Raw genomic sequence first — 56,973 nt, 5'->3', positions numbered from 1 at the left:
GAGGCAGTACTTGGCCAGCAGCGGCTGGGGCAATGTCTCGGTGCGTTCCATGGAGTAATGGCCGGTGCGCGCCTTGGCCAGCACTTGGGAGCTGATGTCCGAGCCGACCACTTCCCAGGGCGTGCTGCCGAGGCTTTCGGCCAGGGTCATCGCCAGGCTGTAGGGCTCTTCGCCCGAGGAACTGGCCGCGCTCCACACGCGAAACACCTTGCCAGGCACGGCCTGGGGCAGCACCTGCTGACGCAGGAAGTCGAAGTGCTTGGGCTCGCGAAAAAAATAGGTTTCGTTGGTGGTCAGCAAATCCAGCGCAACCTGCAATTCGCCCTTGCGCTGGTCATTCATGATCAGCTTGAAATACTCACCATAGCTCTGCAGCTCATAGTGCTTGAGGCGCTTGAACAGGCGCCCGGCCACCAGGGCTTTCTTGGCCGGCGACAGGTTGATGCCGGCCGCGCGGTACAGCCAGGTCTGGAACTGACCGAATTCACGGTCGTCGATGGAGACAGTGTCTTGCATGGTCGGGTCTCAACGCGGGTCGAGGTCGAGGGCCGGCGCCTGGCCGGCCTCGGCGAGGCTGGACATCTCATCGATAGACAGCACCCTGTCCACCTCCAGCACGATCACGAACTTGCCGTCGACCTTGGCCATGCCGCTGATGAAATCGGCGCGAATTCGCGCGCCGAAGTTGGGTGGCGGTTCGATCTGCGTGGCCGGGATCTCCCGCACGGCAGACACCGTATCGACCAGCAGCCCGATGTCCTGGGGCTGACCATCTTCGGTACTCGCTTCGATGATGATCACGCAGGAGCGCCGCGTGATCGCCGAGTTGGCCCGCCCAAAGCGCGCCGACAGGTCGACCACCGGCACCACCGCGCCGCGCAGGTTGATCACCCCGCGCACAAAAGCAGGCATCATCGGCACCACGGTCAGGCTGCCGTATTCAATAATTTCCTTGATCCCCAGAATGCCGATGGCGAACATTTCGCCGCCGAGCATAAAGGTCAGGTACTGCGCATCCTCATCTACCGCCACCGCGGTCTGCCGGTTCGTCATTACTGCGCCCATGTCACTCTCCCTAGTAAGGCCCGTATTGATCGTGCGATCAGAAGCGGGTGAAATCTGCTTCGTCCGGGGCACTGGCCATGGTGTAGGCGAACGCCTTGCGCTGCGCCGGTGGTTTCGGGCGTGGTGCCTGACGGTTGGGCTTGCTGCCCGGGCTGTCCACGCTGCTGCTTTGAACCGCGGCCTTGGGCGCCGAATCCAGCACGAAGAAGCTCATGGCCTGCTGCAGTTGCTCGGCCTGGCTGCTCATTTCCTCGGCCGTGGCCGCCAGTTCCTCGCTGCTCGAGGCATTTTGCTGGGTCACCTGGTTGAGCTGGGTCATCGCGGTGTTGATCTGCGCGACACCGGCGGCCTGTTCCTCGGACGCGGCGCTGATTTCCTGCACAAGGTCGGACGTCTTGTTGATGGAAGGCACCATTTCGTCGAGCAACTTGCCGGCTTTCTCGGCCATGTCCACGCTGCTGGAGGACAGTTCACCGATCTCTTGGGCGGCTACTTGGCTGCGTTCAGCCAGCTTGCGCACTTCGGCGGCTACCACGGCGAAACCCTTGCCGTGCTCGCCGGCCCGAGCAGCCTCGATGGCGGCATTGAGCGCGAGCAGATTGGTCTGGTAGGCAATGTCATCGATGATGCTGATGCGCTGGGCGATTTTTTTCATCGCCACCACCGTCTGCTGGACCGATTCGCCACCCTCGGTGGCTTCCTTGGCGGCCTTGCTGGCCATGCCATCGGTGACCTTGGCGTTTTCGGTGTTCTGGTTGATGCTGGCGCTCATCTGCTCGACCGACGCACTGGTTTCCTCGACGCTGGCGGCCTGCTCACTGGTGGCCTGGCTCATCGATTGCGCGGTGGCGCTGACCTCCTCGGAGGCACTGGCCAGGTTATCGGCGGCGTTACGCACTTCGCCGATGATATGCGCCAGCTTGCCGACCATATTGCGCATGGCGTTGAGCACCATGCCGGTTTCATCTTTCCCACCCGGCTCGATGTGCGCATTGAGGTTGCCTTCGGCCAATTGCTCGGCGGCGCTCGCGGCTTGGCGCAACGGGCGGGAAATGATCCGTGCGATGAATACCGCCAGGCCCAGGCCGATCAACAGGGCCGCGACCAGTACCGCGATAATCGACACGCGTGCGCTTTCGTACAGCGCCGAGCCCTTGTCACCGGCGGCAGTCGCGCCGGCGTCATTGAGCTCGACCATTTTCTGCAGGCGAGTGGTCACCTCATCAAAATGGCTCTTGGACTCTCCCCTGAGCAAACCGCGCGCCTGGGCTTCCTGGTTCTGCCGGGAAAACTCGAGCAACTGCTTGCTGGATGCCAGGTAGGCGTCCCAAGCGCTTTTCACGCTGGCCAGGAGCTGTCGATCTTCATCGTTCGACAGCAATTGCTCGTAGGTGCCCATGCGGGTTTCGAACTGTTGGCGCGCGTCGATGGCTTCGCGTTCGGCCTGGGCCTTCTCCTCTGCAATCTCGGTACCGATGTGGCGGTTTTCTTTCAAGCGGTAGTTGGCGGCAAAAAAACGCATGCCTGCCGCTGCGCGCATGGAGGGCATCCAGTTGCCCTTGATGTCCTGGGCGGCCTGGTTGACGGCACCGAGCTGAAGGACGGCGAAGCCGCCCATGGCCCCGGTGAGCGCCAGGACCACCAGGAATGAGCAGATCAATTTGGTGGAAATTTTAAGATCGTAGAACCATTTCATCGAGGAACCTCCATGGAATTGCAAATACGTCAGCGGGCGACGACCGGTAGCGACTGAGGCGCCTGGGTCGTGCGGGCTTCCAGGTGTACGATTTGGTTGAGCAGTGCCGGTACATCCAGGATCAGGGCCACCGCGCCGCTGCCCAATATGGTCGAGCCGCTGATGCCGCGCAGTGCGCCGAACAACTTGCCCAAGGGTTTGATCACGGTCTGGAACTCACCGAGCAGGTCATCCACCACCAGCCCGGCCTTATGCTCGGCGTAGCGCACCACCACCACATTCTGGCGTCGGCCAACAGGGCCTTCATGGCTGAAGTGATCACGCAGGTGCACCAGCGGCAACACCTCGCCACGCAGATCCAGATAGCCCGTGTCGCGGCTGGACTGGCGCTGGTGTTCATCCAGCTCGATACATTCCTGGACCATGTCCAGGGGAATCACGTAGGTGGACTGGTCGATGCCGACCAGGAACCCATTGATGATCGCCAGGGTCAGCGGCAAGCGAATGCGCACCACGGTGCCCTGCCCTGCGCGGCTGTCGAGGTCGACAGTGCCGCGCAACAAGGTGATATTGCGCTTGACCACGTCCATGCCGACGCCGCGCCCGGACAGGTTGGTCACGGCCTCTGCGGTGGAGAACCCCGCTTCGAAGATCAGGTTGTAGATCTCCTGGTCGGTGAGCACCGCACCGCCGGCCACCAGCCCGCGTTCCTGGGCCTTTTGCAGGATGCGTTCGCGGTTGAGCCCGGCACCGTCGTCGGCGATCTCGATGACGATGCTCCCCGAGTCATGGTAGGCATTGAGGCTCAGGTGGCCCTTGGCGGACTTGCCGGCCGCACGCCGCGCATCGGCGCTTTCGATACCGTGGTCCATGGCGTTGCGCAACAGGTGCATCAGCGGGTCGCCGATCTTCTCGACCACGGTCTTGTCCAGTTCGGTCTCCGCGCCGCTGATGCTCAGTTCGATGTCCTTGCCCAGCTCCTGGCTGATATCGCGCACCACGCGGCGGAAGCGGTTGAACGTGTCGCCGATCGGGATCATGCGCAAATGCAGGGCGCCATCGAGGATCTCTTCCACCAGCCCCGATACCGTCGAGGTGGCCTCTTGCAAGGGGTCGTTGTTACAGGAACGGGCCAGCAGGCTCGCGCCGGCGCTGGCGATGACCAGCTCGCCAACCAGATTGATCAACTCGTCGAGCTTGTCGGCGTTGACGCGTACGTAATTGCCGTCGCGGGGTTTCGCCTCGCTGGCTGCCGGACGCTGCGGTGCGGCCGTCACCAGGCCTGGCTCGGCCTGCGTCACCGGGGCGTCAGCGATGGCCGCCGTGCTGGCGGGCGCTTCGTCGACGGCACTGATGTGCACTTCACAGTCGTCACGCACAAAGTCGAATACTTCGTTGAGGGTGGCGTGGCCGGCGGTCGAGCGCAGGTCGATCTCGAAACCCAGGTAGCAGCTTTCCGGGTCCCAGCTGTCCATGGGCGGGATGCTGTCGGTCAGTGTGGTGACCTGCATCATCTGCCCCAAGGTCTCGAGGTAGCGCAGAAATGACAGGGGGTCCATGCCATTACGGAACACATCCACGCCGAAGCGCAGGGAGATGTGCCAGAGCACTTCGACCGCCGCGTCGTCGGCCACCTCAGCGGTTTCGACGATGGCAGTGGCGGTTCGCATCGGCTGATAGGCACTCAGCGCCTCGCGCAATGCCTCACCGCGCTCCAGAGCCGCAGGCGTCGGCGCTTCACCGCGGTTGGCGACCACTTCGACCAGTTCGAGCATGTGGTCGCCGCACTTGAGCAGCAGCGCGATCAATGCGGCGTCCACCGCCACATTGCCTTCGCGCAGGCGGTCAAGCACGTCTTCGACGATATGCGTGAACCCCACGATCGACGCCAGGCCGAAAAGGCCCGCCGAACCCTTGATGGTGTGTGCGGCGCGGAAAATCGCGCCAATGGCATCCTGGTCGCCGGGCTCGCTTTCCAATTGCAGCAGGGATTGCTCCATGGCCTGCAACAGCTCGCGCGCCTCTACGATGAATGTCTGCTGTGCCTGATCGAGATTGATGCTCACCGGGACTTTCCTTGTCGATCAAAAAACGTGGGAAGCGCTGACTACGAGGCCGCGCTGCGACACAGTTGGAGCGTCTGCATGACCACCTGGCTCTGGCCGGTCACGCTCAAGGCGGTACCGGCGATGCCGGCTTCACGCCGGATGACCGCGAGCAACTGCAAGCCGGCGCCATCCATTTCCGTGACCTCAGACAGGTCCAGTTCCAGGCGGGGTGCCGCGCCCATCTGCGGCAGCAGCGCCCCCGCCAGTTCCGCTACGGTGTAGATCGTAAGCTCGCCGTCAATGCGCACGTGGGCAGTGTCGTCGACTGTTTCAGTGGTTATCGGCATGGGAGCCTCCCCGGCGCCGGGATCAAGGCAGGATCAGTTTAGACACGGCTGCCAACATCTGCGCAGGCTGGAACGGCTTGACCACCCAGGCCTTGGCGCCAGCGGCCTGGCCCTCGGCCTTCTTCGACTCCTGGGACTCTGTGGTCAGCATGATGATCGGGGTGAACTTGTAGTTGGCCAGCTTCTTGACCTCCTTGACGAAGGTGATGCCGTCCATGTTGGGCATGTTCACGTCGCTGATGATCAAGTGCACTTTCTGCCCGGTCAGCTTGCCCAGGGCATCCTTGCCGTCGCTGGCCTCGATGACGTCGTAACCGGCGCTTTTCAAGGCGATGCCGACCACTTGCCGCACGCTGCTGGAGTCGTCGACCACTAATACATTCTTCGCCATGATGTGCTCCTAAAAGAAGGTGATGTCTTGAGAATTCTGCTGCACGGCCGCCTCTCCATGATGGAGGCGCCGTTGCTCGTCGGTGGCGTAGGTGGCTTCCATGCGCGCCAGCCATTGGCGGGCGTCGACGGCCAAGGCCTGGTCCGGGGCCCGGCTGGCCTGCAGGAGGTGCTCATGCAGGGCGTGCATGTTGTCTCGTACGTGGCTGAGGATCTGGCTGACCCGGTCCTGGAATTGCAGGTTCACCAACACTTCGGTCATCTCATCCCGGATGCCGTAGCTTTCCTGCTTGAGCAGGTCGGCGGATTCGGCCAGGCGCCCGGTGATGTTCTGGAAGCGTTCGAGCACCACTTGAATACTGTTTTCGGACTCGGCCACCGAATGGCTGTCCTGGTCGGCACTGCTGGACGCGGCCTGGACCAATTGCGTAATGGCGCTATTGATGATGTCAACCTTGGCCGACATCTGCTGGCCGGTTTCACTGGATTTGCTCGACAGGCTGCGCACCGCGTCGGCCACCACCGCAAAGCCGCGACCGGCCTCACCGGCACGTGCCGCTTCGATGGCTGCGTTGAGGGCCAGCAGGTTGGTTTGTGCGGCAATCGCCGCCACATCAGCGGCCATGGTGCGCAGTTCGCCAGTGTAGGCGGTCAGGCTGCGGACCTGGGCCAGGGTTTGGTCACGGCTGCTTTGAGTGGCCTTGAGCGAATTGATCACCTGGCTCAGTTCACTGTCACTGCGGGCCAGCGCCTCAAGCGCCCCGTCGGCGGCGTCGCCATCCAGTTCACCAGCAGCGTGCTGCGAGGCTTGTACCGTTTCCTGCAAGCGCGCGGCGATCCCGGTAAACCGGTTAGCCAGGCTCACAATCGCTTCTTCGGTCTGATGGCGCGAGCTTTCCACCTGCTTGGCCCAGATCGGCATGGCGCCCAGCAACACCTCATCGAGCTGTGTCCGGGAGGCCATGCCGGTGCGCGCCGCGTCGGCGTCGGCCAGATCCGCCTGCGCCCGCGCAACGCCCAGCTGTACTGCGTCACGCTGCGAACTCGCGCTCCAGGCGCAGGCACCGAGGCCGATCAGCACCAGTACCGCGCAGGCCGCCAGATTGGCCGCAGAGGTTGATTGCACGAGTGTCCAAATCACGGCCGGTACGACTGGAATGAAAGCGAACCAGCGAAAACGCGGATGACCGGGAGGGGTGATGCGGATAGATTGGCGCGGGGTCATGGGTTCGATCCTTGAACTTTGTTGCGGATATAAACGACATAGGAGTTATCTGCCCTGTGCGTAACAACTTTAGATATCCAATGTGCCTTCCGTCTGGTTTCTGCCAGATTTCAACCAGGTCCCAAAGCATGTTTTTTTGAACGAGCATCCATTAGCCTCTGGACTGGGATCGTGGGAGGTCGAGGCGGCGAGACTAGGGATGTCGAGGAGACCAGGTCTATAAACATCAATCGATGAACAGTCGCGTTAACTTTTAGAGCATTGAGCCAGTAATCTCAGGCTCGTCAGTAGTTTGCAACGCAGACCCACCCAATAAATTGTGGAGGTGACAGGATGGATAGGAAGCAGACTGTAGAGGTCAGTCAGGACATTGATGCGTCAGTTTGGCGAACGGCCAATTGGCTGAACAAGCCGAGCTTTTGCCAAGCCTTTACTGACGGCACCTTGGAGGTGGTTACCGGTTCACAAACCGACTTCTGGCGTGAAACGCACTACGGATTCATACGCGACAGCGGACATTTCTTAGGGTTTGCAACATCAGGAAGCTTTACGGCTCAGGTCAGAGTTAACGCCGATTTTCGCGAGCTCTATGATCAGGCGGGCATTATGGTCAGGCTCAATGAGGAGACTTGGCTCAAGGCAGGGATAGAATATAACGATGGAATGCCAATGATCAGTAGCGTCCTGACCAAAGGCCGGTCGGACTGGGCGCCTAGCTGCTTCACCGGTAACCCAAATGATTTTTGGCTTCGCTTAACCATTTCCGATGGAGCGCTACGCTTGCAGTATTCAACGGATGGCGTGACTTGGCCATTGCTCAGGCTTGCACCATTTCCAGAAGCGCAAAGCTATACAGTTGGCCCCATGTGCTGCACACCGGAACGGCAAGGGTTGCGGGTAAAGTTTTCTGAATGGTCTTTGAGTCAGCCTATCGGGAAAGACCTGCATGATTTGAGCTAGCCAATATGCCGAGCATACAAGTCAAGCAAGGAAGTCCCGCAACGGAAACCCCGCACGATTAGCGCTCATCGGCCAGAAGTGCCCAGCGCTCGTGATCGCACCAGACCCCGGCGATCTGAAGGTATTTCGGAGAAAACCCCTCTTTCTGAAATCCGAGACGTTTGACCAGAGCTATTGATCGCACATTTTCAGGTTGAATATTGGCTTCGATACGGTGAAGCCCTAACTCCTCAAAGGCATACATCGTTGTCAACTCGACCGCCTGGGACATTCTTCCAGTCCCAGCAAACGAGACCATGCCCCAGTAGCTGAGATAGGCGTTTTGAAATCCTTTATAGAAGATCTGGCTTAGATGGGTGACTCCGACAATGTGGCCAGATTCTCTATCGCGGGCCACTAGCCCAACGCTTGCGCCTATGATTTGAGCCGAATACCACTCCTCGAACCCCGCAGCGGTTGTGAACGGCTGTACCCAGCAGCCATGATATTCCCGGCTTTCCCGATTTGCGTGTAGAAGCTCGTCAACATCTTTGCGCGTTACCCGGGCAAGCTTAACGTCTGACATTTCCATACTATCTTTTTTCCAGAGATTTCATTGCGGTGGAAACCGTCAATACGGGGCCACCGCAACCAAAAGACGTTATACGCCTGCTGGTCTGAATCAGCGGCGCAAGAGACGGTCTAGAACCAAGAGCGCAACTGCACCAATTGCAAGTGCGGCAACCGGTTTCTCTTTAACAAACGTAGATACGCTGTCCAGTGCATCTCCATAAGTTTGGGTCAGTTGACCGGCAGCTTGGCGTCCAGCGCCTTCAGCTTCAAGCTTCGAATCACCAAACAGTTTCCCGACGACACTCTGTGCCTTCCCAGCAACTTTTTCTGCAACACCTTCTACTTGTTCACGCTTCATAAATCACCAAATCTTTGCGAGTAAGTGGGTATATCCAGGTCAACCTGAACGAGAGGTCATCTGCACTGCTTTAGGGGGATGAGCACCTTGATAAGTTCAACGTTGATGAGCATCGAAAGAGGCATCGCCTCAATCGAACCCCTCCCGGCAAGATGGGTCTGCTCTTGTATCACTCTTGGGAATAGATCCAATGTCCACGCAACACAGCCTTGTAGTACTCGCTCGCGGCGGATACGCCGCTCGGGGCGTGCTTTATTTGATCATCGGTATCTTCGCGCTGCTGGCAGCACACGATTCGACAAAACCGAAGGACAGCCATAAGAGCCTGGAAGCCTTGCTAGGCCAGCCGTTCGGCTATTTTTTGGTTGGGCTTGTGGTGGCAGGTCTGCTCGCTTTTGCAGGTTGGCGTGTCCTGCAAGCGACGCGTGATGTCGATCATCACGGCACAGAACTCAAGGGTTTGGTTATTCGAGCGGGCCTGTTTTCCGGAGGTGTCGTCAACGGTGCTTTAGCGTTTTTTGCACTCGGCCTCCTCATGAGCGGCATTCGAAGCTCGGGCAATTCCGGAGGGCAAACCAAAGATTGGCTGGCGCATCTGTTGTCTTGGGAGTACTCGAACGTGTTGGTGTACCTGATCGCCCTCCTTCCACTTGGCGTTGGAGTGGCTCACATCATTAAGGGATGGAAGGCGTCGTTCGAGAAATACTTTAATGCCGATGAAGATGTCATGCGCTACGTCCGGCCAGTGTCTCGGTTCGGTCTCATGGCACGTGGCGTCGTGTTTATAGAAATTGCGCTACTACTGGCAGTCAGCGGTTCTACCTATCAAGCCATGGACCCACCTGGTATGAAGGAAGCGCTCGACGCGCTCCAGAACCTTCCGGGTGGATGGTTGATTTTGATGGTGATGGCCTTGGGGCTGATTGCTTTCTCGGTTTACAGTTTTTCTGAAGCGTTTTGGCGCAGGATAAATATGGATGTGCCAGGAGTACCGAAAGCGTAGGTTATGCAAATCCTGAATGGCCCCAACGCTCGAATGGCGTTAGCATCCTGCCCATTGGGTTTAACGATCAGGGTCGTACTGTGGAAAAGCTAAATCGCCTTCAAAGCGGAATCGAAGGGTTGGATGTCCTCCTCAAGGGCGGACTGGTCGCTGGGGCCTCCTATATCATTCAGGGTCGCCCTGGGTCCGGCAAAACCATTCTGGCCAACCAGCTTGGGTTCCACCATGCGCGCAACGGCGGGCGTGTCTTGGTTGCCACGCTGTTGGCCGAGTCCCATGACCGGCTGTTCCAGTTCCTGTCGACCTTGAGCTTCTTTGACGCAGCCCGGGTGGGCGCGGAAATTCAGTTCGTCAGCGCGTTTGACACACTGGAAAACGAAGGTCTTGATGAAGTGGTCAAGCTGCTACGGCGCGAAATCAGCCGGCAGAAGGCCACGGTCTTGGTCGTAGACGGTTTACTCAACGCCCGCTCCAAAGCCGACTCCCCGATCGATACCAAGAAATTCATTTCTGAACTGCAAGGTCACGCCGCCTTTGCCGGTTGCACCGTCCTGTTCCTGACCAGCTCGCGATTGGATGACGGTAGCCCCGAGCACACGATGGTCGACGGTGTAATCGAAATGGGTGAGGAGTTGTTCGGTACGCGTTCGGTCCGGCGTATTCAATTGCGCAAGACCCGAGGCAGCGGCGCCCTGACCGGCCTGCATGAGTGTGAAATCACTGACGACGGCCTGATGGTCTATCCGCGCCTGGAAAGCCTCTATAGCTACCCGTCTTCACACGACAACGCCGACCTCACGCGTATCCCCAGTGGCATCGGGTCGTTGGATGACATCCTGAATGGCGGCCTGCACCGCTCCAGCGTCACGCTGGTGATGGGGCCATCAGGGATCGGCAAGACCACCTTGGGCCTCAAGTTTCTGGCTGAATCAACGGTAGAGTCGCCGGGCCTGCACTTTGGTTTCTATGAAAGCCCGCAGCGCTTGCGCCTGAAAGGCGAATCGTTGGGCATCGATATAAAGCAGCTGGAAGACAGTGGCGCGCTGACGATCGCCTGGCAACCGACTACCGAAGGTTTGCTCGACGGGCTGGGTGCACGCTTGTTGCGCGTGGTCGAGGAGAAAGGCATCAAGCGTCTGTTCATCGACAGCTTGAGCGGGATGACCCGCGTGTCGAATAACCCCGCGCGCATCACCGACTTCTACAGCGCTCTGATGAACGAGCTGCGTTCCAGGGGCGTCACGGTATTTGCATCCATCGAGATCCACGACCTTGTCGGCTCCGAGGTCAGCGCGCCCGCCTCTGAACTGTCCAGCATCGCCGACAACCTGATGCTGATGCGCTTCCAGGAAATTCAACTTGAACTAAAGAGGACGCTTTCCATTCTTAAAGTGAGAGACAGCTTCTATGACACCTCATTGCTGGAGGTGGTCGTCCGTGACCAAACCGTTGAACTGAGAAAGGTTTCCCGACATGCATCCTCAGTTCCCGCACACTCTGCGCTACCAGGCTCAGCATCATAAGTACTTGGTTAGGTTGAATTGACATGTCCACCATCCTTGTCGTCGACGACGAATACTTGATCGCCGATATTCTCGGCTATGCGCTGGAGGATGAAGGATTCATGGTCGTGAAGGCCGGTAATGGTCGCAAAGGCCTTGAAGTGCTGGAGCGGGAACGGCCAGCGTTGATCATTACCGACTTCATGATGCCCGTTATGGACGGACTCGAGTTCGCAACGGCCGTACGTGCGCTGCCGTCGCTCAATCACTTGCCTATTATTCTGGTGAGTGGTGCGCAAGCCCATGTCGGCATGGAAAGATCAGACTTGTTTGATGCTGTGCTGGATAAGCCCTTCAAGATTGATTTGATCATCGCCGAAGTACGGCGCCTGTTGACCCCAGCTTGAATGCCGAACCTTTGGCAGGTGTCGGCGATGCGGCGACGGCGCCCTCCTCCTGCCTGCGCGCTTATCAGGCTGGATGGGCGCTCTAGTTGATCAAAACTGCGTAATCACAGTGACACCGGCAACTTCGAACCTGTCCATATTCATTAACGCGTCTATGGACTGTTCCAAGCTGATGGTGCGCCCTATCAGTCGCTGCGGAGACAGTTTTCCGGACTTGATCATCGCAAACATCGCATCGTACCGGTGAGCCTGCATACCGTGGCTGCCCAGGATCTCAAGTTCCTTGGCGATCACAGTGCTCATGGGCACGATGGGCGTGTTATTACCGCCCAGCATCAAGCCAACCTGGACGTGCTTGCCGCGTTTGCGCAGGTTGCTAATGGAGTTGAAGCACGTCGTCGGGTGTCCCAGGGCATCCAGGGACACATGCACCCCGCCGCCGCTGATTTCCATCACGGCGCCCACTACATCATCGACTTGACTGGCATTCACAGTCACCGCCGCACCCAGCGACTGAGCCAGATCAAGCTTGTCCTGGGCAATGTCGATCGCGATCACATTGGCGCCCAATGCATTGGCGATCATCACGGCGGATAAACCCACGCCACCACAGCCGTGCACCGCCACCCATTGGCCTGCGGTGGTTTTGCCTTGATCCACGACCGCTCGGAACGACGTGACAAAACGGCAACCCAGACTGGCGGCGGTGGCATATTCCATAGCGTCAGGCAGGGCAACCAGATTGAGGTCTGCCTGATGAATCGATACGTATTCGGCGAACGACCCCCAGTGCGTGAAGCCGGGTTGAAATTGGCTGTCACAGACTTGCTGGTGACCCGCATTGCACTGTGGGCAGGCGCCGCAGCCACCCACGAACGGAACGGTGACGCGATCGCCGATTTTCCACCTCACAACGTCCTTGCCCACCGCCTCGACAATGCCCGCCAATTCATGCCCGGGCACATGCGGCAGCTCGATGTCCGCATCGTGCCCGACCCACCCATGCCAATCGCTCCGGCACACGCCGGTGGCCATTACTTTTACGACGACGCCATGTGCTTCCGGTGCCGGGTCGGCAACCACCTGCAGCGTGGGCGGTGCTGAAAATGCTTCGTAGACCACGGCCTTCATAGAACCCCCTTAATTTGAAGTGTTCATTCATTATGCGTTGATCTTATGAATTTACCTTTCTTATAAAGGCGCCATTACAGTAAGTTCTGCAAGAAACTGATTTGGCCTGCGGGTCTGCTGAAAGGATCTTTCACTGTGGAAAAACTCGATAAAGTTGACCTTGAAATTGCCGACCGTCTACAACGGGATGGAAAGCTGTCCAATGCGAAATTGGCCGAGCAATTGGCGATGAGCGAGGCCTCCTGCTGGAGGCGGCAAAAACGGCTTGAAGAGTCTGGGGTCATCGAGGGTTTTCAGGCGGTACTCAATCGTCGCAAACTCGGTATCGGCGTCATGGCGTTCGTACAGATCGCGTGTACCCAGCATGGCGAAGATGTAACCGCGCAGTTCGAAGCGATCATTCTGGACAGCCCGAATGTGCTCGCCTGTTACAACACCACAGGAGAAGCCGACTTCCTGTTGCAGGTCGTCGCTAAAGACCTTGATGACTACAGCCGATTCGTCGAGAAAGTGCTGCGCAAGCTACCAGGCGTGTTCAACATCCGCTCAAATATCTCGCTGCGCGAGATGAAGGTGATCAACCGTTTGCCGCTGCTTTGAAGAGGCCGTATGCGTTAAACGCATACGCCTGCCTTAAACGTCATAATCCCCTGTTTCCTGGCGTGTTAATCTCGCACCACCACGAATAGACATTGATCGTCACTCGACGATGACCAGAACCAGGAAAGAACATGCCGAAACTCTCTCACTCAGCCTTGCGCCGCAAATTCCGTGAATTGCTAGCCACCCCAACGTGCGTTGAAACCGCCTCCGTATTCGACCCAATGTCGGCGCGTATCGCCGCCGACCTGGGTTTCGAAGTCGGCATCCTTGGTGGCTCAGTCGCTTCGTTGCAGGTACTGGCCGCACCCGATTTCGCGCTGATCACCCTGAGTGAGTTTGTTGAACAGGCCACCCGCATCGGTCGCGTCGCCCAGTTGCCGTACATTGCCGACGCTGACCACGGCTACGGTAACGCGCTGAACGTAATGCGTACTGTCGAAGAACTTGAGCGCGCCGGTGTGGCCGCGTTGACGATTGAAGACACATTGCTGCCGGCGCAATTTGGGCGTAAGTCCACCGACCTGATCTCCATTGAAGAAGGCATCGGCAAGGTGCGGGCTGCACTGGAGGCGCGGGTTGATCCAGAGTTGTCGATCATTGCGCGGACCAACGCAGGTGTGTTGCCGACCGAAGCGGTCATCGAGCGGACCCTGGCTTATCAGAAAGCCGGTGCCGATGGGATTTGCATGGTGGGTGTGGCTGATTTCGAGCACCTGGAGAAGATCGCGGAGAACCTGACGGTGCCGCTGATGCTGGTGACGTATGGCAATCCTAAGTTGAATGACGCCCAGCGGCTGGCCAGCCTCGGTGTGCGCGTAGTCGTTGCCGGCCACGGCGCTTACTTTGCCGCGATCAAGGCTACCTACGACAGCTTGCGTGCCCAGCGCCAGTTGACCCATAGCACCGACAACCTCAGCGCCACCGAGCTGACGCACACGTACACGTTGCCGGAAAGCTACGTGGCGTGGGCTGAAGAGTTCATGGACGTAAAAGAGTAAGACTCAAGCCCGAACGAGGGGACATCGGTCCCTTTTCGTTCAGGTTAAGAACCGATTACCCGCCTGCGGTAACCCCAGGTTCTCCTGTTTAATTGCCCTCCTCCTACCGCCCTTGTTGCATCTGGTCAGCATTGCTTCGCGCTGTCCCCACAAAAGACAAGTCGACATAACTACTCAGGCGCTGGGCCTTTGCGCGCCGTATCCAGCGGCTTTTTCCGTATCAATCTCAACCTTTTCCGACATCGAACGCTGTTCGCTTTCGAGTAAGGTCACGCCGGCTGGAAAGCTGACCGATAAGGCGCTAGCGCCGGAACGGCTGGGGCAACGATCTCGACGCGTTCCGCAGGGCGTTTCGGACATCCATGGCCAGTGGTCGCAAAACAGGCGGCTTCCTGGAATAGCCGTCAATTATCTATAAAAAAGGAGAGTTTCATGCCCCCGGAACACCGCGAAAGCGATCCCGGCACCGGCCACGGCCACGGCCATAGCGATCATTTACCGCGATCAACGCTGATTATTCCTCAGATAGACCTTCCTTTCTCCTGTCCGCCACCCCGCACCGACAGCGCTCATTTGCGCGCGCATGCTCTCGCCTGGGCCCAGCGCTACGGTTTGATCGGCCGCCGCGGTGCACATCGTCTGAGCACCACTCCACTGCTCGAACTGGGGATAGCGCTGTGCGGGGAAGCGCCCACGCATCGGGCCGAGATCCTGGTGTGCTGGTATCTGTGGGCACTCATTCTCGATGACCGCATCGACGACGGGCCATGGGCGGAAAACGGTACGTTGGCGTGTTTCGTCAGTGCGGTGCGGGCCGTCACCGAGCAGAACAGTGCTGACCTGTCGGGTGACAAGAACCGATTTGACGACCCCATGCTCGTTGCCCTGGTCGATGATCTGTGGCCACAGACCCGGTACTTGGGTGACGAGCGTTGGCGACAAAGGCTCGTGCGGCATTTGATCCGGCATCTGCATGCGCAGGCGACGCTGGTACGAATGCGCGAAACCGACACGACGCTCACATTGGCCGAGTATCTGCCGCTGCGTCGGGACTCGTTTGGCGCGCTGTTCTTCTTTGATCTGATCGATGGGGCCGAAACGCTCGACCCCTACCAGCCTTCAGCCGACATCGAAGGGTGGAACAGGTTACGCGAACACAGTGCCGACATTATTGCCTGGACGAACGATATCCATTCGATTGCCAAAGATGTGGTGTGTGGTGAGCGCTTCAATCTAGTCTCGATACTGGCGGGCAGCGCTGGCCTCGATTGGCCAGCCGCAATCGAATCCGCCCATCAGATGGTAAATACGGCGGTCGCGCAGTTCACCACTGTCGCCACTCGGCAGGCAGATCAACCGCCGTTCGCCGCGAACCACCCGGATCGGCTGCGACACATTGTGCGGGCGGCGGGCGATTGGCACCGTAGCGTTTCCCGGTATCACCTGCATGCCAACGATTCCGCGGCGCAGGCCGGCCGGCAAGTGGACCTGAATCTCACCCCGCCGACCCTCAAGTCCCGACAGTTCGAAATCGACCCCTACCCCTTGTATGAGCGTTTGCGTACCACACTACCGATTGTCTACGACGAGCCCACCGATGTGTGGCTGGTCAGTCGCCATGTGGATGTCAAAGCCGCACTCACCCATCCAGCGGTGAGCAGTAATAACTACGCTTGGCAGATCGGACCGCTGCTGGGACACACGCTAGTCGCCATGGACGGCTGCGAACACACTCAGCACCGGGCGTTGCTCACCCCAGCATTTCGCAGCAAAACACTCGCCGTGCTCGAAACCTCCATCATCTCGGTCACCACCGATCTGCTCGAACGCATGCGCGGCCGCTCCCAGGTGGAACTTATTGAAGATTTCACCACCGCACTGCCGGTGCGGGTGATGGCCAAGGTGCTGGGTCTTCCGGCTGAAACCTGCGAGGAGGTGACGCAGCTAAAGAACTGGTGTGCCATCGGCTTCGCTTATATGGGTAACTATCGACAGGATCCTTCACTGTTGACCGGTGGGTTATCCAACCGAGACAGTTTCTACGACTTCATCCAGCCACACATCGACGCCCGCCGTGCGGAGCCGAAAGACGATTTGATCTCGCAACTCCTGGCAGCCTGCATTGACGGTCAGCCGTTGTCCGAGACGTTCGTGAGGGCCTACTGTGCGATCCTCATGACAGCGGGCAGCGAGACCAGTCACGGCGCGCTGGCCAATCTCATCGTCAACCTGTTGAGCGAGCCAGGCCTCAAGGATGCGGTGATGGCCAATCCAGAGTTGATGGACGATGCGCTCGCCGAAACCCTGCGACGTAACCCTCCGCTGCAGCTCATATTGCGAGAGGCCCGTGAAGCGTTGGAACTGCCGTCCGGAACGATTCCTGCTGGCGCGACCCTGGCTTGCCTGATCGGTTCGGCCAACCGTGATCCGGACCAATTCACCGACCCGGACACCTTCAATATGGCGCGCGGCAATCAGTCGACCAGTCACTTCGCTTTTGGCGCGGGGCGTCACTTCTGCCTCGGATCGCTGCTGGCACGGATGGAAATCACGATCGGCGCTCGCCTGCTGCTGCAGACCTATCCAAACGTACGCTGGTCGCCGGGCTTTCAGCCCATCGAGCGTGGGTTCCTCAACCGCGGGCCCGATCGACTGGAGGTCTCACTATGACCGCTATCGACGCCGCCGAGGCGCCCGACTACACCAGCAGCTATCTCGGTGATCAGCACGCCGGCCAATTGGAACGGCTGCGCACCCTGGAATATGCCTTTGACCCGTTGAGCCACACGGTTTTTGATCAGCTTGAGCTGCCGGCCAAGCCCGCTATCCTCGATCTGGGCGCTGGCGCTGGATCGTTCGCGGGTTGGCTGACCCAGCAATATCCTGATGCGACGGTCACGGCCACCGACATCGATACCCGATTCCTGACTGGTTTACCCGGCATTCGGGTGCTCTCCCATAATGCGGCAACCGAGGAGTTCCCTGCTGCCTCCTTTGATGTCGTGCACGCACGGGCGCTGCTGTGTCACCTCAGTGAGCGCGAAGATGTATTGACGCGAGCGATCACTTGGCTGCGCCCTGGTGGCTGGTTGGTAATCGAAGACGTGAGCCTGCAACCGAGCTTGAACACTGCGCACCCGCTGTTCCGCAAAGTGGCCCAGGCCGGCATCGCGCTGCTGGAGCAGTCTATCGGTTCCGACATGCTTTGGGCCGATACCCTCCCCGACCAATTACGTGCCCTTGGACTCGCGAAAGTTACGCACCGCACCGTCGAAGGCCGAATCGGCGACAGCAGCCCAGCCGATACCTTCTGGGCGTCAACCACTGCACAGGCAGGGCCAGCGCTGCTGAAACTCGGGCTACTCACCCAGGAAGACCTGAATGCCATGGCCAACCTGCGTGCGGATCCAGCGTTTACCGACGCAGCGATGACATTAGTCAGCGCCTGGGGACAAGTCCCCACTCTTGAGTAAAAGGCATAGCACTGAAGGACATACAAAATGACCCATAATGTGGTGTTAGTTGACGCACAGGACGTAGAAATCGGTGTTTGTGACAAACGCGTCGCCCACTTGGGGGCGGGACAGCGCCATCGCGCATTTTCGGTACATTTGATCGACAGCGCGGGGCGTCATCTGCTCCAACGGCGTGCCGCAGGCAAAATGCTGTGGCCAGGCTTCTGGTCGAATGCCTGCTGCAGCCATCCAGCCCCTGGCGAGAGCATTACGGATGCCGCGTCTCGTCGCCTGCGCGAGGAACTGGGCATTTCTGCCTCCTGCCGCGTTCTCTATAGTTTTGAATACCATGCGCACTTTGGTGAAATCGGTGCGGAACACGAATTGTGCCATGTGCTGGTTGCCCAATCTGACGCTAAGGTGTTGCCGACTACCGAAGAAGTCAGCGAGATCAAGTGGCAGACCCGCGCTGAAATATCAGCCCAACTTTCATCGGCACAGGCCCCATTCACGCCGTGGTTCCGGATGGAATGGCAGCGCCTTATATCGGAGCACCCTTCGTTTGATACGCCCGCCTTGCAGGCGTGAAAAATCCGCCGCAGATTCTGCGGCGGCAACCTCTACCGCCCCCTCGACACCGGCAGCGCCAAGGCTGGCGCGATCAATAAGGGGTGCCCTGACCAAAGCCCCCCTCACCACAACCCCCCCTTCTCCACATCAGCCCATCCAACCCACGGCGGTCTTGGGAATCACTTCCGACTCGTCCAGCTTCGACGCAAACATGCTCACGGCCTGCACCGCATCACTGGTGCTGGTGCGAATCTGCAGGATGACCGAGCCCGCCTGATCCGCCAGGTTGACACCGCGTTGGGCGCCTTCCTGGGTGGCGTTCATGCTGGTGACGGCGTCACGGGTTTCCGAGAGGATCATGCCGATCATCTCAGCGATTTCCGCCGTGGAACGGCTGGTGCGCCCGGCCAGTTGCCGCACTTCATCGGCCACTACCGCAAAGCCGCGCCCTTGATCGCCCGCACGTGCCGCTTCGATGGCCGCGTTGAGCGCCAACAGGTTGGTCTGGTCGGCGATACCGCGAATGGTATTGACGATGGCGGTGATCTGCTCCGAACGATCGCCCAGTTGCCCGACCAGTCGCGCAGAAGCGCCAATGTTGTCGGCGATGCGGCGCATCTCGCTGGCGGTCTCCTGGATCACCTGGGTGCCATGCTCGGCAAAACGCTCGGTTTCGGACGAAATATGGTAGGCCCGTGAAGCACCACGGGAGTCTTCCTCGAACTTCTCCACACGCTCGGTGATATCGCTGGCGAACTTGACGATCTTGACCAACTTGCCGTCGCCGTCGTAGACCGGGTTGTAACTGGCTTCCAGCCATACCACCCGGCCATGTTTGCCCAGGCGCTTGAATTGCCCGGTGAAAAATTCGCCGTTGTTCAGGCGACGCCAGAAGTCGGCATATTCACTGCTGTTGACCAGGGTCGGTTCGCAAAACAGGCGGTGGTGTTTGCCTTTGAGTTCCGCCAGCGAATAACCCATCACGTTCAAGAAGTTGGCGTTCGCGTCCAATACGTTGCCGCCGAGGTCAAACTCGATCACGGCCATTGCCCGGTCCAGCGCGACCAGTTTGCTGGAAGTGGCCGCTTCCTGCTCCACTTTGGCGGTGACGTCCAAGGCGTACTTGACCACTTTCAGCACCTGGCCGCGTTCATCCAGGACCGGGTTGTAGCTCGCTTCCAGCCAGACCGTCTTGCCATTGGCATCGACGCGCTTGAAGGTGCCTGATACAAACTTGCCGGCTTTCAAATCACTCCAGAATTGGCTGTACGCTGCACTGCTGGTCAGCGCCGGCAAGCAAAAGTCGCGGTGGGATTTGCCGCTCAATTGACCCGCGCTGTAGCCCAGGGTCTTGAGAAAGTTATCGTTGGCCCGCAGCACCTTGCCATTGAGGTCGAATTCGACCACGGCCATGGAGCGTTCCAGTGCGACGATCAGTCCTTTGTACTCAGTGGATTCGGCCGTCCTGGCCGCCAGTTCGGTTTTGAGTGTTTTGTTGAACATGACGTACCCTCAGCCGCGCGGAAAAACTAATCTCTTGATTGGCTATCGGCTGGGAAATACGCGACTTGACGCGGCAAAAATGTTTATTTTCTGGCGCCAGATAATTGCTGCAGCCCCCGTCATTCAAGGCTTTGCGTCGAGCAGTGCCAACCGCTCGCGCATGCCGGCGCTGGCTGCAGGGCCAGCCTGCAACACGCACTGGTCCAACGGCACCACACGCCCTTCGGCATTTGCAAACATCGGCTGTACCGGCCTGCCCGTTTCGCGCTCCACCAACTCGACACTGGCGCCCTCCTCGGCGTAATGCCGATTGCCCCAGGCCACCAGTGACATCAGCACCATACGGAAATCCTCACCCTTGGCCGTCGGCACATATTCATGGCGCGGCGGGCGTTCGCTGTAGGCCCGGCGTTCGAGCATGCCCGCCTCCACCAACGCGTTGAGACGGCGTGTGAGCATATTGGGCGCGATGCCCAGGCTGCGCGAGAACTCATCGAACCGGCGCAGGCCCTGCAATGCGTCACGCATGATCAGGATGCTCCACCACTCCCCTACCCGTTCAAGGCTGCGGGCGATGGGGCATTCGTCGCGGGTGAGGGACTTGCGTTGCATGGCGGTAACCTGTGGATGAGTACAAATGTGCGTGACGCCATGTTACTTTCATGATGATAGTGACGTCCATAGGGTCTGTTCCCTCAACGCAACTGGAGTCGATTGATCATGAATAAACGCATCGTTGTGACAGGCATGGGCGCACTGACGCCGCTGGGCGCTGACGTGGAATCCACTTGGCAACGCCTGTTGGCCGGGCAGTCGGGCATTCGTCGCCTGCCGGAGGCGTTGATTGGAGACTTGGCCGTCAGCATTGGCGGCCAGGTGCAAAGCGTGCAGCAGGACCCGGAAGCCGGGTTTGATCCTGATCGGCTGCTGGCGGCCAAGGAGCAACGCAAGATGGACCGCTTTATTTTGTTCGCACTGGCAGCGGCGGATGAAGCACTGAAGCAAGCCGGCTGGGCACCGAAAACACCTGAAGAGCAAGAGCGCACTGCCACCATCATTGCCTCAGGCGTGGGCGGCTTCCCGGCGATTGCCGATGCTGTGCGCACCACCGACAGCAAAGGCCCGCGGCGGTTGTCGCCGTTCACTATTCCCTCCTTTCTGAGCAACATGGCGGCCGGGCATGTGTCGATCAACTACGGGTTGAAAGGCCCACTGGGTGCCCCGGTGACCGCTTGTGCGGCGGGTGTGCAGGCCATTGGGGATGCAGCGCGGATGATTCGCGCCGGTGAAGTCGACGTGGCGGTGTGCGGCGGTGCCGAAGCAGCGATCCATCGGGTCAGCCTGGCGGGTTTTGCGGCAGCGCGGGCGTTGTCCAGCGACTTCAATGACACACCTGAACGGGCCTCGCGGCCATTCGACCAGGCGCGTGACGGTTTCGTCATGGGCGAAGGCGCCGGCATCCTCGTCATCGAGGCGCTGGAACATGCCCTGGCGCGGGGTGCACAGCCGATTGCGGAGTTGGTCGGCTACGGCACCAGCGCCGACGCCTATCACATGACGGCCGGCCCTGAAGACGGCGATGGCGCACGGCGGGCGATGGTGCAGGCACTGCGCCAGGCCGGAATCCAGGCGGCTGAGGTGCAGTACTTGAATGCCCACGCCACGTCGACGCCAGTGGGTGACAAAGGTGAATTGGCCGCGATTAAAACGGTGTTCGGCGCCAACGGCAGCCTTGCAATAAGCTCGACCAAATCCGCTACCGGCCACCTGCTGGGGGCTGCGGGTGGCATCGAAGCCATTTTCACCGTACTGGCCCTGCGCGATCAGATCGCCCCGGTCACCCTCAACCTGCAAAACCCCGACGCCCTCGCCGATGGCCTGGACCTGCTGCGCGGTGAAGCCCGGCCAATGGCGATTGAATACGCACTGTCCAATGGCTTCGGTTTTGGCGGCGTCAATGCCAGTGTGCTGTTCCGCCGCTGGGCGTAGTTTGCCCCTGCTGTCGTTTTCGAGGACCATGGGCGCCTTTCTGAACCTGCCAACGCGAGGCGCCCATGGCCAACCACGACCTGCACTACACCCCTGACCCAGATGCCGACTCGATTTCATCGGATGTGATCGGCTTCAACGGCATCCTGGTGTCCACCCAGATCCCGACCCGCGCCGATGGCAGCCTGGAACTGGGCGACATCACCCTGCAAAGCGAATGCACCCTGCAAGCCTTGAAAGTCGCGCTGGAAAAGGCCGGCAGTTCCATGGATCGGGTGATGCACTTGACCATCTACCTCACCGACATGGCCGATCGCGCCGCCTTTAATGAGGTCTACAAACGCTTCTTCGCCAAGCCCTGGCCCGTGCGCGCGGCGGTGGGTGTGGCCTCCCTTGCGGTTGAAGGCATGCGCGTGGAAGTCACCGCAATGGCCGCCAAGGCCTAAGCCGAACTCGGTCAAAAATGTGGGAGCGGGCTTGCTCGCGAATGCGGTGTGTCAGTCGACAGATGTATTGGCTGATCCACCGCATTCGCGAGCAAGCCCGCTCCCACATTCGATTGGGTTTGCACCCTCTAAGCATGGGACGCATAGGCCGCCAGCCCTGCGGTAGGTGCCCGCCCAGCGTTTCACAGCTACAATGCGCGCCTCAACCGTGACAAGCCTGACTAAAAAAACTATGTCCTTGCCCAAGCATCACCTCGAATTGCTCAGCCCCGCCCGCGATGTCGCCATTGCGCGCGAGGCCATCCTGCATGGCGCCGACGCCATCTACATCGGCGGCCCGAGCTTCGGCGCGCGCCATAACGCCTGTAACGAAGTGAGTGAGATCGCTTCCCTGGTGGAGTTCGCACGCCGCTACCACGCGCGCGTGTTCACCACCATCAACACCATCCTGCATGACAACGAACTGGAACCCGCGCGCAAGCTGATCCATCAGCTCTACGACGCCGGCGTCGATGCGTTGATCGTGCAAGACCTGGGCGTGATGGAACTGGATATTCCGCCCATCGAGCTGCACGCCAGCACCCAGACCGACATTCGTACCCTCGGCCGCGCCAAGTTCCTCGACCAGGCCGGTTTCTCGCAGCTGGTATTGGCCCGTGAGCTGAACCTGCAGGAAATCCGCGCCATCGCTGATGAAACCGATGCGGCCATTGAGTTTTTTATCCACGGCGCCTTGTGCGTAGCGTTCTCCGGGCAGTGCAACATCTCCCACGCGCAAAATGGCCGCAGCGCCAACCGTGGCGACTGCTCCCAGGCCTGCCGCCTGCCGTACACCTTGAAGGATGACCAGGGCCGCGTCGTGGCGTTTGAAAAGCACCTGCTGTCGATGAAAGACAACAACCAGAGCGCCAACCTGCGCGCCCTGGTCGAGGCCGGCGTGCGCTCGTTCAAGATCGAAGGCCGCTACAAAGACATGGGCTATGTGAAGAACATCACCGCCTATTACCGCCAGCGCCTCGACGAGATTCTTGAAGACCGCCCGGACCTGGCTCGCGCGTCCAGCGGCCGTACGGCGCATTTCTTCCTGCCCGACCCGGAAAAAACCTTCCACCGTGGCAGCACCGACTATTTCGTCAGCGACCGCAAGATCGACATCGGCGCCTTCGACACCCCGACGTTTACCGGCTTGCCGGTGGGTGTGGTGGAAAAAGCCGGCAAGCGCGACTTGCAGGTTGTCACCCATGAGCCGTTGTCCAACGGCGACGGCCTCAATGTGCTGGTCAAGCGTGAAGTCGTGGGTTTCCGCGCCAACATCGCCGAGCCTAAAGGCGAGTTCGAGGAAGACGGCGAGAAACGCTACCGCTACCGCGTCGAGCCGAACGAAATGCCGGCCGGCCTGCATCAACTGCGCCCGAATCATCCGCTGAACCGCAACCTGGACCATAACTGGCAGCAGGCCTTGCAAAAGACCTCCGCCGAGCGCCGTATCGGGCTGGCGTGGGCCGCGCGCCTGCGTGAAGAGCAGTTGGAAGTCACCGCCACCAGCGAAGAAGGCATCAGCGCCAGCGTCACCCTGCCCGGCCCGTTCGGCGTGGCCAACAAGCCGGAACAGGCGCTGGACACCCTGCGCGACCTGCTCGGCCAGTTGGGCACCACCGAATACCACGCGACGGACATCCAGCTGGATGCACCGCAAGCGTTCTTCATCCCCAACTCACAGCTCAAGGCACTGCGCCGCGAAGTGATTGAAGCGCTGACCGCCGCACGCATCGCCGCTCACCCGCGCGGTGGCCGCAAAGCCGAGACCTCGCCGCCGCCGGTGTACCCGGAAGCACACCTGTCGTTCCTGGCCAATGTGTACAACCAGAAAGCCCGCAACTTCTACCACCGTCACGGTGTGAAGCTGATCGACGCCGCCTTCGAAGCCCACGAAGAAACCGGCGAAGTGCCGGTGATGATCACCAAGCACTGCCTGCGTTTCTCGTTCAACCTGTGCCCTAAACAGGCCAAGGGTGTCACCGGCGTGAAGACCAAGGTAGCGCCGATGCAGTTGATCCATGGCGATGAAGTGCTGACCTTGAAGTTCGACTGCAAGCCGTGCGAGATGCACGTGGTGGGCAAGATAAAGGGGCACATCCTCGGTCTGCCGCAGCCGGGCAGTGCGGTGGAGCATTTCAACCCGGAAAACATCATCTTTCAGGGCACGCACTGATCCATCGCCAATATTGGAACAGCTTGTAGTGAGCGGGCTTGTCCCGCGCTGGGCTGCGAAGCGGCCCCAATAAAAAACACCGCGTTCTTCCAGGTAGAACACAGTGTCTGATTTTAGGGCCGCTTCGCAGCCCAGCGCGGGACAAGCCCGCTCACTACAGGCCAGCGCCAGCCGCGCTGCAGGCCGGCAGCCGCCAGCAGAATCGCCACGACCCCCAGCCATTGCAGCCAGCCCAGGCGATGCCCGAAAGCCATCCAATCGACGAAGATCGCTGCAATCGGGTAGATAAACGACAGTGCTCCGGTGATGGCCGTCGGCAATTTCTGGATCGCGCCATACAGCAACACATACATCAAGCCGGTGTGCACCACGCCAAGCGTTACCAGTGCGGCCCAGGCGTCTGGCGCCGTTGGCAGGCTGTTCCAGGGCACTAAAGGCGCCAGCAGCACCGCCCCGGTTGCGACTTGGATCAACGCCATCAAATGCGGCGGTACCTCTTTCAAACGCTTGATGATCAACGCCGCAATCGCATACAAAAACGCTGCGCCCAACGCCAGCGCGATACCCACCAGGTAATCTGCGCCGCTGCTCTGTTGATCGCCATGGGCGGTAACAATCGCCAACATCCCGAGAAACGCCACGCTCAGCCACGCAAGCTTCTGCACGGTGATCTTTTCACCCAGGAACACCGCCGCCAACATCACCAACATGAACGGCTGCACGTTGTACACCGCCGTACTGATGGCAATTGACGCGTGGGAATAGGACTCAAACAGCAACAACCAATTACCGACAATCGCCACGCCACTGAGCATCGCCAGCCCGACCTTGGCCCAGCTGAGCAGGTCCAGGCGCAAGTACCCGAGCAGCGCGCACACCAGCAACAGTGTCAGCCCGCCGATCACGCAGCGCCAGAACACCACTTCGATCACCGACACGCCAGAGACCAATACAAACCAGCCAATGGTGCCCGAGATCAGCATGGCGGCGACCATTTCCCACGACCCGCGACGGATGGATATGTCCATGATTAAGGCTCCTCAAGTGAGGCTCAATTATGGCAATCTGCTTGAGAGCGGCTCCAGTGACTAAAAAAGGTCAAACACCTGGATAGCCTTTACTTATTAGGCGGACCCCATGATTGACACCATCGACCAGCAACTGATCGCCGCTTTGATGGACGACTCACGCCTGTCGCTCAAGGCCTTGGCCGGCATTACCGGGCTGTCTTCGCCCAGTGTTGGCGAGCGTTTGCGGCGTCTTGAAGAGCGCGGCGTGTTGACCCACTACACCGTGGATATCGACCCCAAGCATTTTGGCTATCTGTTGCAGGCCATCGTGCGCATTCGCCCGTTACCCGGCAAATTGCAGGAGGTGGAGCGCCAGATCCAAGCGATCCCCGAGTTCACGGAGTGCGACAAGGTCACGGGCGAGGATTGTTTTATTGCGCGGCTGCATGTGCGCACCATGGATCATCTGGACAGTTTGCTTGACCGGCTTAACGCCTATGCGGAAACCAACACGGCCATCGTCAAGAAAACCCCGGTGAAACGGCGTTTGCCACCGCTGGGGGATTAACACGGCAGTTCTAATGTGGGAGCTGGCTTGCCTGCGATTGCGATCTGCCAGTTGATACTTGCATTGCTGACCCACCGCTATCGCAGGCAAGCCAGCGCCCACAATTCGAACGGCTTCGTTTATTCGTGCAGCGTTTTGGCCGCTACCAGCAAGCCTCGGAACTTGCGGTACCGCGCTTCCAGCACCGGCCGCTGCGTGGCATCAGGCAAATACCTCGCCTTCACCGGCATCCCCGCCTGCAACAACGCCTCCCCCCCCCCGATCGCCAGGAACCCCAGCTTTGCCGCACCGATGCACGCACTCAACTCACTGCCGTGCAAGGTGAAGATTTCCCGCTGCAGGATATTCGCCAGCAACTGCGCCCAGTATTCGCTGCGCGCCCCGCCCCCCACCAGGGCGCAGGCACCGACATTCGCACCCGCCGATTGCACGGCGTGCAAGGCATCGAGCAACCCGAAGCCCACACCTTCCATCACCGCGTAGCCGAGCATGGCGGGCGTGCAGTCATGGCCCAGGCTCATGAATCCACCGCGCAGCAACGGATCGTTATGGGGGGTACGTTCACCGGCGAGGTACGGTAGAAACAGCGGTGTGTTCAAAGGCACAGGCTGCCCTATGGGCAACTGCAGTTGCACGTGGTCCAACAACGTTTGCTCATCCGCCGTGCCGGTCAGCCGCGTCACCCAGCGCAAGCAACTGGCACCGGCCAGCATCGCGCCCATGGTGTACCAACGGTTGGGCAACGCATGGCAGAAGCTGTGCACGGCATTGGCTGGGTTGCCGGCAGCGTGGTCAGTGATGGCGACAATCGCCGCGCTGGTGCCGAGGGTGATGAAGCCATCGCCTGCGTTGATCGCACCGATACCCACGGCGGCCACCGGATTATCGCCACCGCCGCCAGCAATCACTACGTCAGTCGACAGCCCTAGCTCGGTTGCCGTCAAACCCGCACTCGCGGCGCCGCCTTCGACCAACCTGGGCATCTGTTCCGGCACAAGGCCCGTCGCGCGCAGCATCGGGGCGAACCACTCACGCTGTGCCACATCCAGCCACAACGTCCCGGCAGCGTCGGACATCTCGCTGATACGATCGCCACTCAGGCGCAAACGCAGGTAGTCCTTGGGTGACAACACGCAGTCGATGGCCTTGAATACCTCAGGCTCATGCTGTTGCAACCACAGCAATTTCGGCGCCGTGAGCCCGGCCATGGGCAGGCTGCCCGTGACGTCGGCAAACCCCGCCCCCAACTGTTCAGCCTCAGCGATCGCGCGCGAATCGTCCCACAGGATTGCGGGATACAACACGCGGTTGTCCTCCCCCAACAACACAGCACCGTGCATTTGCCCGGACAGGCCGATACACGCCACACGCGCAAACGCCTCGTGCGCACGCAGTTGCCCCAACGCCTGCACACACGCCTGCCACCAATCTTCCGGCGCCTGCTCGGACCAGCCGCTGTGGCGCCGCGACACACTCAGACGCACGCCGGCGTGGGCCAGCACCCTACCGTCGAGGTCCATCAGGATGGCCTTGAGTTCTGAGGTGCCGAGGTCTATTCCGAGGGAAACAGGAAGGTTCATACGTGGTTTTCCAATCAACTACAGCCACATGAGTCACGCCATTGCAGGGTTGGCGCCAGGCGCATGCTCTGGGGCGGTGCCGTGGGCGAAGCCATGCGTTGCAACAACAGGCCGACAGCGCGAGCGCCGAGTGCCTTGACCGGCTGAGCGATCAAGGTCAGGCGCGGCACGAAAAAGTCCGCCCAGTCAAAATCATCAAAGCCGACCAAGGCCATCTGCCCCGGCACGGCGATGTGTGCGTCACGCAGCGCGTGCATGGCGCCGAGGGTCATCAGGTTGTTGCCGGCCATGATTGCCGTGGGCGGCGCGGCCAGGCCCAGCAACTGCGCCGTGGCCTGGCGTGCCGGCTCTGTGTTGGAGCCGCCATTGACCAACAGCTGTGGATCAAACGCCAGCCCCGCCACGTGCAACGCCGCGCGGTAACCGGCCACTCGCTCATCGGTGGTGCTGAACCCCTCGCGTCCGGCGATAAAGCCAATGCGGCGGTGACCATGGGCGATCAGATGTTCAATAAGGGCCTGGGTGGGCTCGGCGTTGTCCACCCCGACCTGGTCAAACTGCTCGCTCATCATGCGGTCCACCAGCACCGCTGGAATCTCGTTGGCGCGCAGGTACTCCAGCGCCTTGGAGCCGTTCGAGGGTGCCAGCACAATCCCGTCGACCCGCCGATGATGCAGCGCCGTGACCACCCGCAGCTCCTGCTCCGGGTCGTCGTGGGTGTCGACAAACAGCATCATGTAGCCGTGTTTGGCGCATTCGGTTTCAATCGCGTGCACCGTTTCACTGAAGTAGTGGTTGGACAGCGCCGAGATCGCCACGCCAATCGTGCTTGTACTTGACCGGGCCAGCGAGCGCGCCAGGGTGTTGGGGATGTACCCCAGCGCCTGGATTGCCTGCTGCACCGCTTGCACCGTGGCCGGGCTGACCTTGCGGGTACCGTTCAACACATGGGACACCGTCGATGTCGACACCCCCGCCCTGCTTGCGACGTCATCCATGGTGACCACGGCGCTGTTCCTCTCACTGATTCAACGTTTACTCGACCAACCGCTGTACGTACCGACGTTGTCACGGGTGATCAGTTTTGGCGTGAGCAGGGTCACCGCTTCGGCTGGGGCTTTGTCATTGAGAATGTCATTGCCCACGTTCACCGCGGTCTGCGCCATGGCCCAAGGGTCCTGGCTGGCGGACGCCTGGATTTGCGTGTCGGTCTTCAGCGCATTCTCGATATCCGGCGCGCCGTCCACCGACGTGATAACGATGCCGCTGCGCTTGAGCTGCTTGGCCGCCAGGTCGCTGCCGATGGCTTGCGGGTCGTTGATCGCGAACAGGCCGTCGATTTTCGGGAAGCGCGTCAGGTAACCCTGCATGGCGTTCAAACCACCTTCGCGCGAGCCCTTGGCGTCCTGGTCATCGGACAGCACCTTGATCTGCGGCGCACTGGCGAGTGCCGCCTTGCACCCTTTGACGCGGTCGGTCACGGCAGTGACTTGCGGGCCGTTCTGGATGATCACATTGCCCTTGCCGGCGAGCTTATCCACCAGGTACTGGCAGGCCAGCTTGCCGGCCTCGACGTTGTCGGTCTGCACGGTGGCGTTCACACCTTTGGCGTCGACATCCACGGCGACCACGACAATGCCGGCGTCGCGGGCTTTCTTGATGGCCGAGGCCATGGCGGACGGGTCTACCGCGTTGATCAGGATCAGGTCGACCTTGGACGAGATAAAGTTGTCGATCTGCGAAAACTGCTTGCTCAAGTCATAGTCGGCCGACACCGAGGTCACCTTGACGTTGGGATTGAGCTCCTTGGCCCGCGCCGTGGCGCCATCGGCCAGGGTCACGAAATACGGGTTACCCAACGAGCCCATGCTGATGCCGAGGGCTTTGAGTTCGCGCGCTTCGACGGCTTGGGACATCAAGGCAGCCAAGGCAATAACGGGAAAGATACGTTTGACGTTCATGCGGGTCTCTCTTGTGATTGTTGTATGAGTGAAATCAGGTCCGCGCACCGGACTGGCGATAACGATCCAGCGCCACTGCGCCAATGATCACGATGCCCTTGATGATGTATTGCCAGATATCCGACACGCCCAGCAGCACCAGGCCGTTGGTGAGTACCGCGATGATCAGCGCGCCGATCAGCGTGCCGCCGATGGTGCCGACGCCGCCGGTAAAGCTGGTGCCGCCAAGGATCACCGCGGCAATCGCGTCCAGCTCATAGGATTGCCCCAGTTGCAGGCCGTTGGCCGCGAACAGGCGCGAAGCGCTCATCACCGCGCCCAGCCCGGCCAACGCACCGGACATGGCGTAGACGAACAGCAACACCTTCCACACCTTGATCCCCGACAATCGCGCCGCTTCCGGGTTACCGCCCACCGAGTAGATCTGCACGCCCATCACCGTGCGCCGCAGGATAAACCACGACAGCGCCACCACCGCGACGGCAATGATCACCAGCCAGGGCACACCGAGCACCGAGTCATTGCCGATAAACGCAAACGGCAGGTCGGGGTTGAACACGGTCTTGTCATCGGCCAACAGGCGCGCCAAACCGCGCATGGCGGTCAGTGCGCCGAGGGTGACGATAAACGGCGGCAGGCGCATAAAGGCGATCAATCCGCCGTTGACCAGGCCCAGCAACAGCCCGAAGCCAATACCGGCGGCAATCCCGAACATGCCGAACTGCGGCGACATCGACGCTTGCAACGCCACCACCGCCGACGCGGCCAGGATCGCGCCCACCGACAGGTCGATACCCGCCGTGAGAATCACAAAGGTCATGCCCGCCGCCAGCACCACGTTCACCGAGGCCTGCTGGGTGATGATCGACAGGTTCTGCACCGTCAGGAAGTTCTCGCTGGCCAAGGCAAAGCCCACCAGCAACAGGATCAGCACCGGCAACATGCCGACGGTGCGCATCAACTCGCGTGCGCGTTCAGCTTTACCTATTGTTGCAACGTTCAATTCAGCCATTGGCAACCACCTGATCGCCACCGGTGGCGAGGTCAATAATACGTTCCTGGGAGATGACGTGGCCGGAAGCCCCGCCGACTTCGGCCACCAACTGGCCTTCGCGCATGATCAGCACGCGGTCGCAGGTGCCGATGATTTCCGGCAGCTCGCTGGAAATCACCACAATGCCGACACCGGCCTGCGCCAGTTGATTGATGATGCGGTAGATCTCGGACTTGGAACCGATGTCCACGCCGCGTGTAGGCTCGTCGAGGATCAGCACATGCGGCTTGACCTCCAACAGTCGCGCCAGCAGCACCTTTTGCTGATTGCCGCCGGACAGCGCGCCGACATTGACCTTGCCCGACGCCACGCGAATCGACAGTGACTGGATCGCGTCCCTCGCGCGTTGCGCCGCGTGGCCACGATCGAGCACACCGCCGGCATGCGCATCCGGTACACACGCGCAGACATTGATGTTGTCGGCCACGCTCATGTCGAGGAACAGGCCCTGGGCCTTGCGGTCTTCGGTGAGGTAAACGACGCCGGCGCGAATCGCATCCGCCGGGGTGCGCAGTTGGGTGATGGTCTTGCCGACCACTTCCAGGGTGCCGGAGGTGCGTGGGTCGGCGGCAAAGATCAGCCGTGCCAGTTCGGTGCGCCCTGCCCCGACCAGGCCGGCAATACCGAGCACTTCGCCGGCATGCAGGTCGAAACTACAGTTGCGCACGCGCTTGCCATCGGCCATGTCGCGCACGCGCATCACCACGTTGCCGGGGTTATACGCAGCGTGTTCCTTCTTGTAGAACCCCGACAGGTCGCGGCCTACCATCATTTTCACGAGCACTTCGGCCGACAGCGCCTCGCGGGTCAGCTCGCCGATGTATTGGCCGTCACGCAGCACCGAAACGCGGTCCGACAGCTCGTAGATCTCGGCCATGCGGTGGCTGATATAGATGATCGCCAACCCTTGGCTGCGCAGCTGTTTGATCAGCGCGAACAAACGGTCGGTCTCGCGGGATGACAAGGGTGTGGTGGGTTCGTCCATCACCAGGATCTTGGCGTGGGCATGCAAGGCGCGGGCGATTTCCACCAGTTGGCGCTCGGCAATCGACAGGTTGCTGACCCGCGTTGACGGGGTGAAATCCGCGCCAAGGCGTTGCAGCACCTCGATGCACCCGGCCTCCATGCCTTTGCGGTCGATGGTCCAGCCACGCCGCAGTTCGCGGCCCAGGTAGATGTTCTCGGCCACGCTCAGGTTCGGGCACAGGCTCAGTTCCTGATAGATCACGGCAATGCCGAGGGCTTTGGCGGTGGCGGGGTCGAAGGTGGGGATGGGCTGGCCGGCAATGCGGATTTCACCGCCGGGGTCGGCTTGATAGGCGCCGGAAAGGATTTTCATCAAGGTCGATTTGCCGGCACCGTTCTCCCCCATCAAGGCGTGGATTTCGCCGGGGTAGACCTTCAGGCCGACATTCTTGAGCACGCGCAAACCATTGAAGGTTTTGCTGATGCCCTGCATCTCAAGTAAGGGTTCAAGGCTCATGAATGAGCTCCTGGAATTATTATTTTTGTAATCGAGTGGGCCGACTCTAATTCAGATACATTTTCTTACGCAAGCGCTTGCGTTGACCATTTGTCGATTGATGAAACGTTTCATCACCCTCAAATTCGAAAACCACTGTTTTCGGATCGAATATATCCATTCGAAGGTATTTCTCCCTTAGCCAGCCATCAAAACGCCATAATTTCTGCTATTGTCCAAGGACCTCATCTCCTCCTCGTCGCCTCCAAGCGATCTTCTGTGAGCATGCTCTGCGCCATCGCCGATTGACGATGACGGGCCTGAATACCACGGAACGCCACAGCGATGGACACACCGTTACCCGAACAGCCGCAATCGCGCGCCGAAAAAATCGTCGAGTTCAAACGCCAGAAAACCCTGCTCAAGACCGGCGCCCTGCAAGACGCCATCTTCAACAGCGCCTATTTCTCGAGCATCGCCACCGACGAGAAAGGCGTGATCCAGATCTTCAACGTTGGCGCCGAACGCATGCTCGGCTATGCCGCCGCCGATGTGGTCAACCGCATCACCCCCGCCGATATCTCCGACCCCATCGAACTGGTCACCCGCGCGGCCGCGCTCAGCCAGGAACTGGACACGCCGATCACGCCGGGCTTCGAAGCGCTGGTGTTCAAGGCCTCCCGGGGTATCGAAGACATCTACGAGCTGACCTATATCCGCAAGGATGGCAGTCGCCTGTCGGCCATGGTGTCGGTGACCGCCTTGCGCAACCGGCATGACACGATCATCGGTTACCTGCTGATCGGCACCGACAACACCGCGCGCAAGCAGGAAGAAGCCGAACGCAAAGGCTTCGAGCGCGCCCTGGAAGAGAAGAACCTGGAGCTGGAGCACGCCAGCCACATGAAGTCCGAGTTCCTCGCCACCATGTCCCACGAACTGCGCACGCCGCTGAATGCGGTGATCGGTTTTTCCGAGGCGCTCAAGGACGGGCTGGTCGGCGAAATGAGCGAGACCCAGCGCGAGTACATCGGTGACATCTTCACCAGCGGCCAGCACTTGCTGTCATTGATCAACGACATTCTCGACCTGTCCAAGGTCGAGGCCGGCATGATGGAGCTGGAACTGGAGAGCGCGGAGCTTTCCGGCTTGTTGGCCAACAGTCTGTTGATCGTGCGGGAAAAGGCCGCGCTGCAACGTATTCAACTGAAGCTGGAAAGCCCTGAAGACCTCGGCTGCCTGGAACTGGACCTGCGCAAGACCAAGCAGATCGTCTACAACCTGCTGGCCAATGCGGTGAAGTTCAGCGAGCACGGCAGCTCAGTGACGCTGACGGTGCGCCAGGTGGCCCGCGAGCAGGTCGGGCAGATTCCCGGCGAATGGCCGGTGTACCGCTTCGACTTGCCCGACAGTGCGCATCAACAGTTCCTCGAGTTGAGCGTCAGCGACACCGGGATTGGTATCGCTGAGGACGACATGGGCAAGCTGTTCAAGGCGTTCAGCCAGATCGACAGCGGCCTGGCGCGCAAATTCGAAGGCACCGGCCTGGGGCTGGCGATGGTCAAGCAACTAACGGATTTGCACGGCGGCAGTGTTGCCGTGGCCAGCCGTGAAGGCTGTGGCGCGCGGTTTGTCGCGTGGTTGCCGCTGCATCGCACGCCGGAGGCAGCATGGCCGAGATCCTGATCATTGAAGACAATGAAGCCAATATGCGCCTGGCGCGCTTGTTGTTGGTGAATGCCGGCCACACGGTGCTGTGGGCACCCGATGCCGAAACCGGCATGACCCTGGCCCGCGCACAACAGCCGGCGTTGATCCTGATGGACATTCAACTGCCCGGCATGGACGGCCTGGCGGCCACGGCACTGCTCAAGCAAGACCCGCTGACCGCACACATCCCGGTGATCGCCCTGACGGCCATGGCGATGAAAGAAGACCGCGAAAAGACCCGGCTCGCCGGGTGTGACGCCTACATCACCAAGCCGTTGCGTTACAAAGAGCTGTACCAAGTGATCGACACCTTGCTGCAAACGCCCAACAGACCCCTCACATGAGTCCGCTCCATGGCCAGCCAACCCGCGACGTTGTTGATCGTTGATGATGAACCCCAGGTGCGCAAACTCCTGGAAACCCTGCTGCAACACGAGGGCTACCAGACCCTGAGTGCGAGCAGCGGTGAAGAAGCCTTGCAGTTGGTGGCGCAGCAGCCCCCGGACCTGATCCTGCTGGACGTGATGATGCCGGGCATGGACGGCTATGAAGTCGCCAGCCAATTAAAGGGTGATGACACCACCGCGGGTATTCCGATCATCATGTTATCCGCCCTCAGTGAGCAAAGCGCCCGTGTCAGTGGGCTGGAGGCCGGTGCCGAGGAATTCATCAGCAAGCCGGTCGAGCGTGTCGAGTTGTGGTTACGAGTGCGCAACCTGCTGCGGCTCAAAGAACGTGGTGACCTGGCAAGCCATTCGCGCGAGCTGGGGCAACTGCAAACGGGAATGAATGTGCATGACTTGGCCCTTCAGGACCTCGAAAATGCCTTGCGCCACGCCGTCGAGCGCGAAGACTTCACCGTGCATTACCAGCCCAAGGTCGATATCGCCAGCGGCCGCCTCTGCGCCCTCGAAGCGCTGCTGCGCTGGGAGAGGCCCGACTACGGCCCCGTATCCCCGGCCGTGTTTGTGCCGATATTGGAACGCCTTGGGCTGATTGTGCCTGTGGGACGCTGGGTGATAGAGCAGGTGTGCCAACAGATTGCCGAGTGGCAACGTGGCGCCATTGGTGCGGTGGAGGTGTCGGTGAACGTCTCCGGCCATCAACTGATCGAAGGCGACCTGATTGCCGATATCGCGCGCACCCTGGCGCAAACCGGGGTCGAGCCGCATTGGCTCGAAGTGGAGCTGACCGAAGGCTCCTTGATGGAAAACACCCAGCACACCATCGCCAGCCTGCAGCGCCTGCACGCCATGGGCGTGAAGATTTCCATCGATGACTTCGGCACCGGCTATTCGAGCCTGGCGTACCTGCGGCGTTTTCCTATCGATACGTTGAAGATCGACATTGCGTTTATCCGCGAAGTCACCACCAACCCGCAGGACGCGGCGATCACCCGCACCATCATTGAACTGGCCCACAGCCTCAAACTGCGGGTGGTGGCTGAAGGCGTGGAAACCCAGGCGCAGTTGGCGTTCTTGAAAGAGGCCGGTTGTGATCAGATCCAAGGTTACCTGTTCAGCCGGCCGTTGCCGGTGGAAACCCTGGAGCGCTTGTTGCTGGAGCGTTGAGAGGTCCCGCTCACTACACAGTTGCGTCGAGTTGGGGGGGAGCGCTACGGATCCAGCACACGCTGGCCTTCTTCCACGTAGTCGCCCAGGCGTTTCTCGAACACCAGCACGCCGGCGCAGGTTGGTTTTAGCGGGCTGTCGTTTATGGGTCAAATAGGTCGCGAATGAATGTTCGAGACCGCAATCACATTGAACCTGCTTGCGGCGCGTGCTCTCAAACCTGAACAGACCACGGCCCTGGTGCATGCTCGATGACTTTTATTCTATGGATGGCCGTACTGGGCGCTGTATTGCTTACCCTTGCCCTCACCTCCTCCTATCTGCGCTGGATGCCTGTCACGACCTCGGCGGTGTGCTTGCTGTTGGGCGTGGGGATCGGCCCACTGGGCGTGGATTTGCTGCACCTGGATATCCAGCACTCCGCGCGCTGGATGGAACACCTGACCGAAGTTGCCGTGCTGTTTTCGCTGTTCGTCAGCGGCTTGAAGCTGCGCCTGCCGCTCAAACATCGCACCTGGCGCATCGCGTTTGGCATGGCCGGGCCGGTGATGTTGCTGACCATCCTTGGCATCTGCCTGGCGCTGCATTACGTGTTTGCGTTGCCGTGGGGCGCGTCGTTACTGGTGGGTGCGATCCTGGCGCCCACGGATCCCGTGCTGGCGGGCCTGGTGCAGGTCAATAACGCTCAGGATTACGACGCGCTGCGCTTCGGCCTGTCCGGCGAAGCAGGCTTGAACGACGGCACGGCCTTCCCCTTTGTGATCTTTGCCCTGCTATTTATGCAGCACGGTGGGTTTGACGGGGATTGGCTGGGCGGCTGGGCGTTGAAAAACCTGCTCTGGGCAGTGCCCGCCGGGCTGTTGATCGGCTATTGGATGGGGCGCGGCATTGGCCGCGTGACGCTGTGGTTGCGCATCACCCACAGTGACAGCACGCTCTCGCCTAACGATTACCTGACGCTCGCCCTGATTGCGCTGGCCTACGTGGTCGCCGAGGCGGTGGGCGGTTATGGCTTCCTGTCGGTGTTTGCCGCCGGGCTCGGCTTGCGCCAGGCGGAGTTCCGCTCTACCGGTCATTCGCAGACACCGTCGGAGCACTTGGCGCTGCCGGTGGTGGGTCACTTGGAAGTCGAGCCTGAGCGCGCATTGCAGGGGGATGTGAGCGATCTGCAGGATACGCAGATCGCCGCCGGCGTGATGATGGGCGACATGCTGTCATTTGGTAGCCTGGTCGAGCGCTCGATGGAGGTGTTCCTGGTGACGGTGCTGGGGATCGTGCTGGTGAGCCATTGGGATTGGCGGGCGCTGCCGATGGCGGCGCTGCTGTTTTGCGTGATTCGCCCCGTCAGTGTGCTGGCGATGCCCTGGGGCAGCCTGGTCGATCACCGGCAGCGCGGCCTGATGGGCTGGTTCGGTATACGGGGGATTGGCAGTATTTATTACCTGTTCTACGCACTCAATCATGGGCTGATCGGTACCAGCAGTGTGGTGGCGGTGAACCTGACCTTGTCAGTGATCGCCTTGAGCATCGTCGTTCATGGCCTGAGTACCCAGCCAATGCTGGCGTGGTATGAACGACGAGCCAAGGTCAACACTCAGTCCTGATGCTCGGTATTGCCCACATCCGCCGCTTCATCCAGATCGTTGAGCGGCACTTCTGCGTCATCCATCAACGAGCCAGGGTCTTCATTGCCTGGGTCGTTGAGTTCCTCATCAAGTTCTTTTGACATGACCGTCTCCTCTAACCGCCTTGGGTATCGATATCGGCATCGGTTTCAGCCTTGGGCTCTGGCTCAGGCTCGAAGTCTGGACTGTAGTCGTTTTCTTCAGCCTTGGGGTCTTTGGCGGGTGCCGGGTCTTTGGGCGCGTCGGCGGCAGTACCTGGTGCTGGTTCGCCGCCGTCGATGGCCGGGTCGTTGCGACCGCTGACTTGGGGATCGTCGTGTGTGCTCATGGGTCACCTCTTCGCAGTGTTGGGAAAATGAAGCCTGCGTAAAGGTAAGGTCACGCCCTGGGCAATGAAGTTCAACTTGCTTATGAGCCTGGGTTATCGACCTGAATGTAGAACGCATAGGCGGCGAGCATTATCCAAAACACCATGAAGATCCACGGTGTACGCACCGAGAACAGCAAGGATTTGCGATAGCCCTTGTGCGAGGACTCGACTTCGGAAAACAGCGGCGACTCGTCATAAGCCAAGCCCATCACCGGCTCGCTGCGCAGCAGTTCGCTCTGTTTGAAGTGCCAGTGATCGATGATGTCATACGCTGCGCGGATGCCGGGCCAGGCGTTGAGGGAGCTGAGAATGCCCAGGAGCGCTAGGAACAGCGGGACCACCAGGGTGAACAATTTGCCCCATTCCGGGTTGAGGTTGCCCATGCCAGACACAAAGGCGATGACCAAGAACGACTGCGCCGTCAGGTAGGCGTCGGTGCGGTTGGCCAGGATCGAGGTTTCGTACTGTATCTCGCGCCGGTAGAAGTCGAGGCGGTCTTTGGGTGAGCCGAAGATCTTGGCGTTGTGCTCACTGTGATCGGTCAGGGTCGATTCTGGGCTGTCAGGGGATATGATTCTGGGCACATGCGTGCTCCGTTTTGGATCGAGTCTGTTTAGAAGGAAGGGGCGGCGGCGAAGTTCAAGTTAGTTCGCGCACCAATCTGGCGCATTTTGTAGTGAGCGGGCTTGCCCCGCGCCGGATTGCGTAGCGCTCCCGCCCTTTTGGGGGCCGCTGCGCAGCCCAGCGCGGGGCAAGCCCGCTCACTACAATAGGGTTATTGGCGGTTTCGGCACAGGCATTGCTTAACCCTTTCATCACCCACCTGCCTTGCCCGGTTACAGGAGCATTCGTTACCCACCGACCCAGAGCCGACCCCATAAGAAAGTAAGGACCAGGCCGGTTGGCACCTTCAGCCACGGCCTTATAAAAATGCGTTTTTTGAAGCGGCAGTGCCACTTGGCTATCCTCGGCACTGACAAGGTACTGGAATGGCTCGATCTTTCTTCGATGAAATGAATGACGCAAACGGCGCGTGCCGTGCGCATTATCAAGACTTCTCCCGCTGGCTGGCGAATACGCCGCCGGAGCTGCTGGCCCAGCGTCGCCGTGAAGCCGACTTGCTGTTCCACCGCGCCGGGATTACGTTCACGCTGTATGGTGACGAGCAAGACACCGAGCGCTTGATCCCCTTCGACATCATCCCCCGCAGCATCCCCGCCAGCGAATGGAGCGTGATCGAACGCGGTTGTATCCAGCGCGTCAACGCGTTGAACATGTTCCTTGCCGACATCTACCACGACCAGCGCATTATCAAGGCCGGGATCATTCCAGCGGAACAGGTGCTGGGCAACGAGGGTTATCAGAAGGCCATGGTCGGCCTGGACCTGCACCGCGACATCTACTCGCATATTTCCGGTGTCGACCTGGTGCGCGATGGCGACGGCACCTACTACGTGCTCGAAGACAACCTGCGCACCCCCAGCGGCGTGAGCTACATGCTCGAAGACCGCAAAATGATGATGCGCCTGTTCCCCGAGGTCTTCGCCAAGCAGCGCATCGCGCCGGTGGACCATTACCCCAACCTGCTCCTTAAGACCCTGAAAAGCGCCAGCCGCCTGGATAACCCCAACGTGGTGGTGCTGACGCCTGGGCGCTTTAACAGTGCGTTCTTCGAGCATGCGTTCCTGGCCCGGGAAATGGGCGTGGAACTGGTGGAAGGCGCCGACTTGTTCGTACAGGACCTCAAGGTGTTCATGCGCACCACCGACGGCCCCAAGCCGGTGGACGTGATTTACCGGCGTATCGACGACGCCTTCCTCGACCCCAAGGCCTTCAACCCCGACTCGATGCTTGGCGTGCCCGGTCTGGTGGCCGCTTATTGCGCCGGCAACGTGGTGCTGGCCAATGCCATCGGCACCGGCGTGGCTGATGACAAGTCGATCTACCCCTATGTGCCGGAGATGATCCGCTTCTACCTGGATGAAGAACCGGTGCTGCAAAACGTGCCGACCTTCCAGTGCCGCAAACCCGATGAGCTGTCCCACGTCCTGGCCAACCTGCCGCAACTGGTGGTCAAGGAAACCCAGGGCTCCGGCGGCTACGGCATGCTGGTCGGCCCGGCCTCCAGCGCCGCCGAGATCGAGGACTTCCGCCAACGCATCAAGGCCCGACCCCACGCGTATATCGCCCAACCCACACTGAGCCTGTCCACCTGCCCCACCTTTGTCGAGAACGGCATTGCTCCGCGGCATATCGACCTGCGGCCCTTTGTGCTGTCGGGCAAGGAAACCCGCCTGGTACCTGGTGGCCTTACCCGTGTTGCGCTGAAGGAAGGCTCACTGATCGTCAACTCGTCGCAAGGCGGCGGAACCAAGGACACCTGGGTGGTGGAGGACTGAGTATGTTGAGTAGAACCGCCGCAGATCTGTACTGGATGTCCCGTTACCTAGAGCGCGCCGAGAACCTGGCGCGCATGCTCGAGGTCAGTTACTCCCTGTCGTTGATGCCCCAGGCCGGGCGCAGTGATGGCCTGGATGAACTGGCCATGTCGCTGCTCAGCAGCGGCACCCTGGACAATTACCTTGAGCGGCATACGCAGCTGGATGCCGAGCGCATGTTGCACTTCTTTGCCCTCGACGAAGAGAACCCCGCCAGCATCTATAACTGCCTGCGCGCGGCCCGCGGCAATGCCCATGCGGTGCGCGGGCGTATCACCGCCGACATGTGGGAAAACCTCAACGCCACCTGGCTGGAGATGCGCAGCATCGCCGCCGGCGGCCTGGCGCGGCATGGCATCAGCCACTTTTGTGATTGGGTCAAGCAGCGTTCACACCTGTTCCGGGGGGCTACCTCCGGGACGATCATGCGCAATGACGCCTATCGGTTTATCCGCCTGGGCACCTTCGTGGAGCGTGCGGACAACACCTTGCGCCTGCTGGATGCGCGCTATGAGATGTTTGGCGAGGAGTCGGAAGAAGTCAGTGACTTGTCGGCACGCGGTTATTACCAATGGAGCGCCCTGCTCCGCGCGTTGTCGTCGTTCGAGGCGTACACCGAGTTGTATCCGAATGCGTTGAATGCTCGCTCGGTCTCAGAGTTGCTGTTGTTGCGCAGTGATGTGCCGCGTTCGTTGCATGCGTGTATCGAGGAGTTGAGTCATATCCTGGCGGACTTGCCCGGCAGTTACGGGCGCACGGCGCAGCGGTTGGCGGCGGAGTTTGAGGCGCGGCTCAGGTATACGGGGATTGATGAGATTCTTGAGGATGGGTTGCATAGCCGGTTGACGGAATTCATTGACACGGTTCGGGAGTTGGCGCAGGCGATTCATAGTTCATATCTGGAAGTGGTTTAGCACACGACGCTGATCAAAATGTGGGAGCGGGCAAGCCCGCTCCTACATTTGGTTGGGGTGGGTTTACGGTTTTTGTAGGAACGCGAGGATTAGCGTGTTGACCTGCTGGCTTTGTTCGTTCTGGATCCAGTGGCCGCAGTTGGGCAGCACGTGTTGTTCAAGGTGAGGCACTGAATCGGGCATGCGCTTGAGCGTGTGGGCCTCGAATATCCCGACCGGGTCTCGGTCACCGATCAGGAATAGCGTGGGTTGCAACACCTGCTGGCCAGCCAGGCATTCGGTGCGTTGCCAGTTGCGTTCAAAGTTGCGGTACCAGTTCAGCGGGCCACGAAAACCGTGGTCGGCGAAGGTTTTTACGTAGACGTCCAGATCTGCCTGGGAACACCATTGCGGCAATGCGCCGGGCGCGGGAACGCCCTCAAGTAACCGGGCGCTCGGCGGTTTCTTTTGCAAAAACACATCCTGATCCTGCATGAACAGGCGCAACGTGCGCTCGATGTCAGCGTTCAGCTCCTGCTCGGCAACGCCCGGCTCCTGGAAATACAGGATGTAGTTGAAGCGGTCGGCGTACAGCTCACGCATGATTTCGATCACCGGCCGCCGCGCGCGTCCGGCGAAAGGCACGGACATCGTGACCAAGCGCGTGACACGCTGGGGTTCGAGCAACGCCAGGTGCCAGGCCACCACTGCCCCCCAGTCATGGCCGACCATCACCACCTGCGCATGGCCAAAATGGTCCATGGCCTGCTGGATATCCCCGCACAGGGTCAGCAGATCATAATCGGCGATCGCGGCGGGCGAACTGGTCTGGCCGTAGCCGCGCATTTCCGGGGCGAACACTCGGTAACCCGCAGCCGCCAATGCGCCAATCTGCTCGCGCCAGGAGTGCCAGCATTCCGGAAAACCATGGAGCAGCCAGATCGGCGGACCTTCGTCGGCTCCCGTGACCTGCACACTTAATTCAATGCCGTTGACCTGGATCCTGTGCTGCCGGGTAGCGTTCATCAGTGGCGTCCTTGTGTAGTTTGCGCTCGCGGTACTCTCGCGGTGAGCAATTCATCAAACGTTTGAAAGCACTGCTGAATGCGCTGTCCGACTGATAACCCAATGCCTGGCCGATGCTGGACACACTGCTGCTGGAGGTGTTCAACGCCTGCACCGCCAAATGCATACGCCAGCGGGTCAGATATGCCTGAGGTGCCATGCCAACACGTTGCTTGAAATGCTGGGCGAAGGTCGAGCGAGACTGATTGGCCGTGCCTGCCATTTCGCTCAATGTCCAACGCCGTGCCGGTTCTGCGTGCACTTGCGCCAGTACCGGCGCCAACCTCGGATCGGTCAATGCCGCCAGCCAACCGGTGGTACTGGCGCCCAGGGAAGCTTGATAGAGGCGCAGGATTTGCACCAGCATCATTTGCGCCAAATGCTCGGTCATCAACGCCGCACCCAGCTTCGGGCTGGCGTATTCAAGAGACAGGCGCTCCAGGCACCAACGCAACACACTGGCCTGGTCGGAGCGAGCACTGATACGCACCACCGGTGGCAATCCCTCCAGCAAGAGGCGGGCTTCATCACCGTAGTAAAACAGTCCGCCAATCAGAAACAGATCAGCCGTATCACCCAGGCTGGCGATACCGCCCACGGCCTTGCTGTAGACCTGCCGAGCATCGACCCCCTCCAGTGCCAGGTGGCTGGATAATTTCCACGGTCGATTTTGCGTCAATAGAAAGCAATCACCTTCATACAGCCGGACGGGCACGATCATCCCTTCTACTTCCAGCCAACACTCGCCCTCTACTACCGCGTTGAACTTGATGCCACCCGGTGGTGGAAAATCCAGCGCCCAGTCGCCGCCCGCCTTCAAACCCGCAAAATACGAGCGGTGACTGCGTAACAACGCCACCACATCAGACAGGATATCCATAAATAAAAAAGCTCCGGACGATCGCGACAGAAATACAGACTTTAGGCTATTCCGAGTCCGGCCCCAAAAAAACACTATAGGTCCTCCTGAGTGGAGAGCCTTATGACCAGCAAGCAAACCCCTATTAACAGCGGATTCGACGGTGCGACGACAGCCACACAAGCATTGGCGGGTAAAGATTTACACGGTATGACCGTTATCGTTACCGGTGGCTATTCCGGCATTGGCCTGGAGGCCGTACGGACATTGGCGGGCGCAGGCGCGCAGGTGATCGTTCCTGCACGCGATGCGCTTAAAGCCGAGCGCAACCTACGCGGGATCCGCGGCGTTGAACTGGCCAGCCTGGATTTGTTCGACGCGGCCTCTATTGACCGCTTCGCCCAGGACTTCCTGGCGTCCGGGAGGGCGTTGCATCTTTTGATCAACAGCGCGGGGATCATGGCTACCCCACTGCAAAGGAACGCCAACGGCCTGGAAGCGCAGTTCGCCACCAACCACCTGGGTCACTTTCAGCTGACCGCCCGCCTGTGGCCGGCCTTGTGTAAAACAAGCGGTGCGCGCGTGGTGACGGTGTCGTCCCTCGGGCATCGTTTGAGCCCCCTGCACTTCGAAGATCCCCAATTTGAACGCCGTGCCTATGACAAGTGGCTGGCCTACGGTCAGTCAAAAACCGCCAACGCGCTGTTCGCCGTGGCGCTGGACCAGCGTGGCCGGGCATGCGATGTGCGCGCGTTTTCGGTACACCCCGGTGAAATCCTCACTGACCTGCTCCGTTACCTGGACAAAGACGACCTGGCGTTCGTCGGCGCGCTGGATGAACACGGGAATATTCGCCCGGCCAGTCATTACAAGAACCCTGAACAAGGCGCCGCGACGATGGTGTGGTGTGGCGTCAGTCCCCAACTTGAGGGGCTGGGCGGCCTGTACTGCGAAGATTGCGATGCGGCCGCCCCCGCTCACGATGAACGCGGGCGCAACGGCGTCTATCCGTGGGCCGTCGACCTGGAGCACGCCGAGCGGTTGTGGGCCTTGAGCGAACGACTGTGTGGCGTCACGCTCTGATCGTCGGTGCCCACCAACGCGGCAACAACTGGCGCACCCGCGCCTCGCCGAACCGGTCATCGATCAACATCACCACGCCCCGATCCTGCTGGCTACGGATCACCCTGCCCGCCGCCTGAACCACTTTCTGAATGCCGGGGTACAGGTAGGTGTAGTCGTAACCTGCGCCGAAGATCGCGCCCATGCGCAGTTTCATCTGTTCGTTGACCGGGTTCAGCTGGGGCAGCCCGAGGGTGGCAATAAAGGCACCGATCAAGCGAGCGCCGGGCAAATCAATGCCCTCGCCAAATGCGCCACCCAGTACGGCAAAACCGATGCCCTGGCTGTGCTCGGTGAACTGGTCAAGAAAGGCCTGGCGCTCGGCCTCCGTCATGCCGCGTGACTGCTGCCAGAGCACGATCCGCGGATGTCGTTCGCCGAGCAACTGCGCCACCTGCTGCAGGTAATCAAAGCTTGAGAAAAACGCCAGGTAGTTGCCAGGCTGTTGGGTGTACTGGTGGGCGATCAGCTCAACGATGGGTTCCAACGAAGCGTTGCGATGCACGAAGCGTGTGGAGATTGCATCGACGATGCGCACCTGCAGTTGCTCGGCCTTGAACGGTGACTCCACGTCGATCCACGCAGTATCCGCCGGCAGGCCCAGCAAGTCGGCGTAGTAATGACGGGGGCTGAGGGTGGCGGAAAACAGCACACTGCTGCGGGCCGCGGTCAATCGCGGGCGGATGAACTCGGCGGGCACCACGTTGCGCAGGCACAAGGTAGAGCTGCTGCGTTTGCCACTGAACTGGCGCTTGCTGATATCGAAAATAAAGTGCTCGTTGAACAGCTCGGCAACCTTGGCAAATTGTAGCACCTCGAAATAAAACGCTTGCAGGTCGCCACTGAGTGACTCGGGGTGCGCGTTGAAATAGTCGCCCATGGCGCTGGCGCACAGGGTCAGGGCCTGCAACAGTTTTTCGGGTCGGGCGGCGTAGGCCTGGTAGGGCGCGAGCTGGCCCTTGTGCAGCGCGTTCCACTCACGGTTAACGCGCTGCAACGGTTTCTTCAAGGCTTCGGGCGCGGTGTCCCGCAGGGTCTTGAGGCTGTACTGGTCAAGGCTGGCGCTGTACATCGAACGGGCACGTTCGACCAGGTTGTGCGCCTCGTCCACCAACACGGCGGCGCGCCACTGATTGAGCTGTGCGAGGCCAAACAGCATGGCGCCAAAGTCGAAGTAGTAGTTGTAGTCGGCGACCACCAGGTCGGCCCAGCGCGCCATTTCCTGGCTCAGGTAGTAAGGGCAAACGTCATGGGCCAGGGCGACGTCGCGCAGGTTTCGCTGATCGAGCAGGCGCACCTTGGACGCGGCAATGCGCGCGGCGGGCAAGCGGTCATAGAAGCCTTGGGCCAGGGGGCAGGAATCGCCGTGGCAGGCTTTGTCCAAGTGTTCACAGGCTTTGTCCCGTGCCACCAGCTCCAGCACGCGCAATGGCAGGCCGGGGCTGCTGGCGTGTAGCACTTGGGCCGCATCCAGGGCGAGCTTGCGGCCGGGGGTCTTGGCGGTGAGGAAGAACAGCTTGTCCAGTTGCTGGGGCGCCAGGGCCTTGAGCAAAGGGAAAATCGTGCCGATGGTCTTACCGATACCCGTCGGCGCCTGGGCCATCAGGCAACGCCCGGTGCTGACGGCCTTGTACACCGACTCGGCCAGCGAACGCTGGCCAGGACGAAACCCGGCATGGGGAAAAACCAGGGTGTGCGCGGCGTCGTTGCGCGCTTCGCGATGCTGCATTTCCTGCTGGGCCCAACCGAGGAACAGCGCGCATTGCTGATTGAAGAACGCCTCCAGCTCAGTCGCTTGAAAGCGTTGGTTCAGCACTGTCTCGCCTTCGCCGACGATATCGAAGTACACCAGTGCCAGGTCGATGTCCGAAAGGCCGAGTTTCTGGCACATCAGCCAACCGTAGATTTTGACCTGGGCCCAATGTAGTTGGCGATGGTTGGCGGGCTGGGCGTGGAGGTCGCCGCGATAGGTTTTGACTTCTTCCAGACGGTTGGCGTCCGGGTCATAGCCGTCCGCCCTGCCCCGCACCTTGAGCTGCTGGTAGTCGCCTTCAAGCGCGACCTCATTCTGGTAGTGCTTGCTGCGCCGTGAAGCGACGGTGCGGTGGCCGATAATGCCTTCCTGGGCGCTGGGGGAAGGCGTAAAGCGCAGGTCCAGGTCACCGACCTTGGCCGTGAACTCGCACAGTGCACGCACGGCAACGCTGTAACTCAAGCGGACTCTGCCCAGCGCACATAGCAGACCGTCACCGGCATCTGGTATTCACCGCAGAACTCCAGCCAGCGCAACTGGTTGTCTTGCAGGCGATCGCCAGGGCCCTTGACCTCGATCATGCGGTAGGTCTTTTGCTCGGGCCAGAACTGGATCAGGTCGGGCATGCCAGTGCGGTTGGCGCGGATGTCCAGCAGCAGCCGTTCAAACCAGTAATGCAGGTGCTCGGCGGGCAGGCACGCCAAAGCCTGTTCCAGCAGCTCTTCGCTAAGCAGGTTCCAGAACACAAAGGGCGACTGGATTCCCCACTTTTCGCTATAGCGCTGGCGGATGGTGGTTTTATAGCGCTCGTCCTGCAACTGCTCGAAACAACCGGCGAACAGCGGCGCGCGGCGCTGGTGGAAGTCCTCACTGTGCAAATCTGCGGGGCCGCGCTGGAATGGGTGGAAAAACGAACCTGGCAGCGGCGCAAAGATCACGTCCCAGCACAGCAGGCCGAACAGCGAGTTGATCAGTCCGTTTTCAACGTAATGCACCGGCCCATCGGGCTCGCTGAGGTGAGCCTTCACGCAGTACTCCACCGACATCAACGGCTCGGGCAGCGTCAGGGCCAGATCCAGTCGCGTGACCGGTCGGGGCTTGGTTTTGGGCAAAGCCGGTTCGCCCAATTTGCGGCGCAGGCGTGGCAACACACGCAACACGTGTTGCTGCTCGGCGGCGCTTTCCGGCATGTGTTGAGCGGCGTAAGCCAGGGCAATGGCCTGGGTGTAATGCTCCTGGCGCTCCAGCACGCGGATCAGTCGCGCGCGGGCACCTGGGTAGGCGCACGCGCGATAAATCTGCTCCGCCAAACCCAGTTCCGCATTGCGTTCACAGTACTGGCCCACTTGGAACAACAGCTTGGCCCGGCGTTTTTCCAGCCAGGGGTTGTCGGTGTTCAGGGTGGCGATGCGCACGAGTACCTCTTGCAACGCCTGGCCCGTTTCAAAAGCTTGCTGGCACTGGTGCAAGAACAAAAATCCGTGCACGTCGTCACGGCTGCGCAACCCCCGGGACTCGGCACAGAATTCGACTTTTTCATAGGTATAGATGCCAAGGTCGGCCAGCACGAATTCTGACCAGTCCTGATGCAGGTTGCCAAAGAACATCAGGCGCAGGCGGTCGCACAAATCCATCACGGTGAGGCTGTACAGCGTGTCAGCCAGGGCGGGGCACCAGGTGGCGAAACTGCGGCTGTCGGCAAACTGCGCCGCCAACCCCTCCATCCAGTCGGTTTTCCTCGCTTTGGGTTGGTCGATCCAAGGCTTGAACGTCGCGAGAAGTTCGCCTTTCTGCAACAAGGCGAACAGCTCTTCAAAACCCAGCAGGCATTGATCATCTACCCAACCCAGTGCCAACAACGGCCCGGCAGCGGCGTGCGGACAGCCGATCTCGAGGTAATTGAGCTTGCCCGCACGAAAATGCACACCCTTGCGCATCACCATGCGCACCAACAACGCTTGGGAAGCCTGCGGCAACCTGTCAAATTGCTGAATGAAATGCTGTTCGTCCGCATCGAGCAGATCTGCATAGCGTTGCCCCAGCCAATGCAGGACCTGGCGGAAGTTATGCAGGTAATAGAGCGGGTCTTCGAGGGGATTGGCCATGGCGCACAGCGATCAAGTACTGGTTATGCATACAGAGTGCCGTCGCAGATGCCAGGTTGCAATCGGTAATAGATAAATGGCGCCTGCAACTTTTTGCATAAAAGTGATCAGATGGGTGAGTCGATGGCGTAACATTTGTCGCCCGCGGCCTCTGGCGTGGGACTTTTCAGGGTTAAGGTAAGGGTTATGAACATGAAGAATTTGAGTCTGCCACTGGTTGCACTCACTTTTCTGGTATTGGCCGGTTGCGCGACGCAAACCGTGGTGACGCTGCAAAATGGCACACAGTATTTGACCAGGGACACCCCAAAAACCAAGACTGCCGACGGCTTCTACGAATTCACCGACATCGCCGGCAAACGCATCCGTGTCAAAGCCGACGACGTAGCCACCGTGCGCAAAGAAGACTAGGCAACGCAGGTCAAATGTGGGAGCTGGCTTGCCTGCGATAGCGGTATCTCAGATACATAGCCGCTGCATGACACTCCGCCATCGCGGGCAAGCCCGCTCCCACAGTGGATTGCATTCCAGCTCCGGCTGATTTCCATCTCCCCCCGACAAACCCCCAGCTACAACCGCGGCCCAAACGCCTCATCCACCTTCGCCAAATCCGTATCCCGCAGATTCCCCGCGTAATAATGCAACTTGGTCCAAGCCATCAAATAGTCATACCGCGCCTGCGCCAGGTCACGCCGAGTGCTGTACAGCTGCTGCTCAGCGTTTAGCGCATCCAGGTTGACTCGCTCCCCCCCAAGGATGCTCTGCTTGGTCGACACCACCAGCGCTTCGGCTGACACCAGCGCCTTCTGATACGCCCGCAACTTGCTCACCCCCGACAGGCACGCACTGAACTGGCGACGCAGCTCGATCAGGGTTTCGCGGGTCTTGCCCTCCAGTTCGTACTCGGCCTGCTCCATGGCGCGGCTGGCCTGGCGGGTGGACGCCGAGATACCGCCACCGGCATACAGCGGCAGGCTGACTTCGACGCCGATGGTGTTGGTGTCATAGCGTTGGTTGTAGGTATTGCCGCTGTCGGACTCCTGCTGGCGCGAACTGGCATACGCCGTGACCTTGGGCAAATGCCCGGCGCGGTTGCGCTCCACGTCGTAACGGGCCACTTCCAGGGCCTGGCGCTGGGACGCCAGTGTGGGGTTGTTGCTGATCGCCAGTTCATGCCAGGTGTCATAGTTGGCCGGGGTCAAGGTGAACGCGGCAAAGCCCTGGTTCAAAGGGGCCAGGTCATTGATGTTGACGCTTTGCACGCCGATCAATGCACCCAGCTCCCGCAAGGACGCGTCCTGTTCATCCATCGCCTGGATTTCTTCGGCGGTGGCCAGTTCGTAGCGCGACTCGGCTTCCAGAATATCCGTGCGAGTGCCCTCGCCCTGCTGGAACAGGTGCTGGTTTTGCTGGAACTGCTGCTCAAAGGCCTTCTTCTTGGCGCGGGCGATGTCGATCTGGTCCTGGGCAAACAGCGCCTCGGTGTAATACGTCAGCACCCGCACCAGCAGCGCCTGGCTCTTGTCGCGAAAACTTTCATCGGCAAACAGCGCCTGGGCCACGCCTTTGCGGTAGTTGGCGTAGGCCTCGTAGTCGAACAGTGGCTGCTGCAGGCTGAAGGTGGAACCGTAGCTGTTGTAGTTGCGGTCGTCGTGATAATTGCCGCCGCGCCCATCCGGCAAGGTGGCCTGGGAGTTATTGCGGCCCTTGTTGTAGTTGTACGACAGCTTGGGCAGCAGCCCAGCACGGCCGATGGCGCGATTTTCCAGGCCGGCGTCACGCTCCTTGATAGCGCCGAGGAACACCGGATCGTTACGCAGGGCCTGCTCGTACACATCGAACGGGCCCATCGCGGCCTGGGCATTGGCGCAGGTCAACAGCAAGGCGATAAACACAGCTTTCATGTCTATTCCTCGGTCAACGCGGAGCCGGCGCGGTCGAGCAGCGGCTTGAACAGGTAATTGAGCAACGAGCGCTCGCCGGTACGCACGAACATCTCGGCGGGCATGCCTGGCTTGATCACCAACCCGTGGAGTTTTTCGAGTGCCGCGTCGCTGACCGTGGTGCGCAGCACGTAATACGGCGCGCCGGTTTTTTCATCGAGCATCTGGTCGGCGGAGATCAGGCTCACCTCTCCCGGCACACGCGGTGTGCGGCTCTGGTTGAAAGCGGTGAACAGGATATCGACCGGCAGGTGCGTCCCCACTTTGTCCACCAGGTGCACCGGCAAGTGCCCTTCCACTTCCAGGCGGGTGTCCTGAGGCACGATCTCCAACAGGGTCTCGCCGGCGCGCACCACGGCACCGATGGTGTGCACGCTGAGGTTGACCGCGATGCCATCCGCCGGGGCGTTGATTTCGCTGTGTTGCAGGTCGAACCCGGCTGAGGTGAGTTGCTGTTCCAGGGTCAGGCTGCGCAGTTGTGCGTCGGCCAATTGGCTGCGCACTTCCTTCTGGTATTCCTCGCTGTGCTGCTGCAATTTCAGGCGCGATTCGAGGATGCCCTGCTCCACGCGGCCACTTTCGCCGGTGTTCTGCGCCAAGTCCTGTTGCACCTGGGACAACTGGCGCTGGTACTCCATCAGGCGGTTGCGCGGGATGTAACCGTTGTCGGCCAACGGTTGCAGGTTGCCGAGTTGGTCGCGCAGGGATTGGGCCTGCGCCGTCAGGTCGCTGCGGGCACGGCGCATGCCGTTCAGTTGCGCAGTGGCGCCTTCAATATTGGCACGGATGCCGGCCTGTTCGCGGGCAAACGCTTCGCGACGGCTGCTGAACAATTGACGCTGGCCTTCCAGTACCAGCGCCAGGGCGGGGTCGGGATTGGCGCCCAGCTCGGCAGGAAAAGTAATGCGGGTTTGGTTGTCACGCTCGCTCTGCCAACGCGCCACGCTGGCCCAGGCCATGCGGTATTGGGCTTGCAGTGACTGCACGTCGGCCTGGTGCTGGGTCTGGTCGAGACGAAACAGTGGCTGGCCTTGTTTAACCGTTTCACCCTCCTTCACCAGAATCCGGCTGACTACACCAGGGCTGAGGGTTTGCACCGCTTTGCGCTTGCCGGATACCACCACCGTGCCCTGTACCGGAATGCCCTGGTCCAACGGGGCCAGGCTGGCCCACAGAAAAAATCCGCCCGCGCCGACTACCGTCAGCAACCAGCCCATCCGGGCGAAGAACCCGGCGTCGCGCTCTTTGAAACGCGGTTCAAAAGTGATGCTGCTCATGCGCCTGGATTCCTTCCGGCCTGGTACTGACGACTGAAACTGACGCCGGTTTTTTCCTTCGGTGCTTCCTGCTGACCCGACAACGCCCGCAGCACCTCCTGGCTCGGCCCGAACGCCTGCAAATGCCCTTCACTGAGCACCAGCAGCTTATCGGCCTGGGCCAGCGCCGAAGAACGATGAGTCACCAGCACCACGCTGCTGCCCTGGGCTTTCATCTGCACGATGGCGCTGGCCAGGGCGGCTTCGCCGACGGTGTCGAGGTTGGAGTTGGGCTCATCCAGCACGATCAGACGCGGCCCGCCATATAGCGCGCGGGCCAGCGCCACCCGTTGTTTCTGGCCGCCGGACAGGCCGCCGCCGTTGTCGCCCAAAAGGGTGTCGTAGCCCTGGGGCAACCGCAGGATCAGTTCATGCACGCCCGCCTGCTGCGCGGCGCGCACCACTGATTCGGGATCAGCTTCGCGAAAGCGCGCGATGTTGTCGGCGATGCTGCCGCTGAACAGTTCGATGTCCTGGGGCAAGTAGCCGATGTGCGGCCCCAGGTCGTCGCGGTCCCAGCGATGAATATCCGCGCCGTCCAGGCGCACGGTGCCGGCCAGCGTCGGCCATACCCCCACCAACACACGCGCCAGGGTGGATTTGCCAGAGCCCGACGCGCCGAGCACACCGAGCACTTCACCGGCGCCCAGGTTGAAACTGACCTGCTGCAAGGTCGCCACACGCTTTCCGGGCGGGCCCGCACTGACCTGTTCGAAACTGATTTGGCCGAGCGGCACCGGCAATTTCATCTGCTCGACTTCCGGAGGAAACTCGCGCAGCAACTCATCCAGCCGCTGGTAGGCCAGCTTGGCCGAACTCCATTGCTTCCACACCGCAATCAACTGGTCGATGGGGCTGAGTACCCGGCCCATCAGGATCGAACCGGCAATCATCATCCCGGCGGTCATATCCCCCCTGATCACCAGCAACGCGCCGAGCCCCAGCACCAGCGATTGCAGGCACAGGCGCAGGGACTTGCTCAACGACGTGACCACCGAACCGGTATCACTGGCCTTGTTCTGCAGGCCAAGGAACTGCGAATGCACCGCAAACCAGCGTTTGCGCAGCGCGCCGAGCATGCCCATGGCCTGAATGGTCTCGGCATTGTGCAAGTGGCTGGTGGCCAGTTGCGTGGATTGCTGGGAGTAACCGCTGGCCTCCCCCAACGGTTTTTTGGTGAGGTATTCATTCAGGCACGCCAAGCCTATCAGCAGCACGGCACCGGCGGTGGCCAACACGCCAAGCCACACATTGAACAGGAAGATCACGAACAGATAGATGGGAAACCACGGCGCATCGAAAAATGCGAACAACGCAGGCCCCGTGATGAACTGACGAATATGGGTCAAATCGCCCAAGGATTGCCCGGCATGCCCCTGGCCGCGTTGCAGGTTGCGTTCAAACGCGGCCTTGTAGACGCGCAAGTTGAAACGCCGCTCCAGCTGGCTGCCGATGCGGATCACGATAAAACTGCGGATCACTTCAAGCAGGCCAATAAACGCAAAGAAACCCACGACCATCAGCGTCAACATCACCAGGGTGGTTTCATTCTGGGAGGACAGCACGCGGTCATACACTTGCAGCATGTAAATCGACGGCACCAGCATCAACAGGTTAATCAATGCAGTGAAACAGCCAACACTGATCAAAATGCTCTTGTATTCACCCAGCGCCTTGAATAACGGCGCGACGGCATGGGACTTAGCCATGATTTCTGATCTTCCCTGAACCCAATTGCGCGCAAAAGTTGCCCTTGCCCCGACGCACAGGGTGGCCAACTAATAAAATCAAGTTATAAACTTATAACAACAACTAAGGTGTGCGTTGCAATACAACTTCCAGCCCGGTGGGCGTGCGACCTTTATATTCACCTTCTTTCTGGCGGTTCAGGTGGGTAATCCCGCTGCCCTCGGCGTTCATCAGCCAAATTCCGTCCGGTGTCGGCGACCAGCTCAGGGGCTTGTCGCCCAGCCATTGCTCGACACACGCCACGTCGCCACCCAAGGCATTGGCCTGCTCCAGCAGGTCCAGCGCGCACACCCGATCCTGCTGGTGCAACTGCCAATGGCCGGCCAACTGGGCGGTGGTAGGTAATACAAGACTGCTCGCCATTGCGTGGGCTCCTGCCGACACGAACATCACCTGCAACACGCAGGCGATCAATTTGAAAAAACGCTGCATCGCTGTGCTCCATCCGTAAAGCGCGACGCCGAGGCGCCGCGCCCGTGTATCACGCTACGATGTCGCTGACCGCTGCCTGGCCGACGGTGGTGACGAGGAAGTCCGCCACGCCGTGCCCGGAGAAGTCCACGGCCAAGGTGCCCAGGTTGGTACCTGCGGCGTAGGTCAGCACAGCATCGCCGGCATGCCCGGTGAAGGCATTGACGAAGGTCAGGCCTGCACCCTTGGTGATGCCGGAGAGGTCGATCTTGTCCGAACCCGAGGCAAAGTCAAAGATCTTGTCCGCAGCCCCTGGCTTGGAGTCGGAACTGGCACCGAACACAAAGGTGTCGTTGCCGGCGCCGCCCCACAGCTGGTCCGCACCACCGCCACCGTAGATAAGGTCGTTGCCGGCCCCGCCCTTGATCACGTTGGCGGCGTTGTTACCGATGATCAGGTCGTTGCCCGCGCCACCGAAGGCGTTCTCGAGGGTCACGCCCTTGGCGATGGACACGTTGCCCACCAAACCACCCACGTCCGAGAACGAAGCCTCATTGAGGTTGATCTTCTGGTTCTGAGTGAAACCGGAGAAGTCCAGGGTGTCGTTGCCACCACCGTCCCACACCGAGAACACCAGCTTGTCGGCATTGGACGAAGCGCTGAGGAAATCACGCCCGGTGTTGGAGTTGAAGCCGTAGGTGGTGTCGCCGGCACGGGTGTTGTAGTTGGCGCCGTAGAGCTTCTGGATCGCGGCAATGTCGTCGATCAGCGGTCCGGACGCGTAAGCCTCGACGCCGCCTTTGCTGAAGTTCTGGTTAGTGTTGCTTTCGCTCCAGTAGCTCATCAGGCTGTAGCCGCGCGTGTCCTGTCCATAGGTCGCGTCGTTGTAGGTCGGGTTGCCATTCCCGGCGTTGTAGTCGCCAGGGTGAGCCAGGCCCAGGGTGTGGCCGATTTCGTGGGTCAGGGTTTGCCGGCCGTAGTTGTTCAGGTCCGGGGTCTTGTTGGGCGTGTAGCTGTTGTTGGTCAGGTACCACGAGGTGCCGTCGTAGCCTGCGCCGGTGCCGGGCAGGTAGGCGAAGGCCGCCGCGCCGTCCTGGCCGCTGCTGTAGTTGCCGAAGGTCATGTGGCCGTCACCGCCGGTGGCTTTCTCGGTGAAGGTGACATTGGCCACGTCCGCCCAGGACTGCATGGCCAGTGCGGCCTGTGCTTTCTGCTGGGTGTTGAACTGACTGAAGCCCGAGATGCCATGTTTGTTCATGGTGCTCGAAGAGGCCGAGGTCAGGAAGGTGTAGGTCAGGTCGATCTTGCCGTTGCCGTCAAAGTCCCGGTACGCGGCGCCGTCGCGCAGCAGCTGGGTGGCTGCCTGGTCAACGGTGTAGGAGGGTTTGCCATTGACCGTGAGGTTGCCGCCACGGTCGTACAAATGGCTGAAGCTATCGATTTGCGAGTAAGCGGTGCTGGCTTGCGCCGCCGACACGATAGCCTTGTCTTTTACTTTTGACATAAACGTACTTCCTTGTTTGCAAGTGCATCAGTCTTTGATCGATAGGAACCCCGCGGGCGAGATCGTCCTATCACTCGCCTCTTTTGAAGGCGTCACGAAACTGACACAACTTGAAATCTTTCGTCTACATCTTTTCCAGCGTTAGAAATCAGCCTGCCTTCAACTCAACTAAGTTCAGTGCCGTGTTTATTGGACAGCCTTGGTTTTGTCCGACAAAAAACAGCGCGCAGTTATTTAAATATTAAATAGCGCTAACGCCGCGCAAGTTGAGCGGCGCTGTTAATTAATGGATCCACTATATTGCCAGGGTGTCATTGGCAACATTAAACAGCCATTACTTGCATTAATAACTGCGCTTGCCCCCTATTACCGGGACATACTCCACCCTGTCTCGCGTAGTACTGCCAGCAATGTATCGCCACTCAGGCCAGGCACCCGGACACCGTCATCAGTGACCATGTCCTCGCCGGCCAGGATCGCATTGACAATCGCCTCTTCCACCGCCTCTGCCGCCGCGCTGAACAGCGGCGAAATGTGGTCGTTGTTGACCATCTGCAGCGTGCTGCTGAACGGCAGGCCTTTGCGCCCGTAATCCGCCGCTGGCAAATCCCGGTTACCCGTGGAAAACGCCAGGAACAGGTCACCGCTGGAATCCTCGGTGCCGCCGCCGGTACGCGCAATGCCGATGGATGCGCGCTGCGCCAGTCGCTGGCATTGGTGCGGCAACAGCGGCGCGTCGGTGGCCAGGATCACCACGATCGAGCCCATGCCCGGTGTGCCTTGCTGGGCAAACGGCGAGGAAATCTCCATTAGCTGGCGCCCCACCGGGTAGCCATCTACCCGCAGTTCCTGGCGTTTGCCATGGTTGGCCTGCACCAGCACGCCGACGGTCCAACCGCCCTGCTCCGCCGACAAACGTCGCGAGGCCGTGCCGATGCCGCCCTTGAATTCATGGCAGATCATTCCGGTGCCGCCGCCAACTGCACCTTCCTGCACTGGGCCGGTTTCGGCGTTGTCCACGGCTTCACGCACGTGCTCAGGGCCGACGTGCTGGCCCCAGATATCGTTGAGCAAGCCGTCATAGGTTTCCATTACTACCGGCATGCACCAGTACACCGCCGGGTCTGCCAGGCGCTCGCGCTCCAGGGCAATCAGGCTGTCGCGCACAATGCCAATGCTGTGGGTGTTGGTGATGGCCAGCGGCGTGGTCAACAGCCCCGCTTCGCTGATCCACTCAAGGCCAGTGGCATCACCATTGCCATTGAGCACGTGGTACCCGGCAAAGCACGGTTGCTGCCGTGCCTCCCCGGCGCGCGGCTGAATCACGCTGACGCCGGTACGCACGTGCTTGCCGTCGATACGCGTGTTGAGCGTGCTGTGGCCGACCCGAACCCCGGGCACATCGGTGATCGCGTTCCACTCACCGGGCGTGCCCAGCCCCAACGTGATGCCCAATTGACGTGCGCGCATAACCACTCCTTACAATTTCTGGAAGACCGGACTCGACCGGCCACTGATGCAATACAGAATCACCGACAGCGCCAGCAAGCCGATGATGATCATGATGTCGCGGATCGAGGCTGCCGCCACCAGGGTGACCAACAGATAGCCCGCACCCAGCACCGCGAGCAACGCCGGCAGCGGCCACAGCGGCATGCGATAGGGATGCTCGCGATCACGCAGCAGCACGCGGCTCGTCAACGCACTCAACGCCACCACCAGGTACACCAGCATGATCAGCAACACGCTGAAGGAGGTCAGGTCGGCCAGGTTGGAGCTGAAACTCAGCAGCGCCGACGGGATCGCCAGGAACAGCGTAGCCAACCAGGGCGAATCCCAGCGTGGGTGAATGCGCGTAAAGAGCTTGTTGATGCCTGGCGTCCACAGCGCATCGCGCCCGCTGCTAAACACCACGCGGCCGATCTGGATCACGATGGCGACAATCGCGTTGAACACCGACAGGAAGATCCCGGCGCTGACCAGGCGCGACAAGGTTTCATTGCCATGGCTGGTCAACAGGTAGCCGATGGGGTCTGGGCTGCTGATCATCTCACTGAGCGACGGCGCACCGATCAACAGTGCAGTGATTGGCACCAACTCGATGATCACCACCAGCCCCAGGGACCACAGCACCGCCTTGTGCACGCCCTTGCCGCCGCACTTCATGTCCTCGGCCAACAACACCGCCGGGCCGTAACCGTTGTAGGAAAACAGGCCGATGCCCACCGCGCCAATCACCAGGGCCCAGGGCGCCATGTGCAACACGCCGTTTTCGACGATTTGCGGCTGGAACAGCACGCTGGCCGGCTGTACGGGGTTACCGAAGCCAATCACCACGATCACCAGCAACGCCGCGATTTCCAACAGCAGGCAGGTGCCGGTGATCCAGGCATTCAGCTTGATATTGAGGATGCCCAGCGCGTAACTGCACACCACGATCACCA

At 60.3% G+C, this 56,973-nt stretch carries 53 protein-coding genes (2 of these 53 running past the window's edge); 21 read left to right on the top strand and 32 right to left on the bottom strand.

Translation table 11 applies throughout. From position 1 onward, the window contains the following. The 7 genes in view from BFP95_RS04210 to BFP95_RS04180 are tightly spaced (at most 41 nt apart) and all read right to left on the bottom strand, a layout consistent with a single transcriptional unit that may run on beyond the window. Positions 1-516, bottom strand: partial view of a CheR family methyltransferase gene (locus BFP95_RS04210; protein ID WP_065873098.1) — the 5' portion only. The gene continues 294 nt to the left of window position 1, outside the view; only the first 516 of its 810 coding nucleotides appear in the window; the start codon lies at positions 514-516; the stop codon falls past the left edge of the window. Positions 517-525: 9 nt separating this feature from the next. Then, positions 526-1,065, bottom strand: coding sequence for a chemotaxis protein CheW (locus BFP95_RS04205; protein WP_065873099.1), 540 nt, complete (start codon positions 1,063-1,065; stop codon positions 526-528). Between the two features lie 37 nt (positions 1,066-1,102). Then, positions 1,103-2,761 (bottom strand): methyl-accepting chemotaxis protein, encoded by a 1,659-nt coding sequence (locus BFP95_RS04200; RefSeq protein WP_065890991.1) that lies wholly within the window; start codon positions 2,759-2,761, stop codon positions 1,103-1,105. A gap of 29 nt (positions 2,762-2,790) precedes the next feature. Continuing rightward, entirely contained in the window at positions 2,791-4,827 is a 2,037-nt protein-coding gene (locus BFP95_RS04195; protein WP_065880510.1) for a chemotaxis protein CheA, read from the bottom strand. Positions 4,828-4,868: 41 nt separating this feature from the next. After that, the gene (locus tag BFP95_RS04190; RefSeq protein ID WP_065873102.1) at positions 4,869-5,156 is read right to left on the bottom strand and encodes an STAS domain-containing protein; all 288 of its coding nucleotides are present in this window, start codon (positions 5,154-5,156) and stop codon (positions 4,869-4,871) included. A 22-nt stretch (positions 5,157-5,178) separates the two neighbouring features. Then, a complete protein-coding gene (locus BFP95_RS04185; RefSeq protein WP_065873103.1) occupies positions 5,179-5,547 on the bottom strand; it encodes a response regulator in 369 nt (122 codons plus the stop codon). Between the two features lie 9 nt (positions 5,548-5,556). Further along, entirely contained in the window at positions 5,557-6,468 is a 912-nt protein-coding gene (locus BFP95_RS04180; protein ID WP_256534136.1) for a methyl-accepting chemotaxis protein, read from the bottom strand. A 636-nt stretch (positions 6,469-7,104) separates the two neighbouring features. On the opposite strand from BFP95_RS04180, the gene BFP95_RS04175 reads away from it, so the two are divergent. Further along, a complete protein-coding gene (locus BFP95_RS04175; protein WP_065873104.1) occupies positions 7,105-7,731 on the top strand; it encodes a DUF1349 domain-containing protein in 627 nt (208 codons plus the stop codon). A 58-nt stretch (positions 7,732-7,789) separates the two neighbouring features. On the opposite strand, the gene BFP95_RS04170 is transcribed toward BFP95_RS04175, so the two are convergent. Both BFP95_RS04170 and BFP95_RS04165 read right to left on the bottom strand, forming a co-directional pair. Next, positions 7,790-8,302, bottom strand: a complete 513-nt coding sequence (locus BFP95_RS04170; RefSeq protein ID WP_202895314.1) for a GNAT family N-acetyltransferase — start codon at positions 8,300-8,302, stop codon at positions 7,790-7,792. A 90-nt stretch (positions 8,303-8,392) separates the two neighbouring features. After that, positions 8,393-8,641, bottom strand: coding sequence for a CsbD family protein (locus BFP95_RS04165; protein ID WP_065873105.1), 249 nt, complete (start codon positions 8,639-8,641; stop codon positions 8,393-8,395). A gap of 190 nt (positions 8,642-8,831) precedes the next feature. On the opposite strand from BFP95_RS04165, the gene BFP95_RS04160 reads away from it, so the two are divergent. The 3 genes from BFP95_RS04160 to BFP95_RS04150 all read left to right on the top strand — a co-directional run bounded on the left by BFP95_RS04160 (position 8,832) and on the right by BFP95_RS04150 (position 11,553). Further along, positions 8,832-9,644, top strand: a complete 813-nt coding sequence (locus BFP95_RS04160) for a DUF1206 domain-containing protein (protein ID WP_065873106.1) — start codon at positions 8,832-8,834, stop codon at positions 9,642-9,644. A gap of 80 nt (positions 9,645-9,724) precedes the next feature. Then, complete coding sequence (locus BFP95_RS04155) at positions 9,725-11,167, top strand: ATPase domain-containing protein (protein ID WP_065890993.1); 1,443 nt, start codon at positions 9,725-9,727, stop codon at positions 11,165-11,167. A gap of 23 nt (positions 11,168-11,190) precedes the next feature. Beyond that, positions 11,191-11,553 (top strand): response regulator, encoded by a 363-nt coding sequence (locus tag BFP95_RS04150; RefSeq protein WP_065873108.1) that lies wholly within the window; start codon positions 11,191-11,193, stop codon positions 11,551-11,553. A 90-nt stretch (positions 11,554-11,643) separates the two neighbouring features. On the opposite strand, the gene BFP95_RS04145 is transcribed toward BFP95_RS04150, so the two are convergent. Further along, positions 11,644-12,684, bottom strand: a complete 1,041-nt coding sequence (locus BFP95_RS04145; protein WP_065880507.1) for a zinc-dependent alcohol dehydrogenase family protein — start codon at positions 12,682-12,684, stop codon at positions 11,644-11,646. Positions 12,685-12,819: 135 nt separating this feature from the next. Between BFP95_RS04145 and BFP95_RS04140 the strand changes: the two genes are divergently transcribed. The 5 genes from BFP95_RS04140 (at position 12,820) to idi (ending at position 18,328) form a co-directional block, all read left to right on the top strand. Beyond that, a complete protein-coding gene (locus BFP95_RS04140) occupies positions 12,820-13,284 on the top strand; it encodes an Lrp/AsnC family transcriptional regulator (protein WP_065873110.1) in 465 nt (154 codons plus the stop codon). Between the two features lie 131 nt (positions 13,285-13,415). After that, complete coding sequence (locus tag BFP95_RS04135) at positions 13,416-14,285, top strand: isocitrate lyase/PEP mutase family protein (protein WP_065873111.1); 870 nt, start codon at positions 13,416-13,418, stop codon at positions 14,283-14,285. A gap of 432 nt (positions 14,286-14,717) precedes the next feature. Beyond that, positions 14,718-16,955 carry a cytochrome P450 gene (locus BFP95_RS04130; protein ID WP_065890995.1) on the top strand — a complete coding sequence of 746 codons (2,238 nt, stop codon included), beginning with the start codon at positions 14,718-14,720 and terminating at the stop codon, positions 16,953-16,955. Further along, positions 16,952-17,758 carry a class I SAM-dependent methyltransferase gene (locus BFP95_RS04125; protein ID WP_065909336.1) on the top strand — a complete coding sequence of 269 codons (807 nt, stop codon included), beginning with the start codon at positions 16,952-16,954 and terminating at the stop codon, positions 17,756-17,758. The genes BFP95_RS04130 and BFP95_RS04125 overlap by 4 nt, the downstream gene beginning before the upstream one ends. A gap of 27 nt (positions 17,759-17,785) precedes the next feature. Continuing rightward, on the top strand, positions 17,786-18,328 hold the full coding sequence (gene idi / locus BFP95_RS04120) for an isopentenyl-diphosphate Delta-isomerase (protein ID WP_065909334.1): 543 nt from the start codon (positions 17,786-17,788) through the stop codon (positions 18,326-18,328). Positions 18,329-18,457: 129 nt separating this feature from the next. Here the strand turns inward: idi and BFP95_RS30195 are convergent, their stop codons facing one another. Both BFP95_RS30195 and BFP95_RS04110 read right to left on the bottom strand, forming a co-directional pair. Beyond that, entirely contained in the window at positions 18,458-19,813 is a 1,356-nt protein-coding gene (locus BFP95_RS30195) for a methyl-accepting chemotaxis protein (RefSeq protein WP_065880504.1), read from the bottom strand. A gap of 123 nt (positions 19,814-19,936) precedes the next feature. Continuing rightward, positions 19,937-20,425: a winged helix-turn-helix transcriptional regulator gene (locus BFP95_RS04110; protein WP_065873116.1), complete on the bottom strand. Its 489-nt coding sequence runs from the start codon at positions 20,423-20,425 to the stop codon at positions 19,937-19,939. A gap of 108 nt (positions 20,426-20,533) precedes the next feature. Here BFP95_RS04110 and fabF point away from each other — a divergent pair, with 108 nt between their 5' ends. The 3 genes from fabF (at position 20,534) to BFP95_RS04095 (ending at position 24,460) form a co-directional block, all read left to right on the top strand. Further along, the gene (gene fabF, locus BFP95_RS04105; RefSeq protein WP_065873117.1) at positions 20,534-21,802 is read left to right on the top strand and encodes a beta-ketoacyl-ACP synthase II; all 1,269 of its coding nucleotides are present in this window, start codon (positions 20,534-20,536) and stop codon (positions 21,800-21,802) included. A gap of 65 nt (positions 21,803-21,867) precedes the next feature. Next, positions 21,868-22,248: a RidA family protein gene (locus BFP95_RS04100; RefSeq protein WP_065909333.1), complete on the top strand. Its 381-nt coding sequence runs from the start codon at positions 21,868-21,870 to the stop codon at positions 22,246-22,248. 232 nt (positions 22,249-22,480) lie between these two features. Further along, complete coding sequence (locus tag BFP95_RS04095) at positions 22,481-24,460, top strand: peptidase U32 family protein (protein WP_065880502.1); 1,980 nt, start codon at positions 22,481-22,483, stop codon at positions 24,458-24,460. Between the two features lie 113 nt (positions 24,461-24,573). On the opposite strand, the gene BFP95_RS04090 is transcribed toward BFP95_RS04095, so the two are convergent. Continuing rightward, on the bottom strand, positions 24,574-25,488 hold the full coding sequence (locus BFP95_RS04090; protein WP_065873120.1) for a DMT family transporter: 915 nt from the start codon (positions 25,486-25,488) through the stop codon (positions 24,574-24,576). A 109-nt stretch (positions 25,489-25,597) separates the two neighbouring features. Here BFP95_RS04090 and BFP95_RS04085 point away from each other — a divergent pair, with 109 nt between their 5' ends. Next, positions 25,598-26,038, top strand: a complete 441-nt coding sequence (locus tag BFP95_RS04085; protein WP_049708345.1) for an Lrp/AsnC family transcriptional regulator — start codon at positions 25,598-25,600, stop codon at positions 26,036-26,038. A gap of 119 nt (positions 26,039-26,157) precedes the next feature. On the opposite strand, the gene xylB is transcribed toward BFP95_RS04085, so the two are convergent. From xylB to BFP95_RS04060, 5 genes are read right to left on the bottom strand one after another with little or no spacing between them, the layout of a single operon-like run. Next, positions 26,158-27,618: a xylulokinase gene (gene xylB, locus BFP95_RS04080; protein ID WP_065909331.1), complete on the bottom strand. Its 1,461-nt coding sequence runs from the start codon at positions 27,616-27,618 to the stop codon at positions 26,158-26,160. 14 nt (positions 27,619-27,632) lie between these two features. Further along, positions 27,633-28,625, bottom strand: a complete 993-nt coding sequence (locus BFP95_RS04075) for a LacI family DNA-binding transcriptional regulator (RefSeq protein WP_065909329.1) — start codon at positions 28,623-28,625, stop codon at positions 27,633-27,635. 21 nt (positions 28,626-28,646) lie between these two features. Beyond that, on the bottom strand, positions 28,647-29,579 hold the full coding sequence (locus BFP95_RS04070; RefSeq protein ID WP_065873123.1) for an ABC transporter substrate-binding protein: 933 nt from the start codon (positions 29,577-29,579) through the stop codon (positions 28,647-28,649). Between the two features lie 34 nt (positions 29,580-29,613). Continuing rightward, entirely contained in the window at positions 29,614-30,591 is a 978-nt protein-coding gene (locus BFP95_RS04065; RefSeq protein ID WP_065873124.1) for an ABC transporter permease subunit, read from the bottom strand. Then, a complete protein-coding gene (locus tag BFP95_RS04060; RefSeq protein ID WP_065909327.1) occupies positions 30,584-32,116 on the bottom strand; it encodes a sugar ABC transporter ATP-binding protein in 1,533 nt (510 codons plus the stop codon). Before BFP95_RS04060 ends, BFP95_RS04065 begins: the two co-directional genes overlap by 8 nt. A gap of 324 nt (positions 32,117-32,440) precedes the next feature. Between BFP95_RS04060 and BFP95_RS04055 the strand changes: the two genes are divergently transcribed. From BFP95_RS04055 to BFP95_RS04040, 4 genes are all read left to right on the top strand, one after another. Next, complete coding sequence (locus BFP95_RS04055) at positions 32,441-33,781, top strand: sensor histidine kinase (RefSeq protein ID WP_065873126.1); 1,341 nt, start codon at positions 32,441-32,443, stop codon at positions 33,779-33,781. Continuing rightward, on the top strand, positions 33,766-34,149 hold the full coding sequence (locus BFP95_RS04050) for a response regulator (protein ID WP_065909326.1): 384 nt from the start codon (positions 33,766-33,768) through the stop codon (positions 34,147-34,149). Before BFP95_RS04055 ends, BFP95_RS04050 begins: the two co-directional genes overlap by 16 nt. 9 nt (positions 34,150-34,158) lie before the next feature. Then, complete coding sequence (locus tag BFP95_RS04045) at positions 34,159-35,376, top strand: EAL domain-containing response regulator (protein WP_065909325.1); 1,218 nt, start codon at positions 34,159-34,161, stop codon at positions 35,374-35,376. A 251-nt stretch (positions 35,377-35,627) separates the two neighbouring features. Continuing rightward, complete coding sequence (locus tag BFP95_RS04040; RefSeq protein WP_065909323.1) at positions 35,628-36,980, top strand: cation:proton antiporter; 1,353 nt, start codon at positions 35,628-35,630, stop codon at positions 36,978-36,980. On the opposite strand, the gene BFP95_RS29915 is transcribed toward BFP95_RS04040, so the two are convergent. The 3 genes from BFP95_RS29915 to BFP95_RS04030 form a co-directional block, all read right to left on the bottom strand. Further along, positions 36,971-37,105 carry a hypothetical protein gene (locus BFP95_RS29915; RefSeq protein WP_256530457.1) on the bottom strand — a complete coding sequence of 45 codons (135 nt, stop codon included), beginning with the start codon at positions 37,103-37,105 and terminating at the stop codon, positions 36,971-36,973. The two genes, BFP95_RS04040 and BFP95_RS29915, sit on opposite strands and share 10 nt — an antisense overlap. Positions 37,106-37,116: 11 nt before the next feature. Next, positions 37,117-37,329: a hypothetical protein gene (locus BFP95_RS04035; protein WP_049708360.1), complete on the bottom strand. Its 213-nt coding sequence runs from the start codon at positions 37,327-37,329 to the stop codon at positions 37,117-37,119. Between the two features lie 80 nt (positions 37,330-37,409). Continuing rightward, positions 37,410-37,955 carry a hypothetical protein gene (locus BFP95_RS04030; RefSeq protein WP_065873130.1) on the bottom strand — a complete coding sequence of 182 codons (546 nt, stop codon included), beginning with the start codon at positions 37,953-37,955 and terminating at the stop codon, positions 37,410-37,412. A 405-nt stretch (positions 37,956-38,360) separates the two neighbouring features. Here BFP95_RS04030 and BFP95_RS04025 point away from each other — a divergent pair, with 405 nt between their 5' ends. Next, positions 38,361-39,770, top strand: coding sequence for a circularly permuted type 2 ATP-grasp protein (locus tag BFP95_RS04025; RefSeq protein ID WP_065873131.1), 1,410 nt, complete (start codon positions 38,361-38,363; stop codon positions 39,768-39,770). A gap of 2 nt (positions 39,771-39,772) precedes the next feature. Beyond that, the gene (locus tag BFP95_RS04020; RefSeq protein ID WP_065873132.1) at positions 39,773-40,723 is read left to right on the top strand and encodes an alpha-E domain-containing protein; all 951 of its coding nucleotides are present in this window, start codon (positions 39,773-39,775) and stop codon (positions 40,721-40,723) included. A 63-nt stretch (positions 40,724-40,786) separates the two neighbouring features. Here BFP95_RS04020 and BFP95_RS04015 read toward each other — a convergent pair whose 3' ends face one another. Both BFP95_RS04015 and BFP95_RS04010 read right to left on the bottom strand, forming a co-directional pair. Next, entirely contained in the window at positions 40,787-41,728 is a 942-nt protein-coding gene (locus BFP95_RS04015) for an alpha/beta fold hydrolase (protein ID WP_065873133.1), read from the bottom strand. Next, a complete protein-coding gene (locus tag BFP95_RS04010) occupies positions 41,685-42,647 on the bottom strand; it encodes an AraC family transcriptional regulator (protein ID WP_065873134.1) in 963 nt (320 codons plus the stop codon). The genes BFP95_RS04015 and BFP95_RS04010 overlap by 44 nt, the downstream gene beginning before the upstream one ends. 102 nt (positions 42,648-42,749) lie before the next feature. Here BFP95_RS04010 and BFP95_RS04005 point away from each other — a divergent pair, with 102 nt between their 5' ends. Beyond that, positions 42,750-43,709, top strand: a complete 960-nt coding sequence (locus BFP95_RS04005) for an oxidoreductase (protein ID WP_065909321.1) — start codon at positions 42,750-42,752, stop codon at positions 43,707-43,709. Here the strand turns inward: BFP95_RS04005 and BFP95_RS04000 are convergent. Next, positions 43,699-45,963: an ATP-dependent DNA helicase gene (locus BFP95_RS04000; RefSeq protein ID WP_065909319.1), complete on the bottom strand. Its 2,265-nt coding sequence runs from the start codon at positions 45,961-45,963 to the stop codon at positions 43,699-43,701. The two genes, BFP95_RS04005 and BFP95_RS04000, sit on opposite strands and share 11 nt — an antisense overlap. Further along, positions 45,960-47,606 carry a VRR-NUC domain-containing protein gene (locus tag BFP95_RS03995; RefSeq protein WP_065909317.1) on the bottom strand — a complete coding sequence of 549 codons (1,647 nt, stop codon included), beginning with the start codon at positions 47,604-47,606 and terminating at the stop codon, positions 45,960-45,962. Before BFP95_RS03995 ends, BFP95_RS04000 begins: the two co-directional genes overlap by 4 nt. Positions 47,607-47,792: 186 nt before the next feature. Here BFP95_RS03995 and BFP95_RS03990 point away from each other — a divergent pair, with 186 nt between their 5' ends. Next, positions 47,793-48,017, top strand: a complete 225-nt coding sequence (locus BFP95_RS03990; RefSeq protein ID WP_065880490.1) for a YgdI/YgdR family lipoprotein — start codon at positions 47,793-47,795, stop codon at positions 48,015-48,017. Between the two features lie 158 nt (positions 48,018-48,175). Here BFP95_RS03990 and BFP95_RS03985 read toward each other — a convergent pair whose 3' ends face one another. The 7 genes from BFP95_RS03985 to BFP95_RS03955 form a co-directional block, all read right to left on the bottom strand. Next, positions 48,176-49,510 carry a TolC family outer membrane protein gene (locus BFP95_RS03985; RefSeq protein ID WP_065873139.1) on the bottom strand — a complete coding sequence of 445 codons (1,335 nt, stop codon included), beginning with the start codon at positions 49,508-49,510 and terminating at the stop codon, positions 48,176-48,178. 2 nt (positions 49,511-49,512) lie between these two features. Next, a complete protein-coding gene (locus BFP95_RS03980; RefSeq protein WP_065909316.1) occupies positions 49,513-50,826 on the bottom strand; it encodes an HlyD family type I secretion periplasmic adaptor subunit in 1,314 nt (437 codons plus the stop codon). Then, positions 50,823-52,574 (bottom strand): type I secretion system permease/ATPase, encoded by a 1,752-nt coding sequence (locus tag BFP95_RS03975; protein ID WP_065891003.1) that lies wholly within the window; start codon positions 52,572-52,574, stop codon positions 50,823-50,825. Before BFP95_RS03975 ends, BFP95_RS03980 begins: the two co-directional genes overlap by 4 nt. Before the next feature lie 103 nt (positions 52,575-52,677). Then, on the bottom strand, positions 52,678-53,046 hold the full coding sequence (locus BFP95_RS03970; protein WP_065873142.1) for an AprI/Inh family metalloprotease inhibitor: 369 nt from the start codon (positions 53,044-53,046) through the stop codon (positions 52,678-52,680). Positions 53,047-53,095: 49 nt separating this feature from the next. Further along, the gene (locus BFP95_RS03965) at positions 53,096-54,529 is read right to left on the bottom strand and encodes a serralysin family metalloprotease (RefSeq protein WP_065873143.1); all 1,434 of its coding nucleotides are present in this window, start codon (positions 54,527-54,529) and stop codon (positions 53,096-53,098) included. A 366-nt stretch (positions 54,530-54,895) separates the two neighbouring features. Continuing rightward, positions 54,896-55,999, bottom strand: coding sequence for a DmpA family aminopeptidase (locus tag BFP95_RS03960; protein ID WP_065873144.1), 1,104 nt, complete (start codon positions 55,997-55,999; stop codon positions 54,896-54,898). A gap of 9 nt (positions 56,000-56,008) precedes the next feature. Continuing rightward, positions 56,009-56,973, bottom strand: partial view of an APC family permease gene (locus BFP95_RS03955; protein ID WP_065909314.1) — the 3' portion only. It continues 400 nt past the right edge of the window; only the last 965 of its 1,365 coding nucleotides appear in the window; its start codon lies beyond the right edge, outside the window — the gene reads right to left on this strand; the stop codon is at positions 56,009-56,011.

The organism is Pseudomonas sp. 58 R 12 (assembly GCF_900005865.1).
Classification (GTDB): domain Bacteria; phylum Pseudomonadota; class Gammaproteobacteria; order Pseudomonadales; family Pseudomonadaceae; genus Aquipseudomonas; species Aquipseudomonas tritici.
The sequence above is the reverse complement of the archived record's forward strand: the minus strand, read 5'-3'. Positions and strand labels throughout refer to the sequence as shown.

Bases quoted from the DNA above. Each gene is read 5' to 3' on its own strand.
- BFP95_RS03985 (WP_065873139.1), bottom strand. From the start codon at position 49,510: ATGAAAGCTGTGTTTATCGCCTTGCTGTTGACCTGCGCCAATGCCCAG.
- BFP95_RS04180 (WP_256534136.1), bottom strand. From the start codon at position 6,468: ATGCCGATCTGGGCCAAGCAGGTGGAAAGCTCGCGCCATCAGACCGAA.
- BFP95_RS03970 (WP_065873142.1), bottom strand. From the start codon at position 53,046: ATGCAGCGTTTTTTCAAATTGATCGCCTGCGTGTTGCAGGTGATGTTC.
- BFP95_RS30195 (WP_065880504.1), bottom strand. From the start codon at position 19,813: ATGTTCAACAAAACACTCAAAACCGAACTGGCGGCCAGGACGGCCGAA.
- BFP95_RS04005 (WP_065909321.1), top strand. From the start codon at position 42,750: ATGACCAGCAAGCAAACCCCTATTAACAGCGGATTCGACGGTGCGACG.
- BFP95_RS03990 (WP_065880490.1), top strand. From the start codon at position 47,793: ATGAACATGAAGAATTTGAGTCTGCCACTGGTTGCACTCACTTTTCTG.
- BFP95_RS04095 (WP_065880502.1), top strand. From the start codon at position 22,481: ATGTCCTTGCCCAAGCATCACCTCGAATTGCTCAGCCCCGCCCGCGAT.
- BFP95_RS04190 (WP_065873102.1), bottom strand. From the start codon at position 5,156: ATGCCGATAACCACTGAAACAGTCGACGACACTGCCCACGTGCGCATT.
- BFP95_RS04065 (WP_065873124.1), bottom strand. From the start codon at position 30,591: ATGGCTGAATTGAACGTTGCAACAATAGGTAAAGCTGAACGCGCACGC.
- BFP95_RS03965 (WP_065873143.1), bottom strand. From the start codon at position 54,529: ATGTCAAAAGTAAAAGACAAGGCTATCGTGTCGGCGGCGCAAGCCAGC.
- BFP95_RS04090 (WP_065873120.1), bottom strand. From the start codon at position 25,488: ATGGACATATCCATCCGTCGCGGGTCGTGGGAAATGGTCGCCGCCATG.
- idi (WP_065909334.1), top strand. From the start codon at position 17,786: ATGACCCATAATGTGGTGTTAGTTGACGCACAGGACGTAGAAATCGGT.
- BFP95_RS03980 (WP_065909316.1), bottom strand. From the start codon at position 50,826: ATGAGCAGCATCACTTTTGAACCGCGTTTCAAAGAGCGCGACGCCGGG.
- BFP95_RS04125 (WP_065909336.1), top strand. From the start codon at position 16,952: ATGACCGCTATCGACGCCGCCGAGGCGCCCGACTACACCAGCAGCTAT.
- BFP95_RS04010 (WP_065873134.1), bottom strand. From the start codon at position 42,647: ATGGATATCCTGTCTGATGTGGTGGCGTTGTTACGCAGTCACCGCTCG.
- BFP95_RS03975 (WP_065891003.1), bottom strand. From the start codon at position 52,574: ATGGCTAAGTCCCATGCCGTCGCGCCGTTATTCAAGGCGCTGGGTGAA.
- BFP95_RS04145 (WP_065880507.1), bottom strand. From the start codon at position 12,684: ATGAAGGCCGTGGTCTACGAAGCATTTTCAGCACCGCCCACGCTGCAG.
- BFP95_RS04025 (WP_065873131.1), top strand. From the start codon at position 38,361: ATGGCTCGATCTTTCTTCGATGAAATGAATGACGCAAACGGCGCGTGC.
- BFP95_RS04070 (WP_065873123.1), bottom strand. From the start codon at position 29,579: ATGAACGTCAAACGTATCTTTCCCGTTATTGCCTTGGCTGCCTTGATG.
- BFP95_RS04045 (WP_065909325.1), top strand. From the start codon at position 34,159: ATGGCCAGCCAACCCGCGACGTTGTTGATCGTTGATGATGAACCCCAG.
- BFP95_RS04200 (WP_065890991.1), bottom strand. From the start codon at position 2,761: ATGAAATGGTTCTACGATCTTAAAATTTCCACCAAATTGATCTGCTCA.
- BFP95_RS04130 (WP_065890995.1), top strand. From the start codon at position 14,718: ATGCCCCCGGAACACCGCGAAAGCGATCCCGGCACCGGCCACGGCCAC.
- fabF (WP_065873117.1), top strand. From the start codon at position 20,534: ATGAATAAACGCATCGTTGTGACAGGCATGGGCGCACTGACGCCGCTG.
- BFP95_RS03960 (WP_065873144.1), bottom strand. From the start codon at position 55,999: ATGCGCGCACGTCAATTGGGCATCACGTTGGGGCTGGGCACGCCCGGT.
- BFP95_RS04135 (WP_065873111.1), top strand. From the start codon at position 13,416: ATGCCGAAACTCTCTCACTCAGCCTTGCGCCGCAAATTCCGTGAATTG.
- BFP95_RS04175 (WP_065873104.1), top strand. From the start codon at position 7,105: ATGGATAGGAAGCAGACTGTAGAGGTCAGTCAGGACATTGATGCGTCA.
- BFP95_RS04055 (WP_065873126.1), top strand. From the start codon at position 32,441: ATGGACACACCGTTACCCGAACAGCCGCAATCGCGCGCCGAAAAAATC.
- BFP95_RS04035 (WP_049708360.1), bottom strand. From the start codon at position 37,329: ATGAGCACACACGACGATCCCCAAGTCAGCGGTCGCAACGACCCGGCC.
- BFP95_RS04085 (WP_049708345.1), top strand. From the start codon at position 25,598: ATGATTGACACCATCGACCAGCAACTGATCGCCGCTTTGATGGACGAC.
- xylB (WP_065909331.1), bottom strand. From the start codon at position 27,618: ATGAACCTTCCTGTTTCCCTCGGAATAGACCTCGGCACCTCAGAACTC.
- BFP95_RS03995 (WP_065909317.1), bottom strand. From the start codon at position 47,606: ATGGCCAATCCCCTCGAAGACCCGCTCTATTACCTGCATAACTTCCGC.
- BFP95_RS04160 (WP_065873106.1), top strand. From the start codon at position 8,832: ATGTCCACGCAACACAGCCTTGTAGTACTCGCTCGCGGCGGATACGCC.
- BFP95_RS04050 (WP_065909326.1), top strand. From the start codon at position 33,766: ATGGCCGAGATCCTGATCATTGAAGACAATGAAGCCAATATGCGCCTG.
- BFP95_RS04015 (WP_065873133.1), bottom strand. From the start codon at position 41,728: ATGAACGCTACCCGGCAGCACAGGATCCAGGTCAACGGCATTGAATTA.
- BFP95_RS04205 (WP_065873099.1), bottom strand. From the start codon at position 1,065: ATGGGCGCAGTAATGACGAACCGGCAGACCGCGGTGGCGGTAGATGAG.
- BFP95_RS04040 (WP_065909323.1), top strand. From the start codon at position 35,628: ATGACTTTTATTCTATGGATGGCCGTACTGGGCGCTGTATTGCTTACC.
- BFP95_RS04165 (WP_065873105.1), bottom strand. From the start codon at position 8,641: ATGAAGCGTGAACAAGTAGAAGGTGTTGCAGAAAAAGTTGCTGGGAAG.
- BFP95_RS04100 (WP_065909333.1), top strand. From the start codon at position 21,868: ATGGCCAACCACGACCTGCACTACACCCCTGACCCAGATGCCGACTCG.
- BFP95_RS04185 (WP_065873103.1), bottom strand. From the start codon at position 5,547: ATGGCGAAGAATGTATTAGTGGTCGACGACTCCAGCAGCGTGCGGCAA.
- BFP95_RS04170 (WP_202895314.1), bottom strand. From the start codon at position 8,302: ATGGAAATGTCAGACGTTAAGCTTGCCCGGGTAACGCGCAAAGATGTT.
- BFP95_RS04060 (WP_065909327.1), bottom strand. From the start codon at position 32,116: ATGAGCCTTGAACCCTTACTTGAGATGCAGGGCATCAGCAAAACCTTC.
- BFP95_RS04110 (WP_065873116.1), bottom strand. From the start codon at position 20,425: ATGCAACGCAAGTCCCTCACCCGCGACGAATGCCCCATCGCCCGCAGC.
- BFP95_RS04020 (WP_065873132.1), top strand. From the start codon at position 39,773: ATGTTGAGTAGAACCGCCGCAGATCTGTACTGGATGTCCCGTTACCTA.
- BFP95_RS04150 (WP_065873108.1), top strand. From the start codon at position 11,191: ATGTCCACCATCCTTGTCGTCGACGACGAATACTTGATCGCCGATATT.
- BFP95_RS29915 (WP_256530457.1), bottom strand. From the start codon at position 37,105: ATGTCAAAAGAACTTGATGAGGAACTCAACGACCCAGGCAATGAAGAC.